Raw genomic sequence first — 55862 nt, 5'->3', positions numbered from 1 at the left:
CTTGCAGCAACAGGGTCAGGGCCGTGTGGTGCCGGACTCGTTTACCCACGGTACGTCAGCGCAAAGGGTGCGCTGGTTCAAAACCGGATTCGCGCAAGGCCAGGTAAGCCAGTGCGACACCTTCGCGGCGAAAACCCTGTAAATGCATAAATGGCTTGTGGCGTTACTGTTCATCGTCGGCACCGCGCAAGCGGCCGGCGTCGATGCGATCAGCCCCGGTCGCCTGCAACTCAAGGCCGGGGAAATGGCGGTGGGCATCGGCCCGGCACCGGAGAAGATCGAGCGGGTGCTGATCGTCATTCACGGTCGCCTGCGCAACGCCGAGACCTACCGCAAAAGCGCGGAAAGCGCCGCCGAACTCGCCGGGCAGACCGCGCACACGCTGGTGATCGCTCCGCAGTTTCTCAATGAAAGTGACGTCACCCTGTATTCCTTGCCGCCGACGGTGCTGCGCTGGCAGGGCAACGAGTGGATGGGCGGCGGCTTGTCCACCGGGCCAAATCCGCTGAGCTCCTACGCGGCGCTGGATGAAATCGTCGCGCGGGTCAGCGATCGCAAACAGTTTCCGGACGTGAAGCAGATCGTGATCTTCGGCCACTCTGGCGGGGGCCAAGTGGTGCAGCGTTACGCCCTGCTGGCCAAGGATCAGCCAGCGCTCAAGGCCAACGGCATTCGCTTGCGCTATGTGGTGGCCAATCCTTCTTCTTATGCGTACTTCAACGAGCAGCGGCCAGTGGCGTTCGATCACGCGCAATGTCCTGGTTTCAATCGCTGGAAGTACGGCCTGGCGGACATGCCGGTGTATGCCGGCGGGCAAACGCCGTTGCAGGTCGAGAGCGCTTACGTCAAACGCGAGGTGATTTATCTGCTCGGGCAGCAGGACGTCGATCCGGAACATCCGGCGCTGGACAAGAGCTGCGCGGCCGAGGCGCAAGGGGCTTACCGGTTGATGCGCGGAAAAATGTATTTCGGCTACTTACTGCGCCGGCATCCCGAGGGGGTCAATCAGCGGCTGGTGGAGGTGCCTGGAGTCGGGCATGACGGGGATGGAATGCTGACGTCGGCGGAGGGGCAGAAGGCGTTGTTTGATCAGTAGGTTTTTTTGCTGAATTCACCGCCCCCTTCGCGAGCAAGCTCGCTCCCACATAGCTCTATGACATGCACAAAATATGTGTGCACTGAAGATCCAATGTGGGAGCGAGCTTGCTCGCGAAGGGGCCGGCTCAGGCGACGAAGATGTCAGGCAAACAGCATCCGCCGCAACTCAACACAATCCTTCGCATGCCAATCGGTCAACTCCGGCCACGGGTTATCCGGCAGGTTCACCAATACCGTCCGCGCCCCCGCTGCTCGACCGCAATCCAGATCAAAACGGTAATCGCCGACCATCACCATGTCACTGGCCGGCACTTGCCAGGCTTCGGCCAGTTTCAGCAATCCGCCGGGATGTGGTTTCGGTGGTGCTTCGTCGCGACCCAGCACATCCTCAACCGCGAAGCAGTCAGCCAGGCCGATCGCCTCCAGCGTCACGTGCGCCAGCTCACGCGCATTGCGCGTGAGAATGCCGAGGCGATAACCGCGCGCATGCAGGTCGCGCACCAGCTCAACCGCGCCGGTGGCCGGGGTCGAGCCCAGCGCCAGATCGCGTTCGTGCTCGAGCAACCAGGCATGCTTGGCCGCTGCTTCATCCGCTGGCAATGCAGCGAGATGGGTGAGGATGTCGTCCTCTGGCGGAATCGCCAGCGCCACACGAATCGCCGCGAAATCATGCACGGCGACAGTCAGCGTGCCGTCCATGTCGAACACCCAATGACGAACCTCGGTCAGGCTCATGCCCAGTCCTTGCGATGGCGGATCAGGCCTTCCTGAGTCACCGAAGCGACCAGTTGCCCGGCGCGGTTGAACACGCTGCCACGGGAAAAACCACGGGAGTTGCCGGCCCACGGACTGTCCATCGCGTAGAGCAACCAGTCATCGGCGCGCAGGTCGTTGTGGAACCACAGCGCGTGATCGAGGCTGGCGACCTGCATGTCTTTCTGCCAGACCGACTTGCCGTGGGGCAGCATCGACGTGGTCAGCAGGCCGAAGTCCGAGGCGTAGGCCAGCAGGTATTTGTGCAGCGCAGGAATGTCGGCCAGGGCGCCGTCGGCGCGGAACCACACATATTTGATCGGATCGGCCGGTTGCGGGTTGTACGGATCCTTTTCGGTGACCGGGCGTACTTCGATCGGTTTCGGGCACAGCAGTTTTTCACGCATGTGCTCGGGAATCAGGTGCGCACGCTGCTGGATCAACTCCAGCTCCGAGGGCAGGTTTTCCGGGCCGACCACCGCCGGCATCTGGCCCTGATGCTCGAAGCCTTTTTCGTCGTACTGGAACGAAGCGCTGCACGTGAAGATCGGGTGGCCCTTCTGGATCGCCGTCACGCGGCGGGTGCTGAAGCTGCCGCCATCACGCACGCGATCGACCGAATAGACCACCGGCAACTTGGCATCGCCCGGGCGCAGGAAATAACCGTGCAGCGAGTGCACATGGCGCGCCTCTTCCACCGTCTGACTGGCCGCCGACAGCGACTGGCCGAGCACCTGACCGCCGAACAACTGGCGGAACCCCAGATCCTGGCTGCGACCACGGAACAGGTTTTCTTCGATCGGTTCCAGGGTCAGCAGATCGACCAGATCTTCCAGCACTTGGCTCATTCAGACTCTCCTCACACAAAGCAATGGCCGCGCAGTCTTGGCTGCGGCGGACGATTCAGGTTCTGGCACGGGCCAAATACGATGGCGGCCATTGTAAACGTCCGTGTCGGCTTATTCATGCAAGGTTTGCAACCATTGTTCGCGGCTGATGCGATACAGGACATGGCGGCGCAACGGGTGATCGAGCGCAAGCTTGGGGTGATCGAAATCATCCTGCGGATCGTGATGCATGCCGATCGCCTGCATGACCTTCTCCGACTGCGCATTCTGCGCGGCGGTAAACGCGACGATTTCCTCCAGTTTCAACTGGTCGAAACCGGCGCGCAGTGCGGTCCACGCCGCTTCGCTGGCGTAACCCAGGCCCCAGTGTTCCTTGGCCAGCCGCCAGCCGATTTCCACCGCCGGGGTAAACGGCGCATCGAAGCCGACCACGCCCAACCCGGTGAAACCGATGAACTCGCCCGTGTCCTTGCGCTCCAGCGCCCACAGGCCAAAGCCGTGCTCGGCAAAATGTCCGCGCACGCGGCCGATCAATGCGGCGCTTTCGAGCCGGGTCAACGGCGCCGGAAAGTAGCGCATCACCTGCGGATCGGCGCACATCGCGGCGAATGCCGGCAAATCTTCGTCCTGCCATTGACGCATCAACAAGCGCGCGCTTTGCAGCTCCAGTATCGGCTCCATCGTCCCCTCCATTTCCATGCCGTTGAGTCTACATCGCTGGTAGGATCGTTCATTCTTTCCCTGGTTCTGCGCGAAACAAGCCATGCCCTTGCCGTTGATCTACCACGAAGACTACAGCCCCGAGTTTCCCGCGGATCACCGCTTTCCCATGGACAAGTTCCGGCTGCTGCGCGATCACTTGGTCGACAGCGGCCTGACCCGCGACGCCGACCTGCTGCGCCCGCAGATCTGCCCTAACGACATCCTCGCCCTTGCCCATGACCGCAGCTATATCGAACGCTACATGAGCGGCGAGTTGTCCCGCGAAGACCAACGGCGCCTCGGCCTGCCGTGGAACGAAGCGCTGGCGCGGCGCACGGTGCGCGCGGTGGGCGGTTCGATTCTCGCCGCAGAGCAAGCGCTGGAACATGGCCTGGCCTGTCATCTGGCCGGCGGCACCCATCACGCTCACTACGATTACCCCGCCGGCTTCTGCATCTTCAATGACCTGGCGATCATCAGCCAGTACCTGTTACAGAGCGGCCGGGTCAATCGCGTGCTGATCTTCGATTGTGACGTGCATCAGGGCGACGGCACCGCGCGGATTCTGCATGACACGCCGGAGGCGATTACCGTTTCCCTGCACTGCGAAAAGAATTTTCCCGCACGCAAAGCCGAAAGTGACTGGGATATTCCGCTGCCCAAGGGCATGGGCGATGCCGACTATCTGCAGGTGGTCGATGACACGCTCAATTACCTGCTGCCGCTGTATCAACCGGATCTGGTGCTCTACGACGCCGGCGTCGATGTGCACAAGGACGATGCCCTTGGTTATCTGCAACTGACCGACGAGGGCGTAGCCGAGCGCGATGAACGGGTGATGCGCCATTGCCTGGGCCGCGACATTCCGGTGGTCGGGGTGATCGGCGGCGGCTACAGCAAGGACCGCCACGCCCTCGCCCGCCGCCACGGCATCCTCCATCACAGCGCGCAACGAGTGTGGGATTCACACGGCTGTCATTGAAACGTGCTGCGTTACCCACAATCGCTGTGGAACTGCCTGTGGATAACCTGAGTGAAAGGGACTGCAGGCCATGCTGCCCAAGGCGCCCAGCGCACTGTTTATTTTTTAACCAGCCTCGAAATACACCGCAGCCCCGGTGGGAGCGAGCCTGCTCGCGAAAGCTTTAGCACCCACAACATCTAATTGACTGACAGACCGCGTTCGCGAGCAGGCTCGCTCCCACATGGTGTCTCCCACAGGGTTCAGCGCTGTTAGAATGCGCGCCTTGTCCCGCCATACCGCAGCGCACGCCCATGACCCAGAATTCCGCCCCCGCCAACACCCACGTCGCCATCATCGGCGGTGGCCCCGCCGGCCTGATGGCCGCCGAAGTGCTGAGCCAAGCCGGAATCCGCGTCGACGTGTACGACGGCATGCCCTCGGTCGGGCGCAAGTTCCTGCTGGCCGGGGTCGGCGGCATGAACATCACCCATTCCGAAGCCTACCCGGCATTCCTCTCCCGCTACGCTGAGCGCGCACCGCAGATCGCCCCGCTGCTGCGCGCATTCGATGCCGATGCGCTGTGCCAGTGGATTCATGAACTGGGCATCGAAACCTTCATCGGCAGCTCCGGCCGCGTGTTCCCCACCGACATGAAAGCCGCCCCGCTGTTACGCGCCTGGCTCAAGCGCCTGCGCGACAGCGGCGTAGTTATCCACACCCGCCATCGCTGGCTCGGCTGGGACGCAAGCGGTGCACTGCGCATCGCCAGCCCGGAAGGCGAAATCAGCGTAAACCCCGACGCCACCCTGCTCGCCCTCGGCGGCGGCAGTTGGTCGCGCCTGGGCTCGGATGGCGCGTGGATGTTGCCGCTGGAGCAGCGCGGCGTGGATCTGGCACCGTTGCAGCCAAGCAATTGCGGCTTCGAGGTGCAGGCCTGGAGCGAGCTGATGGTGAGCAAATTCGCCGGCGCACCGCTGAAAAACATTGCCATCGGTTTGAACGACGACATCCCGCGCTTGGGCGAATGCGTGATCACCGCGACCGGCATTGAAGGCAGCCTGATCTATGCGCTGTCGGCGCCGATACGCGAGGGAATCAATCGCTACGGCGCAGCGGTTATCCACATCGACCTGCTGCCCGGCCGGCCTGTGGATAAATTACAGGCAGCGCTGAGCAAACCACGTGGCTCGCGCTCGATGGCCAAGCATCTGCACAGTCAGGTGGGGATTGATGGAGTTAAGGCAGCGTTGTTGCGCGAGCTGACCGATGCCGAAACATTCGCCGATCCGGCGCTGTTGGCCCGAGCGATCAAAGCGTTGCCGCTGACTCTGGTGAAAACCCGTCCGCTGGACGAGGCGATCAGCAGCGCTGGTGGAGTGCGGTTCGAAGCGATGGATGAGCGCTTGATGCTCAAGGCGCTGCCGGGGGTGTTTTGTGCGGGCGAGATGCTTGATTGGGAAGCGCCGACGGGAGGGTATTTGCTGACTGGGTGTTTTGCCAGTGGGCGGGCGGCTGGGTTGGGGATGTTGAGCTGGTTAGGGCGCGGGAACTGAGTCGCCCTCGCCCCCTCACCCCAACCCTCTCCCCTAGGAGAGGGAGCCGACCGAGGTGTCTGACGTCATGCACGACCTGAACGATCGTGTCGATTAGGCATTCACAACTGATATATCACGTCGACGTAACTCTCAAGCATTCCCCAATCAGTCCCCTCTCCCTCCGGGAGAGGGTTAGGGTGAGGGGCTTTTGATCTTTGATCTCAAGGCTTGCGCTTGCGCGGTCCAGTATTGAACACCGGCACTTTGCGCACCGGCTTGATCGATGGCTCCGGTGCCGAGGTCTCGCCGCTGTCGACCCACTTGCCCAGATTGCGCTTACCACCGCCACCGCCCGACGCTTTCGGCTTCTTCGGTTTCTTCGGCTTCTTGATCACCTGACCGCTGGCATCGGTGTCCGGCACGCGGTGCTCGGGTTCGAAATCCGGTTCGTTCTGGCGCTTCAGGTTCTGCCGCGTCAGCATCTCGATTGCCGACAACATGTTCACTTCATCGGCACACACCAGCGAAATCGCCTCACCGGTGGCACCCGCGCGACCAGTGCGGCCGATGCGGTGAATGTAATCCTCGGCGACGATCGGCAGATCGAAGTTGACCACCAGCGGCAGATCTTCGATGTCCAAACCACGGGCGGCAACGTCGGTCGCGACCAGAATTTGCACTTCGCTGAGCTTGAACCGGTCCAGCGCGCGCTGGCGCGTAGCCTGCGGTTTGTCGCCATGGATGCCGTCAGCATTCACACCGAGGCCCTGAAGTTTTTCCACCAGCGCATCGACGCCATTGCGGGTCTTGGCGAACACCAGCACCTGCTTCCACTTGTTCTTGCGCATCAAGTGCACGAACAGTTCAGCCTTGCGCTTCTTGTCGACGGTGACGATCCACTGCTTGACCGTGTTGGCGGCGACGTTGCGCGGGCTGACTTCGACACTCAGCGGATCATTGAGCATCTGCCCGGCGAGCAGGCGGATGTCATCGGAGAAGGTCGCGGAGAACAGCAGGGTCTGGCGCTTTTTCGGCAGCATGCGGTAAATGTTCGCCAGTTCTTCCGAGAAGCCCAGGTCGAGCATCCGGTCGGCTTCATCCAGCACCAGCGTTTGCAGCTGATTGAGTTTCAGCGCGTTCTGGCGAAACAGGTCGATCAAGCGACCGGGCGTGGCGACCAGCACATCGACGCCGCCGCGCAGCTTCATCATCTGCGGGTTGATGCTGACACCGCCATACACCGCGTAAGTACGCAGCGGCAGATTTTCCGCGTACTGGCGCACGGCTTCGTGGACCTGCTCGGCCAACTCGCGGGTCGGCACCAGAATCAGCGCACGCGCCGAGTTGGCGGTGACTTTCGGCCCTTCCATGGCCAGCAACTGCAACAGCGGCAAGGCGAAACCGGCAGTTTTACCGGTGCCGGTCTGGGCCGCTGCCATCAGGTCGCGACCGGCCAGCACCGCCGGAATGGCTTGCGCCTGCACCGGCGTCGGGGTCTGGTAGCCGAGCGTCTCGAGGGAGCGCAGCAAGGGTTCGATCAGGCCAAGGGAGGCGAAAGTCATGGGAGTACCGTAGGAAAAAATGACGCGGGGATGCAATGCCGCGCAGTTTACCCTAATTCGTACGCGCTTCCGTCGGAACGGCTTTCGCCTCTTCCACGGGTGGCTGCGCAGGTCGACGCCACTGCGGCAGGCTGATCAGCAGCACCGCGCTGATGATCACCAGCATCGCCAGCGCTTCTTCGATGCCGATGGTCTCGCCGACAAACACCACGCCGAGCAACACCGCCACCGCCGGATTGACGTAGGCATAACTGGTCGCTGCCGCCGGGCGCACGTGTTTGAGCAGATACATGTAGGAATTGAAGGCGATGATCGAGCCAAAGAAAATCAGATAGGCCAGCGCCAGCCACCCTTCGAGCGGCGGCATGGCTTGCAGGTGCTCGCCACTCAGCGCACTGCCGATCAGCAAGACCACGCCGCCGACGAGCATTTCCACCGCACTGGCCATCGCCCCTGCTGGCAGCGGCAGATGCTTGCTCCACACCGAACCGAACGCCCAGCTCGCCGCCGCGAAAATCAGCAACATCGCACCGAGCGGGCTCGATTGCAGGTTGGAACCCATGTTGAGCATGGCGATGCCAATAATCCCCAACGCGACACCCGCCCACTCCAGCCGCGTATTGCGCGCGCCCCAGAAGTAGCCGAACAACAAGGTGAACAGTGGCACCGTCGCCACCGCCAGCGCAGCAACGCCGGAAGCCACGCCAGTGTGCTCCGCCACGCTCACAGCGCCATTCCCAAAACTGAGCAGCAGAATGCCGACCAGCCCCGCCGCTTTCCAATGCGCCCAGGTCGGCGCAGGAGCACCGCGCCAGCGCAGCCAGGCGTACATCAAGCTGCCGGCAATGACGAAGCGCACCCCGGCCAGCAACAGCGGCGGCCAGTATTCGACGCCGATGCGAATCACCAGATAGGTCGATCCCCAAATCACGTACAACGCAAAAAACGCAGCGATCAACGGCAGGGAAAAACGGCGCAAGGCAGGCATGGGCAGCTCGACAGTCAGATTTCTGTGGACCGGTCATTCTAGAAAGGCCGCCGCGCAAAAATAAGTTACAAAACCTGTTTTTCGCGCCGGTACACTTTTGCATGAAAGCAGCTGAGACCGACAAGGTCCTTGTGGGAGCGAGCTTGCTCGCGAAGGCGGTGTATCAGCAGACATCCATCTTGGATCGTTCCTACGCTCCGCGTGGGAATGCCTCAACGGACGCTCTGCGTTCGGCTTTGAAAGGGACGCCGAGCGTCCTGGACTTCATTCCCACGCAGAGCGTGGGAACGATCAGTCGGAGTGCCTGGCATCAGCGATAACGCTGCAAATGCTCGCCGACTTTCGCCGCAGGGACTTTCTGCAATTTGCACAGCAGGTCGTGATTCAACTCGCGCACCCCGTGCTTGCCGCGCAACTCTTGCGCCAGATGCGCCATCAGATTGGCCGCCATCTCGGCGTCGGCCATGGCCCGGTGAGCCTGGCCCGTATGCGGCAACTGCGCGAACGTGGTGAGCGTGCCGAGCTTGTGATTCGGCGCCGCCGGCATCAGGCGCCGCGCCAGCAGCAGTGAACAGGCAAAATTCTGCAGGCGTGTGCGTTTGATCTGCCCCAGTTCGAAATCCCAGAACTTCTGGTCGAACGAGGCGTTGTGCGCCAACAGCGGCGTACAACCGACGAATTCGTTGACCTCTTCCATCACCCGCTCGGCCGGCGGCGCGGTGCGCAGCATGGCGTTGCTGATGCCGGTCAGTTGCTCGATGAACGCGGGGACGCGCACGCCGGCGTTCATCAGGCTCTGGTAACGCTCGACGATGCGGCCGTTTTCCAGCATGACCACGGCGATTTCCGTGGCGCGGCAGCTGCTGTTCGGCGACAGGCCGGTGGTTTCAAAGTCGATGACTGCAATGCGTTCCAAACCGGGGTGTACTCCGTTCAAATCTGTTGTTCAGCTCAGCTCTTGAGCAACAGCGCGCCTTCGATCGGCACGTAGCGGCTGGCGGCGCGGATCAGCGAGTTGGCGGTCAGGCCGGGCACGCCGTAGGCGACTGCTTGCACGCCGTGCTTGTTGATGATGCGTTCGAGCAGCATGTCGAAATCGCCGTCACCGGAGGCCAGCACCACTTCGTCGACATGGTCGGCGGCGTCCATGATGTCCAGGGTAATGCCCACGTCCCAGTCGCCCTTGGCCGAGCCGTCGCTGCGCTGGATGTAGGGCTTGAGCTTCACGGTAAAACCGAGGTTGCGCAGGATCTGCTGAAACTGCTGCTGCTTGCTGTCGCCACGGTCGATCGCGTAGGCGTAAGCCTCGACGATCTGCCCGTTCTTGCTGATGTCGGCCCACAATGCGGCGTAGTTGAAGTGGCAACCATAGGCCTGACGCACGGTGTAGTAGAGGTTCTGCACATCGGCGAACACTGCGATTTTTTTCACCGGAGTTCCTGTGAGCGTGCAAGCGCACGAAGCGGGGTCAGGCGATCAGGCCCGAAAAAGGCGCTCAGTATGCCAGCCCGAAGGAGGGTTCCGCGAATAATCGGCCACAGGCGCAAAGGTGCTGCTGACGAGTGGTGAGTGTGGCGAGGGGATTCATCCCCGTTGGGCTGCGCAGCAGTCCTCGCTCCAATCAGGAAAAGCGGGGCTGCTGCGCAGCCCAGCGGGGATAAATCCCCTCGCCACAGTGTACATGTCAGCCTTCAGAGACTATGTCTGCCTTCAAAGGCGATGTCAGACAAAGGAGTCGTCGTCATCGAAGAACGACGAATTGTCGCTGCTGTAATCGGCGTCGCTGAAACCGCCCTGGTCATTGCCAGAGAAGCCGTTGTCCGCCACGCGCTGATCATCGCCCCAGCCGTTGTTGCTTTGATCGGCGACCTGCGCCGGTTCTTCCTTGATGACCTCGACGATTTCTTCCGGTTGCTGATTGTGGTGGAACAGGCTGCTGATGCCCTGCGCCAGCATCACACCGCCGGCCACGCCTGCAGCGGTTTTCAGCGCGCCGCCGAGGAAGCTGTTGCCCGCCGCCGGGGCTGCCTGCTGCGCATAGTTGGGCGGCGCGGCGCCGAAGTTCTGTTGCGGTGCCGGAGTCTGGTAGCTCTGCTGCGGTGCCGGTTCACGCCAGCCGCCGGAGGACGACGGTGCGGCGCTCTGGCTCGGCGCCGGACGTGAATTGCCGCCGCCAAAGATACTCGACAGGAAGCCACCGCCACCGCTGGATGCCGGTGCGCCGCTCTGGGCCTTGGCCGATTGCAGCTCGGCCTGCAGGCGCTGGACTTGCTGGGTCAGTTGCTTGTTCTGCTCGTCGAGGCTTTTCAGCGCGGCCTCTTGAACCAGAATCGCCTGGGTCATGAAATAACCTGCCGCCGGTTGGCGCGTCAGGTGTTCCTTGATCCGCGCCTCGGCCTGGGCGTCGCGCGGGGCTGCCTCCGTTTCGGCCTGTTGCAGCCGGGAAAACAGTCCATCGATCAGGGTTTGCTCTTCGCTGTTCATGGCGACCTCGTAGATTGCCGGTAATAACGTGCCCGCGCCCACTCCGGGTGCGGTGCTCTCCTGTAATGGAGACAGTGACAAAACGTTTCAATGGCCTTTACCGAATGTTTACGTTTGTGTCGCCCCGCGTTGCATCGGTTAAAGTGAGCCACTGTTTTCGACCTGCGATACCGACTGATGAATGCCCTCGAAGTACTGCGCGACTCTTTGTATTTTTTCAAACGCCATCTGGGCAGCATCGTGCAGTTGTGCCTGCCGCTGGTGATTGTCGAAGCTTTCTTGCAGCAGGCGGTCGATCACGCCACCGGGCCGGACACCTTCGCCGGCGTCAGCATCATCGTCGGCCTGCTGGTGTATCCGCTTTACACCGCCGCGCTGATCCTGTTTCTCGATGCACGCAGCCGTGGCGAGTCGCCGCGCAACCGTGACCTGCTGGCGATGGCCGCAACCCTGTGGCCGCGCTTCGCGGTGCTGACCGCGCTCAATACCTTGCTGATTCTGCTTGGTCTGTCGTTGTACTTCCTGCCGGGCCTGATGCTGATGGTCATGCTCGCCTTCGCCGAATACCTGCTGGTGCTGCGCGGCCTCGGGCCGTTGCAGGCGATGAAGGAAAGCCTTCGCCTGACCCGTGGACACTTCTGGCGCATCCTGCTGTGCATTCTCTGCGTGATGACACCGTTGTGGCTGCTCAAGGGCGCGACGCTGGCGGTGTACCCCGAACCGCAGAATCCGCTGATTGCCGGGCTGATCGACAGCGCTCACAGCTTCCTGCAACTGTTCACCAGTGTGGTGCTGTTCCGTCTGTTCATGCTGATCAGCGAATTGCCTGACAAACGTAACGGCGCAGTCTGACCGCGCCGTGCTTGGGCTTCGTCGCTGCCGTCAGGTATGCTCGGGGCCACTTTCTGTAACGCTATAAGCCGAGCCATGACCCGTCTGCTGCGCTACACCCTGCTCCTCGTCATCCTCGCCGTCGTCCTGTTCGGTGTGCTGCTGTTCAGCCTGACCTGGCGCCCCGATGCCCGCGAAACCCTGCCGGTCAGTTGCGGCATCACCGCGCCGACACTGGTGCCCGGGCAAGCACTGAAAGTCATGACCTGGAACGTGCAGTTCCTCGCCGGCAAGCGCTACGTGTTCTGGAATGATCTGGCCGAAGGCGACGATGAAGCGCCGACCGCCGAAGACATGGCGTTCAGCCTCGACGAAGTAGCGCGGGTGATCCGTGACGAACAACCCGATGTGGTGCTGTTGCAGGAGCTCGACGACGGCGCCAAGGCCAGCGATTACCAGAACCAGCTCAAACTGTTGCAGGAACGCGTCGCCGACCTGTATCCGTGCAGTGCCAGCGCCTTCGACTGGAAAGCCGATTTCGTCCCCGAGCCACATATCTACGGCAGCGTCGGCCGCCAGTTGGCCACGCTGAGCCGCTATCGCATCGAACACGCCGAACGCCTGCAACTGCCCGTCGCCCCGAGCAACTTCATCAGCCGCCAGTTCCAGCCCAAAGACGCTTTGCTCGCAGTCAAACTGCCGCTCAGCGATGGCGGACAACTGACCGTGTTCAACACCCACTTGCAGCGCGCCAGCCAGGCGGACGGCAACGTGCAGGCGCAAGTGGCTGCCGTGGCCAAAGTCCTCGACAAGTATGAAAGCCAAGGCCTGCCGTGGCTGATCGGTGGCGATTTCAATCTGCTGCCGCTGGGCCAGTATCGACGCCTGCCGGTCGAGCGGCGCACGCCCTACTCTGCCGACAGCGAACTGCATCTGCTGTGGGACAAGTACCCGATGATCCCGACCAACAACGAGGCCGGCGGCATCGACCGGGCCAAATGGCTGACCCATTACCCCAACGACCCCGGCCTCAACGGCCCGGATCGCACGGTGGATTATCTGTTCTACAGCCCGAAGCTCAAACGCCTGCAAGCGCAGGTGCGGCAGGACGATACCTTGCGCATCTCCGACCATTTGCCGGTGATTGCGCGGTTCCTCCTGCCCGCTGCGCCCTGAGCGCTTTGCCCTTATAAGCCGGGCGGAACGTAGCCCGGAACATAGCGGACATTGGCGCACTTGCCATGCAGTATTCGCCCGTCTTCAATCAGGAACTTGGCGATCTTCTTCTGTTGATTGATCTTCGCCTGCAACTTGCAGGTAGAACTGTGGCCGACCTGTTGATAGTGCTCGGTGTACACCATGCCATTGCCGGTATGGGTCATCGAAGTGCCGGCCGCTTCGGTGGTGGTCCAGCTCGCGGACTTGTGCCAGGTCAGTACGGCCAAGGGTTCGCCGTTCGGGCCGGTTTCCTTTGCCATCGCGTCGGGCGTGCCGAACAGGTCCAGTGCTTCCTGCATATCACGGCCTTCCCAGCGGCTCTGCGCGATAGTGGAACAGCCGCTCAAGAGCAATCCTGCCAGCAGGGTTGCCAGCCATAAACGTGTGTAAGTCATTGGATGCCTCGGCTTATTTCTTCAGTTCGAGCAGGCTGTCGATGTTGTCCATCATCTGGCTCTTTTGCTGGATCGGCGCGAGCTTGAAAAACATCTGCTGCAGCATCTCGATCATCTGCAGGTATTCCATCTTGCCCACGGCGGCCATGTCGTTTTTCGCGCGACTGCCAGGGGCGCAGGCAAACTTCAGCGCTTGCTGGACCCAGAACTCTTTCGGGGTCTGCCATTGGTTGGCAACTTTAAGATGACGCATGGTGTAGGCGAGACGCTCGATGGACTGGCCATTGATGAAACGCACCTTGCCCGTAGAGCATTGGGCTTCGAGGTTGTAGACGTCGATCATCGGTTTGCCGGGTTCTTCATACACCAGCGTCACCGCGACCATGGTCGCGCCTTTGGTCTTCTGCGAAGGCACCACCGACGTCGCATCGGCGACGTACATGATGTTTTTCTGGGGCACGCCGTTGCCGTAGATAATCCACCAGTCGCCAATCGGATTGGGCTCTTCGGCCATGGCCGGATTGGAGGCGGCCAATAGCGCAGCCGACAAGAAGATCAACTTCTTCAGCTTGAAGAAAGAGGTCATGGGCAGTTCCGTTCCTTGGGCGCAAGTTGCCAGGCAACAAGGCTGGTTATTGTTCAGGCGGCGATTTTGCGAGCCGGAACAACCAAGGGCAATTAGCACGGATGGGCTAATGGCGCGCAGCCATTGCGGGTCAGGTGCCGCGTGGTTTCGCCCGCGCCGTGGCTTCGGCGACCAAGGGATCGTCCGGCCAATAGTGCTTCGGATAACGCCCCTTGAGATCCTTCTTCACCTCGGCATAGGTGCTGCGCCAGAAGTTGGCCAGGTCCTGAGTGACCTGCACCGGCCGCCGCGCTGGCGACAGCAGATGCAGCTTGACCACTTGCCGGCCGCCGGCGATCCGTGGCGTATCGGCCAGACCAAACAGCTCTTGCAAACGCACCGCGAGAATCGGCGGATGTTCGCTGTAATCCAGACGAATCGATGAACCCGACGGCACGTTCAAATGATGCGGCGCCATTTCGTCGAGCTTCTGCGGCAGCGGCCACGGCAGCAGATTACGCACGATGCTCGACAGGTCGAGGTTGGCGAAATGGCTGAGCCGCGAGACCTTGCCCAGATACGGCATCAGCCAATCTTCCAGGGTATTCAACAATGCCGCATCGCTGACATCCGGCCATTGGCTGTCGTCCTGAGTGTTCAGATCGAGCTGACGCAACAGCGCCACCCGCGCCTGCCACTGGCGCAGTTCCGGCGTCCACGGCAACAGCTCAAGACCCTTGCGCCGCACCAGACTGACCAGCGCCTGACTGCGCGCGTTTTCATCCAGACCGGGCAACGGTTCGCGGCTGAGAATCAGCTCGCCGACCTTACGCTGGCGCTCGGCACGCAGCACGCCTTCGCGTTCATCCCAATCGAGTTGATCGACGCTGCGCACTTGCTCGGCGAGCACCGAATCGAACAGCGCCGGATCGAAATCCGCCGCCAGATAGATGCGTTCTTCGCGCTGGCCCTGACGGCTGCCGAGATCGGCAATAACAATCCACTCGTGCTTCATCAGGCTATCGGCCTCAGCGAACAGCGCCGCGCGACCGTTGGCCAAACGGTATTCGGCCCCACCGGCACGCCGTTGCTGGGCGACGCGATCCGGGTAGGCCAGCGCCAGCAGCGCGCCGAGCCAGCGCGGATGCTCGGGATCGTTTACCGGTTCGCTCGGCTTGCCACGCAAGTAGCCGCGATACTGCCGAGCCAATTGCCGGGCACGTTGCACCCCGCCCTGCGCGACACGACCGGCACGTTCTTCGCCGGAAAGCAGGACCAATCGGCTGTGCAGATCCGCACCAGCGCCGCGCAGGATATCGCGCTCGCCGAGCAGCGCCGCCACATCGCAGGCCATCGCCGCCAGCCCCAGCGCCTGACCGCGCAACAGCAAATGCGCGATGCGCGGATGCGCCGGCAGTTCGGCCATGGCTTGGCCGTGGGCCGTCAGCGTGTCGCCGTGCAAGGCGCCGAGGCGTTGCAGCAGATCCTGCGCTTGGGCATACGCGGCGGCGGGCGGTATGTCGAGCCAGACCAGTTCGCCCGGGGTCACGCCCCAGCGCCCGAGTTGCAAAGCGAGGCTGGCCAGATCCGCCGAGAGAATTTCCGCGCTGCCATAAGCCGCCAGTTGTTCGTGCTGATCCTGTGACCACAAGCGATAACACACGCCCGGCTCCAGTCGCCCGGCGCGGCCGGCACGCTGGGTGGCGCTGGCCTTGGAGATGCGTTGGGTGTCGAGGCGGGTCATGCCGCTGCCCGGGTCGAAGCGCGGCACCCGCGCCAATCCGGCATCGATGACCACGCGCACGCCGTTGATGGTCAGGCTGGTCTCGGCGATGTTGGTTGCCAGCACCACTTTGCGCTGACCGGGCGGCGCCGGATCGATCGCTGCACGTTGCGCATTGAGGTCGAGTTCGCCGTGCAACGGGCACAGCAGAACGTCTTTGCGCTCGCCGATTGCGTCGACCAGTTGCTGATGTACGCGACGGATCTCCGCCTGTCCCGGCAGGAACACCAGCAGGCTGCCGGTCTCGTCGTGCAGCGCTTCGAGCACGGTTTGGGTAACGCGCTGGTCGATATATTCGCCCGGCTGGAACGGCCGGCCCCAGCGCATCGTCACCGGGTACATGCGCCCTTCACTGCGCAGGATCGGCGCGTCATCGAGCAAGCCGGCCAGGCGCTCGCCTTCGAGGGTGGCCGACATCAGCAGAATCTTCAGCGGCTGTTCAGCGCGAAACAGCTCGCGACCGTTCAGACTGAGGGCCAGCGCCAGATCGGCGTCGAGACTGCGTTCATGAAATTCGTCGAAGATCAGCAGGCCCACACCCTCCAGCGCCGGGTCGTCCTGCAAGCGCCGGGTGAGAATGCCTTCGGTGACCACTTCGATACGCGTCTTCGGGCCAACCTTGCTGTCGAGGCGGATGCGATAGCCGACGGTTTCACCGACCTGCTCGCCGAGCTCGCTGGCCAAACGCTCCGCCGCCGCCCGCGCAGCCAAGCGCCGTGGTTCGAGCATGACGATGGTCTGCCCGGCCAGCCAGGCCTCGTTGAGCAAGGCCAAAGGCACGCGGGTGGTTTTACCGGCGCCGGGCGGTGCTTCGAGCACGGCTTCGTGGCGTGACGCGAGGGCTTCACGCAGGGCGGGTAAAACATCGTCGATCGGCAAAGAAATCATGCTGGCTCCCAAACAGAGGGCCGAGTATAACGGCGAACTGCCGGGCGTTCGTCAGGGTCTTAACTTCACAAGACGAAGCTTCGTTATTTGATGACTCAGGAGACATTTCCATGCGCTTACCCTCTCGCCTGATCGGCGGTGTTCTGGTTGCCACTCTGCTCACGCAACTGTCGGCGTGCGGTTCGATTTTCTACCCGGACCGGCGTGGCCAGATCGACGGCAAGATCGACCCGGCGATTGCCGTGCTCGATGCCGTCGGCCTGCTGTTCTACATCATTCCCGGGCTGATCGCGTTTGCCGTCGACTTCGCCACCGGGGCGATCTATTTCGAACCGGGCCACACCGCGCAGATCGATCCGGCCAAGCTCAAGCAAGCCATCGGCCCCGACGGTCAGGTCGACAATCACAAGTTGCAGGCGATTCTCGAGAGCGAGCTGGGCCGAGATTTTCCTCTGGATGATCCGCGCCTGATCCAGCACAAGGGCAGCACTCAGCAACTGGCGATGTTCGGCCTGCAACCGGCTGCTTGAATAAGGACGTTCAATGACCTCCAGCCCTGAACACGCCCGCCTGCTGCGGCTGGCGACCCGCGCCTCGGTGGCGGTCGCCTGCACGCTGATCGTCGCCAAGGCGATTGCCTGGTGGCTCAGCGGATCGGTGAGCATGCTCGCCGGCCTCACTGACTCGGCGCTGGATGGCGTCACTTCAATGCTCAATCTGCTGGCAGTGCATTACGCCTTGCGCCCGGCGGATGATGATCACCGTTATGGCCACGGCAAAGCCGAATCGCTGGCGGGCATGGCCCAGGCGTTGTTCATCGGTGGCAGCGCGGTGCTGATCGCGTTTCAGGCCTACCAACGCTTGCAGACGCCGGAACCGCTTGGCGCACCGTGGCTGAGCATCGGTGTGATCGTGTTTTCCCTGCTGCTGACGGCGGCGCTGCTGATGTTGCAGCACCGGGTGATCAAGCAGACCGGCTCCAACGCCGTGCGTGCCGACTCGCTGCATTACCGTTCGGACCTGCTGCTCAACGGCAGCATCCTGATCGCGCTGGTGTTGGCCGCGATGGGTTTTGCGCAACTGGATGCGTGGTTCGGCCTGGGGATCGCCGCGTACATCTTCTGGAGCGCAATCCAGATTGCCCGGGAAAGTTTTTCGGTGCTGATGGACGAGGAACTGCCGACCGATGTCAGCCAGCACATGCTCGAACTGGCATGCAGCGTCCCCGGCGTACTGGGTGCGCACGACCTGCGCACGCGGATCTCGGGCAACCACTGGTTTGTGCAATTGCACTTGGAACTGCCGGGCGAACTGACCCTGTCAGTCGCCCATGGCATCAGCGACCAAGCGGCGGCGGCGATTCACAAGGCCTATCCGAAGGCCGAAGTGCTGGTGCACGCTGACCCACAGGAAGTAGTGCTCGCCGCCCGCACTCAGTAATTGACCTGATAACCGCGACTGCTCAGGCAGTTGCCCTGCGCCTGGCGATAGGCCTGAACCACTTCGGGTGCCGGTTGATAGGTCGCGGCGCGCGGGTCGAAACCGCTTTGCTGCACCGCGTACTGAGAGCACTGGTAACCGTCCTGCTGCACTTGCTGCGGCGACTGGCCGTTGGCCGGGTAGGCTTCGACGTCATAGCCCTGAGCTTGCGGTTGCGGCGGTTGCTGCAGCGGCGGCTCGACCACCACGTAATCCTGCGTCGCCTCTTGATAGGCGTAATACGAGCCGGCGGCGAGGAACAGCAGCGAGCCGCCGATCCACACTTCACGGGCGTAATCCGGCAAATACTGGATGCGGATCCCGCGCGGTGGTTGCACGACGATGTAGCGCGGGCCTTGCGGGCGATACCAGTAGCCGCCGGAATAGAAGTAATCCTGACCGCGATACGGCACGCGGTAATCACGATCCGGGAAACGATCGATCACATGGCCCGGACGATACTGCGGGCCAGGACCCCAGCCATTGCCATGACCGTTCGGCCGTCCCGGCCAGCGGTTGTCATCGGGACGCGGCTGCGTCTGCCATTGCTGATTGTGGTAACCGTTTTGCGGGCGCTCGTCGCGGTAGTAACCCTGACGCGGTTCCTGGGTCTGGCGCACGGCGTCGGTTCGCGGCTGGATCGGCAGGTTGTTGCCCGGCTGGCGAGGCGGTTGCGGACGCTCATCGGCACGGTTGCGGTTCTGCCATTGACCGTCATTGTTATGCGGCTGGCCGTTGTGCTCGAACTGACGGCTGTTGTCGCCACGGATGATCCCGTCGTTCTGCGGCCCGTTGCCCGGCCCACGATTCTGCGGCTCATCGGCCAGCGCTTGCGCACTGACACCCACACACAGCAAACCAACACCGGCCAGACGCCAGATGCGCGAATTCATGCTTTTCCTCACTGCGGGAGCCTGTCGTTGGCAGGGCTTATTGCTGAGACTCGAAACAGCCCCACCGGGTTCTGCAACAGGTTATCAGTCGCGCGACTTATTTATTGAGGCGCCAAGATGAAATCGCAGGCAAGAAAAAAGGGAGACCCGTCGGCCTCCCTTCTGAGAACTTCGTCCTGGCTCGACGCTTTTGACGTCGGCTCACCTCACCCCGTCTTCTGGACAGTGTGCAGCTCGGGGGCCGGCACATCCCCGGTGGGGGTGGCGGCCGCGGCGGGCCTGATTGGGCGGGCCGCGTGGACTGTGTTACCGAGCAGTGATTCTGGTGATAAGAATAGGCCTGAAGCCGCGACAGAGGATTGCGAAAATTGCTCAATTAAACACTGCTTGCGCAATTTTTAACCCTGGATAGATAATCCGCCGCAATAGTTACGACCAAGGACAGATTGATGAGCAAACTCGACCGGTATGACCTGAGTATTTTGGCGGAATTGCAGCGCGACGCCCGTATCTCCAACCAGGAACTGGCCGAACGCATCGGTCTGTCGCCCTCGCCTTGCTCGCGCCGGGTCAAGCAGTTGGAAGACGATGGCTATATCTCGCGCCAGGTTGCATTGCTCGATCGCAAGATGCTCGGGCTGAGTCTGACCGCGTATGTGCTGATCGGCATGGACCGGCACACGCCGGAACGCTTCGAGAATTTCGAAGCGGCAATCCGCACATTGCCGCAAGTGCTGGAGTGCAGTCTGGTGACCGGAGTGGATGCTGACTACCAGTTGAAAGTGGTGGTGCCGGATATGGATCACTATCAGAAATTACTGCTGGGGCACCTGACCCGGATCGAGGGGGTCACCAGCGTGCGGTCGAGTTTTGTGCTGAATCAGGTGCTCAACAGCACCGAACTGCCGCTGACTCATTTGCGTAGCTGATATCCCTTTCGCGAGCAGGCTCGCTCCCACATTTGGAATGCATTTCAACCTGTGGGAGCGAGCCTGCTCGCGAAGGGGCCGGCACAGGCGACGCAGATCAATGCCCCGCCATCCGCCCTTGGCGTATACTCGCCGCCGCCCTTTCAGCCCTGTCCGCGCCGGAGATCGCCAATGGATCCAGCACTGTTCGAAGAGTGGATGATGACCGGTCTGGTCAGCATCCTGATCATTTTCATGGGTTTCATCGTCTGGGATCTGGCGAAGAAGTCCAAGGCCGGGCGGTTCGGCTCGTTCATTCTGTTTTTCGTGCTGGGCCTGGGCGTGGCCGCGTTCATCATCAAGAGTGTGGTGATCGGCCTGATCGAATCCGGCGCCTTATAAGCGCGCTGGTACTTCCTGCCACTGGCCCTGATCCAGCCCTTCAATCGTCCAGTCACCAATCCTGACCCGCACCAGCCGCAAAGTCGGCAATCCGACCGCTGCCGTCATGCGCCGCACCTGACGGTTGCGCCCTTCGCGAATCACCAGTTCCAGCCACGAAGTCGGTATGGTCGCGCGAAAGCGTACCGGCGGATTGCGCGGCCACAATTGCGGCTCAGCCAGTTGCCGCGCTTCGGCGGGCAGAGTCATGCCGTCATTCAGCTCGACGCCATCACGCAGGCGCTGCAACTGCTCGGCCGTCGGCTCGCCCTCCACCTGCACCCAATAGGTCTTGGCCAGTTTGTGTTTCGGATCGGCGATGCGCGCCTGCAACTGGCCGTCGTTGGTCAGCAGCAACAAACCTTCGCTGTCGCGATCCAGACGTCCGGCCGGGTAAATCCCCGGCACATCGATGTAATCCTTGAGTGTCGCCCGCCCTTCACCGTCGCTGAATTGCGTCAGCACATCGAAGGGTTTGTTGAACAGGATCAGTTTCGGCTCGGCCGGTGGTGCCTTGGCAACACGGCGCGGGGCAGAAGACTGAGGCTTCACGCCGGGACGGCGGGAAGGTGGACGCGGGGGACGGGACATAAGAGACAGAACATTTAGCGATCAGGGCTGACAATGCTAGTGCCCCGACCGCCAAATGACCACGACTAACCGTTAACGGAACGGCGGCTCGTCGAAGCTGCGCAGTTTGCGCGAGTGCAGCGAGTTGAGTTCGGTACGCAGCAGATCCACCGCTTCGATGCCGATTTTCAAATGCTGGCTGACCGCACGTTCATAGAAGGCGTTGGCCGAGCCCGGCAGTTTGATTTCGCTGTGCAGTGGTTTGTCCGAAACGCAGAGCAACGTGCCGTAAGGCACACGCAGGCGATAACCTTGCGCTGCAATCGTGCCGCTTTCCATGTCCACCGCAACCGCGCGGGACAGGTTGATCAGCGGCCGCTCCTGAGCCCAGCGCAATTCCCAGTTACGGTCGTCATAGGTCAGAACCGTGCCGGTGCGCAGGCGCTTCTTCAGATCGTCGCCCTTCTCGCCAGTGACATTCGCCGCCGCCTGCTGCAGAGCAAGCTGCACTTCGGCCAGTGCCGGGATGGGAATATTCGGCGGCACCACACGATCAAGAATGCCGTCGCGACGCATGTAGGCGTGGGCCAGCACGTAATCGCCAATGGTCTGCGACTGACGCAGGCCGCCGCAGTGGCCGATCATCAGCCAGCAATGCGGGCGCAGCACGGCCAGGTGATCGGTAATGTTCTTGGCGTTGGACGGGCCGACACCGATGTTGACCAGCGTCACGCCGTGGCCATCGCTGGCGATCAGGTGATAGGCCGGCATCTGGTAACGGTGCCAGACCACACCGGCGGCAATCGCCGAGGCTTCGCCGTGGTCCATGCTCTTCTCGATGATCACGTTGCCCGGCAGGACCATGCGCACGAAACGCGGGTCGCGGCGCAACTGCTCCAGACCATGAACGATGAACTGATCGACGTAGCGATGATAGTTGGTCAGCAGAATCCACGGCTGCACATGGCGCCAGTCACTGCCGGTGTAATGCACCAGCCGGCGCAGCGAGAAATCCACGCGCGCCGCGTCGAACAGCGCCAGAGGCAGCGGATCGGTGTTTTCCCAGTCGTAGAGGCCGTCGGCAATGCCATCGGTGGCGGCGGACAGATCGGTGCTCGGGAACACCCGCGCCAGCACCGCTGCAGTGACGCCGGAACCGGCCAGTTCATCGCCCTGCTCGACCACATACGGATACGGAATGTTCTGCTGGCTGACGCCGACTTCGACGGTCACGGTGAAGTCGTGCATCAACGGCGTCAGTTGTTCGAGCAGGTATTTGCGAAACGCCGCCGGGTGGGTGACGGTGACGCTGTAAGTGCCCGGCAACTGCACCTTGGCGTAAGCGCGGGTGGTCTGCGGCACTTCGCCCTGGCAGTGGTAGGTCAGACGCAGTTCGGGATAACGAAACAGGGCACGCTGTTCGGCGTCGGGCTCGACGCGGTCCTTGAGGTAACGCTTGAGGGCAGAATTCAGCGCAGTGGTGGCCCGCTCATGCAGCTCGGCCAGACGATCCACGGCTTGTTCGGCGGTTTGAACGACAATAAACGCTTCGGTCACGATCAGCTTCCTGTGTTCTGACTTGCAGAGCTTCATCTTGCCTGCATCGTGGACGCACGGGAACAGTGGCGTTGTGGCGATACTTAAATCTGCAGACCAATGATTTCCCCTGTGGGAGCGAGCCTGCTCGCTCCCACAGGGGGAGATTTGAGGTGGGTCAGAAAAGCGGTGGAGTCGAGCGGGCGACGATCGCTTCGACGTCCAGCCCACGCGGCAACGCGCCGTAGACCCGACCGCCACCGCTCAGACGGCTGGCAATGAAGGCATCGCTGACCACGGAATTCCCAGCCTCCAGCAACAGTTTGGCCTGCAACCCAAGGGCGATGTCTTCGGTCAACTGCCGCGCCCGATACTGAATGTCACTGGTGTCCTTGAACTGCGCCTGCAACTGCTGGATATGTGCGGCGAGACGCTTGTCGCCATGGCCATCGCCCAATTCGCTGAACAGCACATCCAACACACCCGGCTCCTTCGACAACGCGCGCAGCACATCCAGACATTGCACATTCCCCGAACCTTCCCACGTCGAGTTCACCGGCGCTTCGCGGTACAGGCGCGGCAGGATGCTGTCCTCGACGTATCCAGCACCGCCCATGCATTCGGCGGCTTCGTTGATCATTCCTGGCGCGCGCTTGCAGATCCAGTATTTGCCCACTGCCGTCACCAGCCGCGCGAACTGCGCTTCGTGGCGATCATCCAGATGATCGAGCGCCTTGCCCATGCGCAGACTCAGCGCCAACGCCGCTTCGCTCTCCAGGGCCAGATCGGCCAGCACGTTTTGCATCAGCGGCTGCTCGCTGAGCAATTTGCCGCCGACCTTGCGGTGCGCGCAGTGATGGCTGGCCTGGGTCAGCGCCTGGCGCATCAGCGAGCTGGAGCCGACCATGCAATCGAAACGGGTCATCGCGACCATCTCGATAATGGTCGGCACGCCGCGCCCTTCTTCGCCGATCATCCACGCCAGCGCGCCACGAAACTCCACTTCGCTGGAGGCGTTGGACTGGTTGCCGAGTTTGTTTTTCAGACGCTGGATGTAGAACTGATTGCGCGTGTCGTCCGGACAATGGCGCGGCAGCAGGAAGCAACTCAAACCGTTGTCGGTTTGCGCCAAGGTAAGGAAGGCGTCGCACATTGGCGCCGAACAAAACCACTTGTGCCCGACCAGTTCATAAGCCTGACCCGGGCCGCTGGCGCCGACCGGGTAAGCCTTGGTGGTGTTGGCGCGGACATCGGTGCCGCCCTGCTTCTCGGTCATCGCCATGCCGATGGTCACGCCGGCCTTGTGCGCCATGCCGACGTTGCGCGGATCGTAGTCGGTGGCGAGGACTTTCGGCAGCCACTGCTCAGCCAGCTCCGGCTGCAAGCGCAGGGCCGGCACGCTGGCGAAGGTCATGGTCAGCGGGCAACCACTGCCGGCCTCGGCCTGGCTGTGCAGATAGGTCATCGAAGCGCGGGCGACATGCGCGCCGTCCTGCGGGTGTGCCCAAGGCAGCGAGGTCAGGCCATGTTCGATCGCCGTGCGCATGAGCTCATGGTAAGCCGGGTGAAACTCGACCAGATCGATGCGATGGCCGTAGCGATCATGGCTGGCAAACACCGGTTTGTTCTGGTTGGCGAGAAACCCCGCCTCCATCAGCGGCCCACCCGCGAGTGCGCCATAGGCATCGATGCGCGACTCGGCCCAACCGGCGCCAAAACGCCGCGACCACTCCTGCAGCGGCAGGTCGATGCGGTACAGGTTGGCGCCGTCCAGCGACGGCGGCTGATTGGTGACTTCGTGGGTTTCGGCGAACTGATGCAGGTTCATGACGGCGCTCCGTGTTCAGCAATGGCACCAGTTAAGCACTGGTGCTTTTTTGAACAAAGCGTCATAGCCGCCGTTTTTGCGGCGCTTTTACCCCATCAGCAACTCAGCACGCGGCGCTGCAACGCAGCCTGCAGATCCTCGAATTTCACTGGTTTGTGCAGATAGTCGATAGGCGCGCCCGGGGCGCATTGCTCGCGGTCAGCGCTCAGCGCCAGCATGAACACCGGCAGGTTTGCACAGCCTGGCAATGCATGGATCTGGCAGCACAGCGATGCGCCGTCGTGGTTGGGCAACTGGCAATCGATCAGCACTGCATCGAAGCTTTCCCGTTGCAGGCAGTCCAGCGCGGCGGCGCCGTTATCCGCGCTGCGCACGCGGAAACCGAGCTTGAGCAACATGCCGCGCATCACCAATTGATTGACGCTGTTGTCGTCCACCAGCAGCACTGTGCAGTCCTGCGGCGCACGAATGCAATCGCGAGGCGGCTGATCCGCAGGCGCTTCGATCACCGGCAGTTCGAATTCGACATCGAGCTGGAAGCGGCTGCCGCGTCCGGGCTCGGAGCGATGGGTGAGTTTGCCGCCGAGCAACTCGACCAGTTGCCGGCAGATCGCCAGACCCACCCCCAGGCCGCCGTATTCGCGAGTCATCGAACCGTCGAGCTGGAAGAAACGCTGATACAGGGTCGCCTCGCCCAGATCAGTGAAACCGATGCCGGTGTCGATCACCGCAAACGACAGCGCCATGCGCTCATCCGCCGACGGCCGACCGGTAACGCGCAACGCCAGCCCGCCGACGCGAGTGAACTTGATCGCATTGTCCAGCAGGCATTCCAGGCACTGCGCCAGTTTCGCGCTGTCGCCGAGCAAGCGATCCGGCAGGGTCGGCAGCACCTCGACCTTGAAGTCCAGCGACTTGCTCGCTGCATTGCCTTCGAACTGCACGCGCAACGCTTCGATCACGCCGCGCAGGCTGAAACTGCCCGGCGTCGCCTTGAGCTTGCCGGCCTGCAACTCAGTGAGCGTGAGGATGCCATTGACCATGCGCATCATGTCGCGGGCGGAACCGGCGGCGGTCTGTTGATATTGCTCAAGCTCGGGATCGAGGTCGACGGTCTGCATCAGCTCCAGCGAACCGATCACGCCGTTCATCGGCGTGCGCAGTTCGTGGGTCAGCGTCGCGAGGAATTCATCCTTGAGCTTGTTGCTGTGGGCCAGTTGCTGGTTGAGCACTTCGAGTTTCTGCCCGGCGTCGAACAAGGTCTGCGCCTGTTGTTCGCGCATGGCGTTGATGCGATCGGCCAGCGCCAGCGACAGCAGCGCCACCTCGATCGCCGAGCCGATCTGGCTGGCGTACATGGTCAAAAACACGTTGGGCAGCAGGCCCAGCACCATCAGCGTATTGACGATGCCGCCGAGCAGGAACGCCGACCAGGCGATTATGAAGTAACGCGCCACGCGCAAGCCGCGCCACCAGGCAAGAATCCCGGCGGCAAAGATCACCACGGTGAAGGTCAGCGCCAGTGTGGTCGCCAGGCGCAGGGCCAAGGCGTAACTGGTCATCAGCGACAGGCCGATCACCAGTGCACTGAAGGCAATCAGACCGATCAGCAAGCGATCCAGCCAGGGGCTGTGGGTCTTGGTCTGCAGGAAACTGCGGGCGAACTGGCTGCCGAACAGCCCGGCGCAACCGATGAAAAACGGCGTCGCGGCGTTGGCCCACCATGGGTTGTCCGGCCAGAAATACTCGACCGCCGCGCCATTCACCGACAATTGATAGAGGCCGAACGAGCCGATATAGAAGATGTAATAGAGGTAACTGGTGTCGCGCACGCTCAGGTAGATGAACAGGTTGTAGACCAGCATCCCCAGCAGCACGCCATAAATGATGCCGAGCACATACAGGCGCACCGGTTGGTCTTCGAGGTACGCGGTACTCGACCACAACGTCACCGGCGCCTGGATCGAGCCTTCGCTGGCCAATCGCAGGTACAGCGTCTGCTGTTGATCCGGTTTGAAGGGTAGGTCGAACAGGTAGTTGTTCTGGCGGATCTCGCGACTGGCGAAGGGCAAAGCATCGCCGGTCTGGCGCACCAGTCGGTAGGCGCCACTGGCGTCGGGCAAGTAAAGGTCGAGGTGATCAAGCGGCGGATATGCCAGTTCCAGTAGCCAGGTGCGCTGGGCGGCCGGGTTGCTCGGGCGGTAATGCAGGTCGATCTTCAGCCAGAATGCCGAACGCGAGTAACCGGCATTGAGCGTGGCTTTGTCGTGGGCTTTGAACTGGCCGGCGGCATCTTGCGCGCGGACGTCGGCAATCGTCGCCTGACCGCTCGGGTCTTCGAACACTTGCAGCGATCGGCCCAGTGGCAGGCTCTGGGTGAATTCGTCGAATTCGACGGCGCTCGCCATAAGGGGCAAGCAGAACAGCAACATCAGCAAATAGCGCATTGAAGCCCCAGCGTGGCTCGTCCGGTTGTGTCAGGAAGCCCCCCATTCCCTTTGAGTAGACGTAAAACCGGTATTACCTGTGATTGTTTGGATCCAGCCTAGCATAGCCGTTGATGGCCATTGAGCACCATGGAAATTTTTCCTACAACGGCTCTAGAACGGGCGTTCCAGGGCAAAGCACCGAGATAGAGCTGTTGGAATGGTCAGGAACGTCAAAGATCGCAGCCTCCGGCAGCTCCTGCATTTATCTTGCTCTGCCACCCACACCCCAAAATCAGCTTTGGTGGTAAGCTCGCGCACCATGAATATCTACAGCTCCCGCCCCGTTGTCCTCTGTCTCTCCGGCCACGACCCCAGTGGTGGCGCCGGCTTGCAGGCAGATATCGAAGCCCTGCTCGCGCAGGGTTGCCATGCGGCTCCGGCCGTCACCGCCCTGACCGTGCAAGACACCGTCAACGTCACTGACTTCCGCGTCCTCGACCGTGAGTGGGTACTGGCCCAGGCCAATGCCGTGCTCAATGACTCCGAAGTCGCCGCAGTGAAACTGGGCATGCTCGGTTCGCTGGAGATGGTCGACACCGTGGTCGAACTGCTCTCGGCGCACCCGCACCTGCCAGTGGTCTGCGACCCGGTGCTGCGTGCCGGCGGCGGCGGACGCCTGGGCAAGGACGAGGTCGGCTACGCGATGCGCGAGCGTCTGCTGCCGCTGTCGATCATTGCCACGCCCAATCTTCCTGAAGCGCGCATCCTCGCCGAACTGCCCGAAGGCACGGCCGACGAGTGCGCAGAAAAACTCCTGCCATTCGTCAAAAACCTGCTGATCACCGGCGGCCATGGCGACGAAACTGAAATCCACAACCGCGTGTACAGCCGCGACGGCCTGCGCGAAACCTTTATCTGCCAACGTCTGCCGGGCAGCTATCACGGCTCCGGTTGTACGCTGGCGAGCGCCCTCGCCGGTCGCCTGGCTCAGGGCGAACACCTGGCCAGTGCCGTGCGCAGTGCGCTGGATTACACCTGGCGCACGCTGCGCGATGCCGAACAACTGGGCAAAGGCCAGTTCGTGCCGCGTCGCCTGCCGCTGGATTTCTGCTCGTAACGTCGTGAGGTCTGCCCGATGAAACTCCGTGGCCTGTATGCCATTACCGACAGCCAGTTGCTGGCCGGCAAGTTTCTGTCTTACGTGGAGGCGGCGCTCGACGGCGGCGTCACCCTGCTCCAATACCGCGACAAGAGCAGCGACGAGGCCCGCCGCCTGCGCGAGGCCGAGGCGTTGCGCAACCTGTGCGAGCGCTACAAGACGCAACTGATCATCAACGATGACGCCGAGCTGGCCGCACGCCTCAACGTCGGCGTGCACCTCGGGCAGACCGACGGCCCGCTGTCGCCGACCCGCGCCCTGCTCGGTTCGAAAGCGATCATCGGTTCGACCTGCCACGGGCAAATCGCCCTGGCCGAACAGGCTGCCAAAGAAGGCGCGAGTTACGTTGCCTTCGGCCGCTTCTTCAATTCCACCACCAAACCCGGTGCGCCGAGTTGCAGCCTCGACTTGCTCGACGAAGCCAAACGCACGCTGCACTTGCCGATCTGCGCGATTGGCGGCATCACCCTCGATAACGCCGCGCCACTGGTCGAGCACGGTGTCGATCTGCTCGCCGTGATCCACGGTTTGTTCGGCGCCGAGAGCAGCGCCGAAGTGACCCGCCGCGCCCGCGCCTTCAACGAACTTCTGAAAATCTGATTTGAGAGCCCGATCATGTCTCGTTCCGAAACCCTGTTTGCCAATGCTCAGAAACACATCCCCGGCGGCGTCAACTCGCCGGTGCGCGCGTTCAAGAGCGTCGGCGGCACCCCGCTGTTCTTCAAACACGCCGAAGGCGCTTACGTCACCGACGAAGATGACAAGCGTTATGTCGATTACGTGGGTTCGTGGGGGCCGATGATCCTTGGCCACAGCCATCCGGACGTGCTCGACGCGGTGCGCAATCAACTGCAACACGGCCTGTCCTACGGCGCGCCGACGTCGATGGAAACCGAGATGGCCGATCTGGTCTGCTCGCTGGTGCCGTCAATGGACATGGTGCGCATGGTCAGCTCCGGCACCGAAGCGACCATGAGCGCGATCCGTCTGGCCCGTGGTTACACCGGTCGCGACAGCATCATCAAATTCGAAGGCTGCTACCACGGCCACTCCGACAGCCTGCTGGTCAAGGCCGGTTCCGGCGCTCTGACCCAGGGCGTACCGAGCTCGGCCGGCGTGCCGGCAGCGTTCGCCAAACACACCCTGACCCTGCCGTTCAACGACATCGACGCGGTTGAAGCGATGCTGGCTGAAGTGGGTGAGGACGTGGCGTGCATCATCGTCGAACCGGTCGCCGGCAACATGAACTGCGTGCCGCCAGCGCCGGGCTTCCTCGAAGGCCTGCGTTCGCTGTGCGACAAACATGGTGTGGTGCTGATTTTTGACGAAGTGATGACCGGTTTCCGCGTCGCCCTCGGCGGTGCCCAGGCGCACTACGGTGTGACGCCGGACCTGACCACGTTCGGCAAGATCATAGGCGGCGGCATGCCGGTGGGCTGCTTCGGCGGCAAACGCGAAATCATGCAGCGCATCGCCCCACTGGGCCCGGTGTATCAGGCCGGTACGTTGTCGGGTAATCCGCTGGCGATGGCTGCCGGTCTGACGACCCTGCGTCTGATCAGCCGCCCGGGCTTCCACGCCGAACTGACCGACTACACCGCGCGCATGCTCGACGGTCTGCAACAGCGTGCCGATGCTGCGGGCATCCCGTTCGTGACCACTCAGGCCGGCGGCATGTTCGGTCTGTACTTCAGCGGCGCCGACGACATCGTCACCTTCGACGACGTGATGGCCAGCGACGCGGCAATGTTCGGTCGCTTCTTCCACTTGATGCTGGAAGGTGGCGTGTACCTGGCGCCGAGCGCTTTCGAAGCCGGTTTCACCTCGATCGCCCACGGCGAAGCCGAGTTGCAACTGACGCTGGACGCTGCCGAGCGCGCCTTCGCCGCATTGAAATAGTCGCCGTACCGCTGACGTTGGCTATGGCCAGCGTCAGCTTTCGCCTACATCCGCTCGGCTTTTCCGACGCGTCTGCGAAAATCCTGCCTGAATCGGGCGATATATTCCCCACGCAGCAGAAAAACGAGTAAAGACTTTGTAAGGTTGGCCCTGCTTATTTCATAATGCGCGCTTATTGGATCCCTCGACGGGTCCGCGTGCCCTTCAGAGGTAAGTCGATTCCCATGAACCGCACCGGCCGCACCCTTGCATTGGGCTGCCTGTTGCTCCTTCAGCCCCTGCTCGCGCATGCACAAGCAGGCGGCAACTCGTTGTTGATCCCGGCGATGGGTCGTTGCACCCTCAATACTCAGCCGCAAGACGTCACGCAGGCATTGGCCGCCTGCCAGAAAGCGGCGGACGAAGGGGACGCGCAAGCGCAATACGAGTTGGGTGAGTTCTACTACGACGGCAAGAACGCGCCGCGCGACCTCAATCAAGCCCTGAGCTATTTCGAAAAGGCCTCGCTGCAAGGCCACGCCCAGGCGCAATTCAAGCTCGGCAGCATGTTCTTCCACGGCGAAGGCGTGCAGGCCAACAATATCCAGGCCTACATCGTGCTGAAGATGGCAGCGGTCAACGGTGCTGAAGAGGCATTGGACACGGCTGACGAAGTCTCGGAAAAAATGTCCCGCGAAGATCTCGAAACCGCCACTCAGGTGCTCGGGCAGATTTTCCGCAAATACCTGATGGAACTGCAGAACGCCGACGGGCGCACGCCATTCTCCCCACTGCCCTAAAGGCTGTGGAGATTACCTGTGGCGAGGGGATTTATCCCCGTTCGGCTGCGAAGCAGACGCAAATCCATTCAGCGAGATGTGTCAGACAGAACCGGATTGTAGTGTCTAGGGCCGCTTCGCAGCCCAGCGGGGATAAATCCCCTCACCACAAACTCATTCCAATCCAGAATCCGCTGTTACTTTTCAGGCATCGGCATCGGAAACGGCATGACATTGCCGACCGCGCCCCGGGCCTCGCTGATTTTCGGCGTGCCCAGACGTTCCACTTCGTCGATGCGCACGATCGAATGCATCGGCACAAAACTGCGCACCACGCCTTCAAACTGCGCCTTGAGCTTTTCTTCGCTCGGATCGACGACCATTTGCGTGCGCTCGCCAAAGACGAATTCTTCAACTTCCAGGAAACCCCACAGATCACTTTGATAGATCTGCTTGGCGTACATTTCGAACACCTGGCCCTGGTTGAGGAAAATCACCTTGTAGATTGGAGCTTCGCGTTTGGTCATGGCGGGCGGATAACATCGGGGTAAAAATGAGGGCGCGAACTATAGCATAGCCACCGGACGCACAGCGGTAGGAACCTGACGGCTTGTTCCCTATAATGCGCGGTTCTTTGAATCACGTGACGACCCGAATCCATGGCCAAGAAGCTTTACATCGAAACCCACGGTTGCCAGATGAACGAGTACGACAGCTCGCGCATGGTCGATCTGCTGGGCGAACATCAGGCCCTGGAAGTCACCGCTCGCGCGGAAGACGCCGACGTGATTCTGCTCAACACCTGCTCGATCCGCGAACGCGCGCAAGACCGCGTGTATTCGCAGCTCGGCCGCTGGCGCGAACTGAAGCTGGCCAACCCCGACATGGTCATCGCCGTCGGCGGTTGCGTGGCCAGTCAGGAAGGCGCAGCGATCCGTGATCGCGCTCCGTACGTCGACGTGGTGTTCGGCCCGCAGACCCTGCACCGTCTGCCGGAAATGATCGACGCCGCGCGCAGCAGCAAGCTGCCGCAGGTCGACGTGTCGTTCCCGGAAATCGAAAAATTCGACCACCTGCCCGAGCCGCGCATCGACGGTCCGAGCGCTTATGTGTCAGTGATGGAAGGTTGCAGCAAGTACTGCACGTTCTGCGTGGTGCCGTACACCCGTGGCGAAGAGGTCAGCCGACCGTTCGACGACGTGATCGCGGAAATCATTCACCTCGCCGAACACGGCGTGCGTGAAGTGACGTTGCTCGGGCAGAACGTCAACGGCTATCGCGGCCAGACCCACGACGGTCGCCTGGCCGACCTGGCCGAACTGATCCGCGTGGTCGCCGCTGTCGATGGCATCGACCGCATCCGCTACACCACGTCGCACCCGCTGGAGTTCTCCGATAGCCTGATCCAGGCCCACGCCGAAGTGCCGGAACTGGTCAAGCACCTGCACTTGCCGGTGCAGTCGGGCTCCGACCGGATTCTCGCGGCGATGAAGCGTAACCACACGGCGCTGGAGTACAAATCCAAGCTGCGCAAATTGCGCGCCGCCGTACCGGGGATCTGCATCAGTTCGGACTTCATCGTCGGTTTCCCCGGCGAAACCGAAAAGGACTTCGAACAGACCATGAAGCTGATTGCCGATGTCGGCTTCGATTTCTCCTACTCGTTCGTCTATAGCCAGCGCCCGGGCACGCCCGCTGCCGATCTGGCCGACGACACGCCGGAAGAATTGAAGAAAGAACGCCTGAACGCGCTGCAACATCGTCTGAATCAGCAGGGCTTCGAGATCAGCCGACAAATGGTCGGCTCGATCCAGCGCATTCTGGTGACCGATTACTCGAAGAAAGACCCGGGCGAGCTGCAGGGCCGCACCGAGAATAACCGTATCGTCAACTTCCGCTGCGACAATCCCACCCTGATCGGCCAGTTCGCCGACGTGCACATCGACGCCGCGCAACCGCACTCGCTGCGTGGTTCTTTAATTCAATAACGCCGCATTTCTCCTGTGGGAGCGAGCCTGCTCGCGAAGGCGGTCTGTCAGACACATCAATTTTGAATGTGTCGCCGCCTTCGCGAGCAGGCTCGCTCCCACAGGTAAAGCGCAGCGGCGCTGATCGGCTGAGATATTTAAGAGCTTTCGCACCCACGCCACTGGCGTTATCCTTGATTTCATCCTAATTGCCCCAGGGCGGCTAAATACGACCTTGAACGCACCCATCGAACCACATCGTTTTCTCCTCGAGCCTTTTGAGGCTCGCCGCTTCGCCAATCTGTGCGGGCAATTCGACGAGCATTTGCGCTTGATCGAACAGCGCCTGGCCATCGAGATCCGCAATCGCGGAAACCAGTTCGAGTTGATTGGCGATCCAAAACTCACCACGTCCGCGGAAAACCTGCTGCGCCGCCTGTACCGCGAAACCAAGGGTACCGAGCTGTCGCCAGACCTGGTTCACCTGTTCATTCAGGAATCAGCAGATATCGACAACCCGGCCCCTGCCGAAGCGACCGTCGCCCTGCGCACCAAGAAAGGCATGATTCGCCCACGCGGCTTGAATCAGCAGCGCTACGTGAAGGAAATCCTCGGCAACGACATCAATTTCGGCATCGGCCCGGCCGGTACCGGCAAGACCTATCTGGCCGTGGCCTGCGCGGTGGATGCGCTGGAGCGCGAGCAGATCCGCCGCATCCTGCTGGTGCGTCCGGCAGTCGAAGCGGGGGAAAAACTCGGCTTCCTGCCCGGCGACCTGTCGCAGAAGATCGACCCGTACCTGCGCCCGCTCTACGACGCGCTGTACGAAATGCTCGGTTTCGAATACGTCGCCAAGCTGATCGAGAAACAGGTGATCGAAGTCGCGCCGCTGGCCTACATGCGCGGTCGTACGCTGAACAACAGCTTCATCATTCTCGACGAGAGCCAGAACACCACCGTCGAGCAGATGAAGATGTTCCTCACGCGCATCGGCTTCGGCTCCACCGCCGTGATCACCGGCGACATCACCCAGGTCGACCTGCCGCGCGGCACCAAGTCCGGCCTGCACCATGTGATCGAAGTGCTCAAAGACGTGCCGGGCATCAGCTTCACCCATTTCCAGCCCAAAGACGTCGTGCGCCACCCGTTGGTGCAGCGGATCGTCGAGGCCTACGAGCGCTTCGAGACCCGTGCCGAAGCTGCGAAGGAAGCCTCGCGCGATGCTTGAGCTGGATCTGCAAATCGCCACCGAGGCCAGCGCGCCGAGTGAAGCCGAGTTCCGCCAGTGGTGCGAACTGGCCGTGCGCCAGCGCAGCGCTGATTCGGAAATGACCATTCGTCTGGTCGACGAGGAAGAAGGCCGCGAGCTCAATCACACCTGGCGCCACAAGGACTACGCGACCAATGTGTTGTCGTTCCCGGCGGAAGTGCCTGACGAGTTTCTCGATATTCCGCTGCTCGGCGATCTGGTGATCTGCGTGGCCGTGGTCGAACGCGAAGCCGCCGAGCAGGGCAAGGAACTAAAGGCCCACTGGGCACATCTGGTCATTCACGGCTGCTTGCATCTGCTCGGTTACGACCATATAGATGACGACGAAGCCGAAGAAATGGAAGCACTGGAACGCGAGTTGCTTGCTGAACTGGGCTATCCCGATCCGTACGCGGATGACGAAACCGAACACTCCCCCATCGTTACAACAAAGGATTCAGAGTAATCGCTATGAGCGAAGATCGATCGAGCAACGGGCAGAAGTCATGGCTGGGTAAACTGACCCAGGCTTTTGCCCACGAGCCGAAGAACCGTCAGGAGCTCCTCGAGCTGCTGCGTGATGCACATCAGAACAAACTGCTGGACAGCGAAGCGCTGGCCATCGTCGAAGGCGCCATCCAGGTGGCTGACCTGCAAGTGCGCGACATCATGGTGCCGCGCTCGCAGATGGTCAGCATCAAGGCGACCCAGACACCCCGCGAATTCCTCCCTGCCGTGGTCGACTCGGCCCACTCGCGCTATCCGGTCATCGGCGAAAGCCATGACGACGTGATGGGCGTGCTGCTGGCCAAGGATCTGCTGCCGCTGATCCTCAAGGAGAACGGCGACAGCTTCAACATCAAGGACCTGCTGCGCCCGGCCACCTTCGTGCCGGAGTCCAAGCGTCTGAACGTGTTGCTGCGTGAATTCCGTGCCAACCACAACCACATGGCCATCGTCATCGACGAATACGGCGGCGTGGCCGGTCTGGTGACCATCGAAGACGTGCTCGAGCAGATCGTCGGCGACATCGAGGACGAGCACGACGTCGAAGAAGACAGCTACATCAAGCCGCTGCCCAGCGGCGATTTCCTGATCAAGGCGCTGACGCCAATCGAGAACTTCAATGAGTTCTTCGACAGCGAGTTCTCCGACGACGAGTTCGACACCGTCGGCGGCCTGGTGATGAGCGCGTTCGGGCACTTGCCAAAACGCAACGAAACCACTGAAATCGGCGCTTATCGTTTCCGCATCCTGAACGCCGACAGCCGTCGGATTCATTTGCTGCGACTGACCCCAATCGCCCGGTAAGAAATCTAAGGACTGAAATGCGCTGGACAACCCGCCCCGGCTGGCCCGGTAACCTGCTGGCCGTGGCGGCCGGTGCAATCACCACATTCGCTCTCGCACCGTTCGACATCTGGCCGCTGGCATTGCTGGCGGTCGGTTTGTTCTACGCCGGCTTGCGTGAGCTGAGCCCGCGCCAGGCGCTCGGCCGTGGCTGGTGCTTCGGCTTCGGTCTGTTCGGTGCCGGCACCAGTTGGATCTATTACAGCATTCATCATTTCGGTGGTGCTTCGGTGTTGCTCGCCGGGTTCCTGATGCTGCTGTTCACCGCGGCGATTGCCTGGTTCTTCGCCCTGCCCGCGTGGCTGTGGGCGCGCTGGTTGCGGCGTAACGAAGCACCGCTGGCAGATGCCTTGGCCTTTGCTGCGCTGTGGGTCGGCCAGGAAGCGTTTCGCGGCTGGTTCCTTACCGGTTTCCCGTGGCTTTATTCCGGTTACAGCCAGCTCGACGGCCCGCTGGCCGGGCTCGCGCCGGTGGGCGGGATGTGGCTGGTCTCGTTTGTTCTGGCACTGACCGCAGCGCTGATCTACAACGCGCCGCGCTTGTTGCAGGCGCGCCGCAAGGGTTTTATCGCGGCCGGCGTGGTACTTCTGGCGGGGCCTTGGGTAGCAGGCATCGCCCTCAAAGGCCACGCGTGGACCAGCCCGTCCGGCGCACCGCTGACCGTGGCCGCAATTCAGGGCAACGTCGCGCAGAGCATGAAATGGGACCCGGCCGAGCTCAACGCGCAACTGGCGCTGTACCGTGATCTCAGTTTCCGCTCCAAACCGGTCGATCTGCTGATCTGGCCGGAAACCGCCGTGCCGGTGTTGAAGGAGTCCGCCGAGGGCTACCTGACGATGATGGGCAACTTCGCCGCCGAGCGTAAATCAGCGTTGATCACCGGTGTGCCGATCCGCCAGACCGTGCATCACGAACGGCGCTTCTTCAACGGCATCACCGTGGTCGGCGAAGGCGACGGCACTTACCTGAAGCAGAAACTGGTGCCGTTCGGCGAATACGTGCCGTTGCAGGATGTGTTGCGCGGTTTGATCGCGTTCTTCGACCTGCCGATGTCGGACTTCGCGCGCGGCCCGTCGGATCAAGCGCTCTTGCAAGCCAAGGGTTACCAGATCGCACCGTTTATCTGCTACGAAGTGGTCTATCCGGAATTCGCCGCCGGCCTGTCGGCACGCAGTGATCTGCTGCTGACGATCAGCAACGACACCTGGTTCGGCACGTCCATCGGCCCGCTGCAGCATTTGCAGATGGCGCAGATGCGCGCGCTGGAAGCCGGACGCTGGATGATCCGCGCGACCAACAACGGCGTTACCGGCCTGATCAATCCGTTCGGGCAGATCACCGAGCAGATTCCGCAGTTCGAACAAGGCGTGTTGTATGGCGAAGTGGTACCGATGCACGACCTGACGCCGTACCTGCAATGGCGTTCGTGGCCGCTGATCGTGTTGTGCCTGCTGCTGTTTGGCTGGGCGTTGATGGCCAGCCGCATGTCGAAGACCCTCTGAGAAATGTGGCGAGGGGATTTATCCCCGCTGGAGTGCGCAGCAGTCCCCTCTTCTGAAGGCAAGAGAGGGGCCGCTACGCGCCCCATCGGGGATAAATCCCCTCGCCACAATGATCTTCAGCGGTAAAACAACGAATACCCCACCTGCCCCACCGCTTCATTGAGCAACTGCCCGCTCTGCCAGATCGACTTGAACTCCGGCAGCCAGCCGCCAAATGGCCGTGCGTTATCGGTACCGAGGAAACCCACCGGTGCCGGCACCACCTCAAAACCCGCCTGCTCAAAGCTCCACACCGCACGCGGCATGTGCCACGCCTGCGTCACCACGACAACCCGCTTGAGCCCCTGGGGCAAGAGAATATCTGCCGTCATCTTCGCGTTCTCCCATGTGGTGCGGCTCTCGCCTTCCTGCCAGCGCACGCTCACGTCGAAGTCATCACGCAACGAATCCGCCATCAACTTCGCCTCGGTCGGGGGCGTGCCGTAATGCAGGCCGCCGCTGGTCAGAATCGGCAGGCCCGAGGCCTTGGCCAGGCGTGCGGCGTAACGCTGACGCTCAAGGCCGACGCCGGTCGGCTGGTCTTCGCCCCAGGCCAGATCACCGCGCTCACGCCCCGAGCCCAGCACCACAATCGCATCGGCACGTTGCGCCAGGGTCGTCCATTCTGACCGCGCCAGCGGCGGCTCACGCTCCAGCGCCTTGGCGCTCCACTGCACGACCACCGGCAGGCTCATCAGCCACAGGCCGCCAAAACCGAGGGCAAAACACACACCCGCCAGACGCGGCCGCGAGCGGCGCAGCCACCAGGCGGCCAGCAACAGCAGCAAAAGAATGCCGGGCGGCAGTAAAAGTTGTTTGATGAAATAGCGAAGGGGCATCGGGCATCTCCAAAGATGCCCGAAGCCTAAGAGTGTTGATTACGCGTTACAACCAGTAGGCCGGATCCGGTTGCAAAAGATCCGTTTCATGACCTGCCATGCGCTTACTTGGCCTGCACAGAACGCACCTTGCCGGTGTCTCTGCGCGGCGCCTTGTCCTTGAGCCAGATGACCTTGGCCGAATGTGCTGCATCGAGCTGCTTCACTGCTTGAGACAGGCATCCCTGCGTTTCACGTTCACTGCGATCCAGATAGGCCTTGACCAGTTTGAACTCGGCGGGACTCAAGCCACGCAATTCCAGTTCCAGGGGGCGCTCGTCGCGCAGCCGGTCAGCGGTTTTCACGGCGTCCAGCGCCATGCCCAGACGATCGATCAACCTTTCATACAACTCGGGTTTCGTTACGTTCTTTTTCCGTTGCTCCACCATCCCTCACCTCATTGAAGATAAGACTCACTCCCCAATTAGAGCTTAGCTTCGCTGCACGAACCGGCTACACGCCGCGACCAACGGCCCTCGTCGCCCAAAAGCTCGGGCAAACAGCTGTAATCAGGGTTTCCCTCGGCCAAGCGCGGTCATGTATGCTACGGCGCTTCCTGTCATTCCACTTCCAGCGCACCCGGGCCATCCCGGATGCCGCCGTCGAAGAGGATTAGGCCACCCCTATCCAGTACAAAAGTAGCCATGCACGAACAATATCAGCCACGTGAGATCGAAGCCGCCGCCCAGTCGTTCTGGGATGAGCAAAAGTCCTTTGAAGTCAGTGAACAGCCAGGCAAGGAAACCTACTACTGCCTGTCGATGTTCCCTTACCCCAGCGGCAAGCTGCACATGGGCCACGTGCGCAACTACACCATTGGCGACGTGATTTCGCGCTACCAGCGCATGCAGGGCAAGAATGTTCTGCAGCCCATGGGTTGGGATGCGTTCGGCATGCCGGCGGAAAACGCCGCAATGAAAAACAACGTAGCGCCCGCCAAGTGGACCTACGAGAACATCGCCTACATGAAGTCGCAGTTGCGCAGCCTCGGCCTCGCGGTGGACTGGTCCCGTGAAGTGACCACCTGCAAGCCGGACTACTACCGCTGGGAACAATGGCTGTTCACCCGCCTGTTCGAAAAAGGCGTGATCTACCGTAAAAACGGCACCGTGAACTGGGACCCGGTCGACCAGACCGTACTGGCCAACGAGCAAGTCATCGACGGCCGTGGGTGGCGCTCCGGCGCGCTGATCGAAAAGCGCGAAATCCCGATGTACTACTTCAAGATCACCGCTTACGCCGACGAGCTGCTGGAAAGCCTCGACGAACTGACTGGTTGGCCGGAACAGGTCAAGACCATGCAGCGCAACTGGATCGGCAAGTCCCGTGGCATGGAAGTGCAGTTCCCGTACAACGTCGATTCGATCGGCGAAGCCGGCACCCTGAAAGTCTTCACCACCCGTCCGGACACCCTGATGGGCGCGACCTACGTCGCCGTCGCTGCCGAGCACCCGCTGGCCACCCTGGCCGCGCAGAACAATCCCGAGCTGCAAGCGTTCATCGCTGAATGCAAGGGCGGCAGCGTCGCTGAAGCCGATGTCGCCACCCAGGAAAAGAAAGGCCTGCCGACCGGCCTGTTCGTCGAGCACCCGCTGACCGGCGAAAAGCTGCCGGTGTGGGTCGCCAACTACGTGCTGATGCACTACGGCGACGGCGCAGTCATGGCGGTGCCGGCGCACGACGAGCGCGATTTCGAATTCGCGCACAAGTACAACCTGCCGGTGAAATCGGTGGTGCGCACCAGCTCCGGTGATACCAACCCGGCGCCATGGCAGGACGCCTATGGCGAGCACGGCACGCTGATCAACTCCGGTGAGTTCGACGGCCTCGACTTCGCCGGCGCGTTCGACGCCATGGAAGTGGCGCTGATAAAGAAAGAGCTGGGCGCCTCGCGCACCCAGTTCCGCCTGCGCGACTGGGGCATCAGCCGCCAGCGCTACTGGGGCTGCCCGATCCCGATCATCCATTGCGCCACGTGCGGCGACGTGCCGGTGCCGGAAGATCAACTGCCGGTCGTATTGCCGGAAGACGTGGTGCCGGACGGCGCCGGTTCGCCGCTGGCGCGCATGCCCGAGTTCTACGAATGCAGCTGCCCGAAATGCGGCGCGCCGGCCAAGCGTGAAACCGACACCATGGACACCTTCGTCGAGTCGTCGTGGTACTACGCCCGTTACGCCTCGCCGCACTTTGAAGGTGGCCTGGTGGAAAAATCCGCGGCCGATCACTGGCTGCCGGTGGATCAGTACATCGGTGGTATCGAACACGCCATTCTGCACCTGCTCTACGCGCGCTTCTTCCACAAGTTGATGCGCGACGAAGGTCTGGTCAGCTCCAACGAGCCGTTCAAGAACCTGCTGACCCAGGGCATGGTGATCGCCGAGACCTACTATCGTCGCGAAGCCAACGGTGCTTACACCTGGTTCAACCCGGCAGACGTAGAACTTGAGCGTGACAGCAAAGCCAAGGTGATCAGCGCCAAGCTGAAGTCCGACGGCCTGCCGGTGGAAATCGGCGGTACCGAGAAGATGGCCAAGTCGAAGAACAACGGCGTCGACCCGCAGTCGATGATCGACCAGTTCGGTGCCGACACCTGCCGCCTGTTCATGATGTTCGCCTCGCCGCCTGACATGAGCGCGGAATGGTCCGATTCCGGCGTTGAAGGTTCGCACCGTTTCCTCAAGCGCGTCTGGCGTCTGGCGCAAGCCCACGTGACCCAGGGCCTGCCGGGCAAACTGGATATCGCCGCTCTGAACGACGAGCAGAAAACCGTGCGTCGTGCGATTCACCTGGCGATCAAGCAGGCCAGCCATGACGTCGGCCAGAACCACAAATTCAACACGGCCATCGCTCAGGTGATGACGCTGATGAACGTGCTGGAAAAAGCCGCCCAAGGCACCGAACAGGACCGTGCGCTGCTGCACGAAGGTCTGGAAGCGGTGACCCTGCTGCTGGCACCGATCACCCCGCACATCAGCCACGAACTGTGGAAGCAGTTGGGTCACGCCGATGCGGTGATCGATGCAGGCTGGCCGGCCGTGGACGAAAGTGCCTTGGTGCAGGACAACCTGACCCTGGTCATTCAGGTCAACGGCAAGCTGCGCGGGCAGATCGAAATGCCGGCCGGCGCCACCCGCGAAGAGATCGAAGCCGCTGCACGCATCAACGAAAACGTGCTGCGTTTCGTCGACGGCCTGACCATTCGCAAAGTGATCGTGGTGCCGGGCAAACTGGTCAACATCGTCGCCAGCTAAATTGGATCGGCTGCCAGGCTCGCCTGGCAGCCAGTAAAACCTTTCGGGCCGCAGAGTCGGCTCACCTGGTTTCAAGGGGAGCAACACAATGATCAAACGCAATCTGCTGGTGATGGGCCTCGCCGTTCTGCTGAGCGCCTGCGGTTTCCAGTTGCGTGGTACCGGCACCAACGAACTGTCGATCAAGGAAATCGACCTGAGCGCGCGTAACGCTTATGGCGAAACCGTAAGACAGCTGCGTCAGACGCTGGAGTCCAGCGGCGTCAAGGTCTACACAGGCGCGCCGTACAAGCTGTATCTGGCTGACGAACAGGAAAGCCAGCGCATTCTCAGCTATGCCGGTGCCGGGCGCACAGGCGAGTATCAGGTCAACACTGTGCTGAGCTATGACATCCGCGGCGACAAAGACCTGTCCCTGCTCAGCGACAAGCTCGAAGTGCAGAAGGTGTTCATTCACGACGGCAACAACCTCGTCGGCTCCGATCAGGAAGCCAACGACGCCCGTCATGAAATCCGTCGCGAGCTGGTGCAACGCATGATGCTGCGCCTGTCGCAGCTGACCCCGGGCCAGTTGCAGCAACTGCAGCAAACCGCCAACGACCGCGCCAAGGCTGAAGCCGATGCGCTGGAAGCGGCGCAGAAGGCTGAGGCGGAAACTCCGCGTCAGTCGCCGCTCGAAATCCCGCAGCAGTAAGACGGTCGGGGCGCTCAGGCGCCCCGCTCGCCCTTCTTTATGAAGCTCGCACCCGCGCAACTCGGCAAACACCTGCAAGGCGCACTCGCGCCGGTCTACATCATCAGCGGCGATGATCCGTTGCTGTGTCAGGAAGCCGCCGACGCCATCCGCACCGCTGCCCGTCAGCAAGGTTTCGACGAACGCCAAGTGTTCGCCGCCGACGCCAATTTCGATTGGGGTACGTTGTTGCAGGCCGGCGCAAGCATGTCGCTGTTCGCCGAAAAACGCCTGCTGGAACTGCGCCTGCCGTCCGGTAAACCTGGCGACAAAGGCGCCGCTGCGCTGATCGAATACTGCTCACGCCCCGCTGAAGACACTGTCCTGCTGATCAGCTTGCCGAAGCTCGATGGCAGCGCGCAGAAAACCAAGTGGGGCAAGGCACTGGTCGAAGGCCAACAGACCCAGTTCGTGCAGATCTGGCCGGTGGATGCCAATCAGCTGCCGAGCTGGATTCGTCAGCGCCTGTCCCAGGCAGGCTTGTCGGCCAGTCAGGACGCCGTCGAATTGATTGCCGCGCGTGTCGAAGGCAACCTGCTCGCCGCCGCCCAGGAAATCGAAAAGCTCAAACTGATGGCCGAAGGTGGGCAGATCACCGTTGAAACCGTGCAGGCCGCCGTGGCCGACAGTGCCCGGTTTGACGTGTTCGGCCTGACCGACGCGGTACTCAACGGCGAACCGGCCCACGCCTTGCGCATGCTTGAGGGTTTGCGCGGCGAAGGCGTCGAACCGCCGGTGATCCTCTGGGCACTGGCGCGGGAGTTGCGCCTGTTGGCCAACATTTCCCTGCAATACAGCCAGGGCACGCCACTGGACAAGTGTTTCAGCCAGTCGAAACCGCCGGTCTGGGACAAGCGCAAGCCGCTGATGAGCAAGGCTTTGCAACGCTACTCGGCGCAACGCTGGGCGCAATTGCTGCTTGAAGCGCAGCGTATCGACGCGCAGATCAAGGGCCAGGCGGCGGGTTCGCCGTGGATGAGCTTGAGTCGTCTGGCGTTGTTGATGGCAGGCCAGCGCCTGACACTTCCTGCCGAATAACCTGTTTCCCGCATAACGGCCATTCGCGAGCAAGCTCGCTCCCACATTGAAATGCATTCCAAATGTGGGAGCGAGCTTGCTCGCGAAAGCGCCAGAACATTCCTACACAACAGGCACTGGACAGACGCCCAACATCGGCAGATTATTTGCCGCGCCAAACCCACTCAATCCAGAGAACACTCATGAGCAAAAAGCCAGCAAAGCATGGCCCCAACAAGGCCAAATCCATCGTCGCCCAGCCCTTGTTTCGCAGCCGCCAGGAACGACCCGCCAAGGGCAAAGGCAGCTACCGCCGCGAAGCCTTCCGGTCTGACAACCGGGAGGCTTTTTACTTTCTGGCTGCCTGAAGCGCACTACCCCTCGCTCATGTTAAGGTCTGCACCTGATTCGTTTCCCTGGAACTGTGCATGCCCCCAAGTCTTTCCCGTCGTTGGCCCGTGCGCCAATTGATCGCTGCCTCCAGCTTCATCCTGCTTGTCGCCTGCGCGGAAAAACCCACCGCCGCCGATGCACAACCGCTTCAAGCCGCCCCGGTTACCACGGCCCCAGCGATTATTCCGCCGGTTGTGCCGTCCGCCGACCCGCTCGATATTCAACCGACCCAGACCTTTGCCGAATGGCAGGCGGGCTTCCGCAAGGACGCCCTCGCCGCCGGGATTCGCCCCGAGCTGTTCGATCAGGCATTTGCCAACATCAGCTTCGACGCCAGCGTGATCCGTGCCGATCGCAGTCAGCCGGAGTTTTCCCGCCCGGTGTGGGAATACCTCGACGGTGCGCTGTCGCCATTGCGCGTCCGCAAGGGCCAGGCGTTGATCAATCAGTACGCCGACATTCTGCAAAGCATCGAGCAGCGTTATGGCGTTGATCGCCAGGCACTGGTGTCGGTGTGGGGCATGGAAAGCAATTTCGGTCAGTTTCAGGGCAGCAAGTCGGTGATCAACTCGCTGGCCACCCTTGCCTACGAAGGCCGTCGTCCTGGCTTTGCTCACGCGCAATTGATTGCCGCCCTGCAGATTCTGCAACAGGGCGATATCACCCCGGAGAAAATGCTCGGCTCCTGGGCCGGAGCGATGGGCCAGACCCAGTTCATTCCGACCACTTACAACACCCACGCCGTGGACTTTGACGGTGACGGTCGCCGCGACATCTGGGGCAGCCCGGCCGATGCGCTGGCCTCGACCGCGCATTACCTGCAAAGCTCGGGCTGGCAGCGTGGCCAGCCGTGGGGTTTCGAAGTGCAATTGCCGAGCGGCTTCAACTACACCCTGGCCGATGGCGCGATTCGCAAAAGCGTCGCCGAATGGCGGCAACTGGGCGTGAACCTGCCCAATGGCGCGCAGGTGCCAGCCGGTTCCGAACAACTGTCGGCCGCCCTGCTGCTGCCGGCCGGTTATCGCGGCCCGGCGTTCCTGATCCTCGACAACTTCCGGGCGATTCTCAAGTACAACAATTCGTCGTCGTATGCGCTGGCGGTGAGCCTGTTGTCCGAGCGCTTTGAAGGCGCGGGCCTGATCAATGGCGACTGGCCGAAAGATGATCTGCCGCTGAGCCGCACCGAGCGCATCGAACTGCAGACGCTATTAAGCGCGCGTAATTACGACGCCGGCACAGCGGACGGGATTATCGGCGCCAATACGCGCAAGGCCATTCGCAGTGCCCAGCAGGCGCTGGGCTGGCCGGCGGATGGGTATCCTACGCACAAGTTGCTTGAGAGCCTGCGCGCCCAATAAAAGCTTCGCGGGCAAGCCCGCTCCCACAGGGGTTCTGGTTGAAACACAATTGTGTATTCGACTCAAAACCTGTGGGAGCGGGCTTGCCCGCGATGACTGACTGTCAGGCGACCAATTTCTAGACTTTGATCACCACATCCTGCTCCAGCAGCAACTCCTGCTTCCCTGCATCCAGGCGCACCAGCGCGCCCAACGGCAGCGTCAGGTTTGGGTCGCAATGGCCACTGCGCCAGCCCGACAGCACCGGAATCCGCAACGGCTCAAAGGTTTGCTTGAGCAGCCGATTCAGCGCGTCGACCTCCACCCCGGCGATATCACCGACCAGCACACCGCGCAGTCGGGCCAGCTTGCCGGCCAGACGCATCTGGGTCAGCAGGCGATCAATGCGATACAGCGGCTCGTTGATGTCCTCGATGAACAGAACTGCGCCTTCGACATCAATCTCGTAGGGCGTGCCGAGGGTTGCAGCAATCATTGCCAGGTTGCCGCCGAGCAAACGCCCGTGAGCGATGCCCGGTTCGACGGTGGATAACGGATAAGCCGCCGGATGGCTCAGTACACTCCCTGACTTCATTTGCCCGCGCAGCATAGCGAAGAATGATGTAACGGTCGGCGGCTCCTTGTCGCCGAGCAGGTCGGCATTGAGCAGCGGGCCGTGAAAGGTCACAAACCCGGCGTAGCGACTGATGGCCAGGTGCAGCGCGGTGATGTCGCTATAGCCGACAAACGGCTTGGCATGCCGGCTGAGCAGGTCGTAATCGATTCGGTCCAGCAGACGCGGCGTGCCGTAGCCGCCGCGCAGGCAAATGATCGCGTCGACTTCAGGATCAGCGAACGCCGCGTGCAGATCGCGCAGGCGTACGTCGTCACTGCCGGCCAGATAGCCGTCCTTCTCATAGACACCCGGAAACACCTTCAGCCCATAGCCGCGCGCGCGCATCCATTGCAGCGCTTTTTCAGTATCGAGGGCGCCGGGGCCGGCAGGCGCGATGACGCCAATCGTCCCTTCGGAGGGCAGCGCCGGTACGGGTCGGTGGGCAATCAGGGTGTGGCTCGGTCGAACGGTCATCCTTGGGCTCCAGCGGTAAAGTCATGCACACACAGTAGTCAGCTGAAGAGACAAACAAAAGCCCCTTGTCTCAGGCAAAAAAATGCCCGCCGAGGAACCGTCCTCGGCGGGCATTTTTACATCAGCAGTGAATCAGGAACCCAGCAGCTCGGCCTTGACCAGCTTCGCCTGCTCGTCGGCGTGGTACGAGGAACGTACCAGCGGGCCCGAAGCGACGTTCTTGAAGCCCATCTTGTAACCTTCTTCGGCGAACCAGGCGAAGGTGTCCGGGTGCACGAAACGCTGCACCGGCAAGTGACTGCGCGACGGTTGCAGGTATTGACCGAGGGTCAGCATGTCGATGTCGTGTTCGCGCATGCGCTTCATGACTTCGATGACTTCTTCGTCAGTCTCGCCCAGACCCAGCATCAGGCCGGATTTAGTCGGGATATGTGGCATCATCTGCTTGAAGCGTTGCAGCAGGGTCAGCGACCACTGGTAGTCCGAGCCCGGACGCGCAGCCTTGTACAGGCGCGGCACGGTTTCCAGGTTGTGGTTGAACACATCCGGCGGCTCGGCGGCGGTGATTTCCAGAGCGATATCCATGCGCCCACGATAATCCGGGACCAGGGTCTCGAGCTGCACGTTCGGCGACAGTTTGCGGATTTCGCGGATGCAGTCGGCAAAGTGCTGGGCACCGCCGTCACGCAGGTCGTCACGGTCAACCGAGGTGATCACCACGTATTTGAGCTTGAGGTCGGCGATGGCGATGGCCAGGCTTTCCGGCTCGTTGACGTCCAGTGGCTTCGGACGACCGTGGCCAACGTCGCAGAACGGGCAGCGACGAGTGCAGATGTCGCCCATGATCATGAAGGTTGCGGTGCCGCCGGAGAAGCATTCGCCGAGGTTCGGGCAGGACGCTTCTTCGCAGACACTGTGCAGCTTGTGCTTGCGCAGCAGGCTCTTGATGCGATCGACTTCCGGCGAAACCGGGATGCGCACGCGGATCCAGTCGGGTTTCTTCGGCAGTTCGGTGGTCGGAATGATCTTGACCGGGATGCGTGCAACCTTCTCGGCGCCGCGCAGCTTGACGCCGGCTTCAACCTTGGGACGCGGGGCCGGGCGCTCGGTCACGTCGAGCGTCGGGATCATGGTTTGCACTGCATCAGTAGTCATATCAGTCGATTCCGCCCGTGAGGGTCGTCTGCTCAGCATAGTCGAGGTGTTTGACGAGCTGCGCGCGCAGCCGGGCACTTACCTCGGCAAATTCAATCGATCCTGCGTGATCGCTCAGCTGGGTCATGGCCAGCCCGGCGTAGCCGCAGGGATTAATCCGTCGAAACGGTTCCAGGTTCATATCCACGTTCAGGGCCAGGCCATGAAAGGAACAACCGTGGCGAATGCGCAAACCCAGAGAAGCGATTTTCGCTCCATCGACGTATACGCCGGGAGCATCTGGCTTGGCGGCGGCGGTGACGCCGTAGCTGGCCAGCAGTTCGATCAGGCAGGCTTCCATGCGGCTGACCAGATCACGCACGCCGAAACCCAGCTTGCGTACATCCAGTAACAGATAAGCCACCAGTTGCCCGGGGCCATGATAAGTCACTTGGCCGCCACGATCGACCTGCACCACCGGAATATCTCCCGGCAGCAACAGGTGTTCAGCCTTGCCGGCCTGGCCCTGGGTGAACACCGGCGGGTGTTCGACGAGCCAGATTTCGTCGGCGGCAGCATTGCCGCGTTCGTTGGTAAAGCGCTGCATGGCATGCCAGACCGGCTCGTAAGCCATCTGGCCCAGCTCGCGAAAGCCCAGCGTGCCGTGCATCACAACACCATGTGCACGATGCCGGAAGCCCGCAGTTCGCTGTTGATGTTGTACAGCTGATCCTGGTCGGTGGCGACGATGTGCAACTGGATGGTGGTGTATTTGCCGTTGCTGCTTTGACGCTCGTCGATGCGCTCATCATTGATGGTCGCGTGTTTCAGGACGATCGCGATGATCTTGTCCTTGTTGCCAACACCCGTATCACTGATCACCTTGATCGGATAATCGGTCTGGGGAAATTCGATCTTTGGCGCCTTTACTTCGGTATCGGTCATGGCGTAACGGCCTCTAGAGTGCAAGCCGTGGTAACGCACATGGCCCCGCACCGGATCGGGGCGGGGCCATGCAGGTCAACACAAAATCAGTTGAACAAGCCGTAGAAGAATAGACGGATGCTATCCCACATGCGGCGGAAGATACCACCCTCCTCGACGCCATCCAGAGCGATCAGGTCAGCGCTGTGCACTACCTTGTCTTCCAGTTTGACTTCGACTTTACCGATCACGTCGCCCTTGGCGATTGGCGCAACCAGTTGCGGGTTCATGGTCATGCTGGCAGCGAGCTTCTTCAGCTGGCCTTTTGGCAGAGTCATGGTCAGGTCTTGCGCCAGGCCGGCCTTGACTTGGCTGGTGGTGCCTTTCCATACCGGCGCCTGCGCCAGTTCGGTGCCCTTCTGATAGAAGGTCTGGGTTTCGAAGAAGCGGAAACCGTAGGTCAGCAGCTTCTGGGTTTCAGCCGCGCGGGCCACTTCGCTGTTGGTGCCGAACACCACGGCGATCAGACGCTGGCCGTCACGTACCGCCGAGGACACCATGCAGTAGCCGGCTTCATCAGTGTGGCCGGTTTTCAGACCGTCAACGGTCTTGTCGCGCCACAGCAGCAGGTTGCGGTTAGGCTGCTTGATGCCGTTCCAGAAGAACTCTTTCTGCGAGTAGATCGCATAGTGAGCCGGGTCTTCGTGGATGATCGCACGGGCCAGAATCGCCATGTCGTGCGCCGACGAGTAGTGCTCAGGGTTTGGCAGACCGGTCGGGTTCATGAAGTGGGTATTGGTCATGCCCAGTTCGGTGACGGTCTTGTTCATCAGATCGGCGAACGCGTCTTCGCTGCCGGCGATGTGCTCGGCCAAGGCGACGCTGGCGTCGTTACCCGACTGGATGATGATGCCGTGCAGCAGGTCGCTGACAGTCACCTGCGAACCGACCTTGATGAACATCCGCGAACCGCCGGTGCGCCAGGCGTTTTCGCTGACGGTCACCGGATCGTTTTCACCGATCTGACCGCGACGGATTTCCAGGGTCGCGATGTACGCGGTCATCAGCTTGGTCAGGCTGGCCGGTGGCAGACGCTGGTCGCCGTTGTTTTCGACCAGCACGTTACCGCTGCTGGCGTCCATCAGAACATAGGCCTTGGCGGCCAGTTGTGGTGGCGACGGCATCATCTCGGCCGCGAAGGCGGCTGGCGAGAGGAGCAGCGGGACTAGCAGACACAGGCGTTTGGCAAAGGTGGTGATGTTCATCCGTCTCTCGAAATCGCTAATGGAAACTTGCCCGAAGGCAAAACTTATTCAGACAGCCTTCTAACGGGCCATCGCGTGTTCAGTTGCTCACTCCAGTCACCCTTGCCGGGCTTTTGTTCTTCGACGAGCCAACAACCTGGTTCACCCCCCGAATACCGCAAGTGAACCGTCAATCAAGGTCTACGTGTTACTCGGTGACCACGCTGGGCGAACCCAGATTGGCCAGCCGCACACTGTTCTGCACCTGGGCGATCTCACCCGGCGAGCCGATCGGCCCCAGGCGTACCCGGTGCAGGGTCTGCTGATTGCGCACGATCGAGCTGATGAACACCGGCGCGCTCACCATCCCGCTGAGCTTCGACCTCAGCAGTTCGGCAGCGTCCGGGTTGGCGAACGCGCCCACCTGCAGATACTGGCCAGACGCTGGTGCAGAAGCGTTTTTTTTTGCATCGATCTGCACGGGCACCACGGCCGCGGCGTGTTGCTGCGGCGGCGGTGTCCATTGCTCGACGGTGCCGGCCGAAGCCGTAATCACTGGCGCGCTATTCTGCGCCACTTGCGGCTCGTTGAGCATCAGCGGCGCCGGACGGCCCTTGGCCGCCCACCACTGCTGCGGATCGATGCCTTCGACCTTGACCCGCGCGGTGCCGGTTTCGGCATAGCCGAGCTTCTTCGCCGCTGCGTAGGATAAGTCGATGATGCGATCGGAGTAGAACGGCCCACGGTCGTTGACGCGCAGGATCACCGTCTTGTTGTTGTCCAGGTTGGTCACCCGGACGTAACTTGGCAGCGGCAAGGTCTTGTGCGCGGCACTCATGCCGTACAGGTCATACACTTCGCCGTTGGCGGTGTTCTGGCCATGGAACTTGGTGCCGTACCAGGACGCTGTGCCCGAAGCCACGTAGGTCTTGGATTCCTGCAACGGAAAATAGGTCTTGCCCAGCACGGTGTACGGATTGGCCTTGTACGGGCCGGTGTGCAGGGTCGGTGTCGCATCCGGGATGCGCGAAACATCGACATCCCACCACGGCGCGCCGTCTTTGTGCGCGCGGTTGATGTCCAGGCCCGGTTGGGCGCGGACAGCGGTGGACGGGGTTTTCTGCGTCGGTGTACGGCTGGTCGTGCAACTGGCGACCAGGACTGCCAACGCAGCGAAAGCCACCAGCTTCAGGGGTTTATTGTTAGGCAATGCCTGCATTACTTGACGCCCCGTGCTTGTACCAGCTGTTCAGACAGTTGATGTACGGCCATGGCGTACATCACGCTGCGGTTATAACGCGTGATCGCGTAGAAATTCTGCAGGCCCATCCAGTATTCAGGGCCGTTGTCGCCTTCGAGGCGAAATGCGGTAACCGGCATATCATCGCGCAGCGCATCATGACTTGACCAGCCCAGCGCCCGCAACTCTGCGACCGTCTTCACCGGTTCGATACCGGTGGTCAGGCCTTCATCGGCCTGCTCGCCGCGCACATCGGCGCGGCTGACCACCGGCTCGCCGGCGACCCAGCCGTGACGCTTGAAGTAGCTGGCGACGCTGCCAATCGCATCGTCCGGGTTGTTCCAGATATTGATGTGGCCATCACCGTCGAAGTCCACCGCGTAGGCGCGAAAGCTGCTCGGCATGAACTGCGGCAGGCCCATGGCCCCGGCATACGAGCCTTTGAGGGTCAGCGGGTCGACCTGCTCTTCACGGGCCAGCAGGAGGAACTCACGCAGTTCCTTGCGGAAAAATTCGGCACGGGGAGGATAGTCGAAGCCGAGGGTCGACAATGCATCGATCACGCGGAAATTACCGGTATTACGTCCGAAAAAGGTCTCGACGCCGATGATCGACACGATCACTTGTGCCGGCACGCCGTATTCCTGCTCGGCACGAGCCAGGGTCGCCTCGTGCTGACGCCAGAAGTCGACACCCCGGGCGATGCGCGCGTCAGTGATGAACATCGGGCGATATTCATTCCACTGCTTGACCCGTTCGGCGGGTCTGGAGATGGCGTCGAGAATCGACTGCTTGCGTTGCGCCTCGCGGAACACACCCATCAGTTGTTCACCGGCGAAACCGTAGTCGCGGGTCATTTCGCCGACGAATTCGGCCACCTGCGGCGAGCCTTCATATTCGCCGGCCAGCGCTTCCTGCACGCTCCCCAGCAGGCCCATCAGGCCAACCAGCGGCGCGCATCGAGTCGCCCAGCCACGCATTACTTGCATTGCACTCTTCACCTTATTCAAACCTGTGCGATCCACTTGCGATGGGTATGGATCGACATCAAAACCCCAAACGCTGACAGCAGCGTCACCAGCGAAGTTCCTCCGTAGCTAATGAACGGCAACGGCACCCCCACGACCGGCAACAGGCCACTGACCATACCGATGTTGACGAAAACGTAAACAAAAAAAGTCATGGTCAACGCGCCGGCGAGCAATTTGCCGAACAGCGTTTGCGCCTGGGCGGTGATCACCAGCCCGCGACCGATCAACAACAGATAGATCAGCAGCAGCGCGCAAATCCCCACCAGACCGAACTCTTCGCCAAGCACGGCGATGATGAAGTCGGTGTGGCTTTCCGGGAGAAAGTCCAGGTGTGACTGGGTGCCGAGCAGCCAGCCTTTGCCGAATACGCCACCGGAACCGATCGCGGCTTTGGACTGGATGATGTTCCAGCCGGTACCGAGCGGATCGCTTTCCGGGTCGAGGAAAGTCAGGACCCGCTGCTTCTGATAGTCGTGCATGACGAAGAACCACATCGCCACCGACACCGGCACCGCCGCCGCCAGCACGCTGAGAATCCAGCGCCAGCGCAGGCCGCCCATGAACAGGACGAAGGCGCCACCGGCGAGAATCAGCAGCGAGGTACCGAGATCGGGCTGGCGCACGATCAGAATGAACGGCACGCCAATCAGCATCAGGCTGATGCCGACGTGCTTGAGCTGCGGCGGCAGCGTGCGTTTGGACAGGTACCAGGCGATGGTTGCCGGCATCAGGATCTTCATGAATTCCGAGGGCTGGAAGCGGATCACCCCGGGGATGTTGATCCAGCGCGTGGCGCCCATGGCGTTGTGGCCCATGATGTCGACGACGATCAGCAATATCACACCAATCACGTAACCGAGCGGCACCCAGCGGGCCATGAAACGCGGCTCGAACTGGGCGATGACAATCATCGCCACCAGGCCGATGCCGAAGGATGTGGCCTGCTTGCCGAGCAGATCCCAGCTCTTGCCGCTGGCCGAATACAGCACGAACAGGCTGCCGGCGGCGAGGATCAGCAACAGGATCAACAGCGGACCATCGATATGCAGTCTTTGCAGCAACGTCGCGCGGCGACGCATCACATCCTCGCTGGAGAGCATGCGATCGAAATTATTCATCACGGGCCGGGGCCTCCGCAGTGATAGGGCTGGCGTACTCAGCTTTCAGGTGGCCATCCTGGTCGAGCAGCCAGGCGTCCATGACCTGGCGCACCACTGGCGCGGCAACGCCGGAACCGGACTCACCGTTCTCGACCATCACCGACACGACGATTTTCGGATCATCGGCCGGGGCGAAGCCGACGAACAGGGCGTGGTCGCGGTGGCGTTCCTGGACCTTGGAGCGGTCGTATTTCTCGCCCTGCTTGATCGCCACCACCTGCGCGGTACCGGACTTGCCGGCGATGCGGTATTGCGCGCCGATCGCCGCTTTGCGCGCGGTACCCCGGGCACCGTGCATCACTTGCTGCATGCCGTGGTTGACCTTGTTCCAGTCGGACGGGTCGCGCAGGATGATGTTCGGCATCGGGTTTTCATCCACCGGCTTCACCCCGTCGAGGGACTTGGCCAGGTGCGGACGATTCCAGATGCCTTTGTTGGCCACCAGCGCCGTGGCCTGGGCCAGTTGCAGCGGCGTCGACTGCATATAGCCCTGGCCGATCCCGAGAATCAGGGTTTCGCCGGGGAACCACGCCTGTTTGCGCGTTGCGCGTTTCCATTCGCGCGACGGCATCAGGCCCGGGGACTCTTCGAACATGTCCAGCGAGACCTTCTGGCCGATGCCGAACTTGTTCATATAGGTCGACAGCCGATCGATGCCGAGCTTGTGCGCCAGGTCATAGAAGTAGGTGTCGTTGGACCGCATGATCGCCGTGTCGAGGTCGACGAAGCCGTCACCGGTACGGTTCCAGTTGCGATACTTGTGGTCGTAGTTGGGCAGCATGTAATAGCCCGGGTCGAACACCCGGCTCGAAGCCGTGACCACGCCAGCGTCAAGACCGGCAATCGCTACCGCCGGTTTGATCGTCGAGCCCGGCGGGTACAGACCACGCAGCACGCGGTTGAACAGCGGCCGGTCGATGGAATCACGCAACTCGGCGTAGGCCTTGAAGCTGATGCCGGTGACGAACAGGTTGGGGTCGAAACTCGGCTGACTGACCATCGCCAGCACTTCGCCGGTCTTGGGATCGAGCGCCACCACCGCGCCACGACGCCCGCCCAGTGCGGCCTCGGCGGCTTCCTGCAACTTGATGTCGAGGCTCAGGACGATGTCCTTGCCGGGAATCGGATCGGTGCGCTTGAGCACCCGCAACACGCGGCCACGGGCGTTGGTTTCGACTTCCTCGTAACCGACCTGACCGTGCAATTCCGGCTCGTAGAACCGCTCGATGCCGGTCTTGCCGATGTGGTGGGTGCCGCTGTAGTTGACCGGATCCAGCGACTTCAGCTCTTTCTCGTTGATCCGCCCCATGTAGCCCACCGAGTGCGCAAAGTGCGCGCCCTGCGGGTAATGCCGGACCAGTTGCGCGACCACTTCCACCCCGGGCAGGCGGAACTGGTTCACCGCGATCCGGGCGATCTGCTCTTCGGTCAGCTCGAACAGTATTGGCACCGGCTCGAACGGCCGGCGCCCCTGACGCATGCGCTTCTCGAAGATCACCCGGTCCTCGGGCGTCAGCTCCAGCACCTCGACGATGACGTCGAGCACCTGTTGCCAATCGCCGGAGCGCTCGCGGGTCATGCTCAGGCTGAAGCTCGGCCGGTTGTCGGCCACGACTACGCCATTGCGGTCGAAAATCAGCCCGCGCGTCGGCGGAATCGGCTGCACATGGACGCGGTTGTTTTCCGACAGGGTCGAGTGGTACTCGTACTGGATCACCTGCAGGTAATACAGACGCGCGATCAACACACAGATCAGCGCCACAATCACGATCGCACCGAACACGACACGGCTGCGCACCAGACGGGCGTCCTTTTCGTGGTCCTTGATGCGGATCGGCTGAGACATGAGGGCAGGCTTACTTGTGGTAAGGGTGGCCGGACAACACGGTCCAGGCACGGTACAACTGTTCGCCGATCAGGATCCGCACCAGCGGGTGCGGCAAGGTCAGCGGCGACAATGACCAGCGCTGGTCAGCGCGGGCACAGACTTCCGGTGCCAGCCCTTCCGGGCCGCCGACCATGAAGTTGACCGTGCGCGAATCCAGGCGCCAGCGATCGAGTTCGACCGCCAGTTGCTCGGTGCTCCACGGCTTGCCGTGAACCTCCAGCGTGACGATCCGCTCGTTGTGCCCGACCTTGGCCAGCATGGCTTCGCCTTCCTGGCGGATGAAACGGGCCACGTCGGCATTCTTGCCACGGGTGTTGAGCGGAATTTCCACCAGTTCCAGCGCCAGCTCGGACGGAAGACGCTTGGCATATTCATGCCAGCCTTCTTCCACCCACTTGGGCATGCGTGAACCGACGGCGATCAGGCGCAGTCGCACAGCGATCCCTTAGAACTGGTCTTTGTTGAGCTTGGTGAAATGCTCGTGGGTGTTTTCCGGGCTGTGGTGCTTGGCATCGGCCGCACGGCTTTGCTCGGCACCGGCCCACAGGCGCTCCAGGTCGTAGAACTGACGCGCCGAGGCGGTCATCATGTGCACGATCACCAGATCGAGATCGAGCAGAACCCAGTCGCTGTCGCCCTTGCCTTCTTCGCCCAGTGGCTTGGCGCCCTGCTTCTTCACTTCCTCGCGGACCTTGTCCAGCATCGCGTTGATCTGGCGATTGGAGGTACCGGTGGCGATGATCATGTAGTCAGTGATGCTCTGCTTGTCGCGCACATCAATGATCTGGATGTCCTGGGCCTTGACGTCTTCCAGCGCAGCGACGGCAATCTTGACCAGTTCGTCGCCCTTGAGCGGCTCGTTGGTGTTGACGGCTTCCGGCAGTGGTGCGCTCTTGAACGTGCCTTTGCGCTTTACTTTCGGTAGATCTTTATCAGTCATATGTAACTCGTTTTGCTCATGTATTCGGCGGCTTGGGGATACGGTGATTCGTATCAGTGAAGCACGCCTTGTTCAGTTCGACGCACGGTACAGACCGTGCGCATCGATGTAGGCCAGGACCGCGTCGGGCACCAGGAAACGTACCGACTTACCGCTGGCCAGCAGTTGACGGATCTGGGTGGCGGAAACCGCGAGCGGTGTCTGCCAGACGAATGCAATCTGTCCGCTCGGCCCTTTCAGGGCCAGCGGGTCGCTCACCGAACGCGCTGCCAGCAGGTTGCGCAAGGCATCCGGCGGTTCGCTGTCGGCGTCCGGGCGCTGTAGCACCAGGATGTGGCAATGCTGGAGCAACTCTTCCCAGCGGTGCCAAGTGGGCAGGCCGCAAAATGCGTCCCAGCCCAAAAGCAGAAAAACCTGGGTCTCGGCGGGCATCTCTGCGCGCAGCGACTCCAGGGTATCGATGGTCCAGGACGGTTTGTCCCGCTGCAATTCGCGGGCGTCCACCACCAGCGGCGGCAATCCGGCCACCGCGCACTCGACCATCGCCAGCCGATCCTGCGCCGACACCTGCGGCGTCCCGCGATGTGGCGGGCGCGCGTTCGGCATCAGGCGCAACTCATCCAGCGCCAGCGCTTCGACAACTTCCAGCGCGCCACGCAAATGGCCGATGTGCACCGGGTCGAACGTACCGCCCAGCACGCCAATGCGTTGCGGGCGCGACTCGCTGCCGGTGTGCGGCGCTGTCAGGTCGAGGTCGGTCAAGTCAGACCGTCGCCTGGCCGCGCAACTGGCCATCACCGACCACGATGTACTTCTCGCAGGTCAGCCCCTCGAGCCCGACCGGGCCGCGGGCGTGCAGCTTATCAGTAGAAATGCCGATCTCGGCACCCAATCCGTATTCAAATCCATCGGCAAAGCAGGTCGGCGTGTTGATCATCACCGAGGCCGAGTCGACTTCCGCCACGAACCGGCGGGTGTCGG

55 protein-coding genes and 1 pseudogene (1 of these 56 running past the window's edge) are annotated in these 55862 nt (G+C 61.8%); 24 read left to right on the top strand and 32 right to left on the bottom strand.

Annotated elements, in window-relative coordinates:
* Positions 1-142, top strand: partial view of a neutral zinc metallopeptidase gene (locus D8U82_RS12145; protein WP_016773076.1) — the 3' portion only. 743 nt of this gene lie to the left of the window's left edge; only the last 142 of its 885 coding nucleotides appear in the window; its start codon lies beyond the left edge, outside the window; the stop codon is at positions 140-142.
* Positions 143-1096, top strand: coding sequence for an alpha/beta fold hydrolase (locus D8U82_RS12140; protein WP_130887736.1), 954 nt, complete (start codon positions 143-145; stop codon positions 1094-1096).
* Between the two features lie 143 nt (positions 1097-1239).
* Here D8U82_RS12140 and D8U82_RS12135 read toward each other — a convergent pair whose 3' ends face one another.
* The 3 genes from D8U82_RS12135 to D8U82_RS12125 form a co-directional block, all read right to left on the bottom strand.
* On the bottom strand, positions 1240-1833 hold the full coding sequence (locus D8U82_RS12135) for an HAD family hydrolase (RefSeq protein ID WP_016773074.1): 594 nt from the start codon (positions 1831-1833) through the stop codon (positions 1240-1242).
* A complete protein-coding gene (gene tesB / locus D8U82_RS12130; protein WP_016773073.1) occupies positions 1830-2699 on the bottom strand; it encodes an acyl-CoA thioesterase II in 870 nt (289 codons plus the stop codon). Before tesB ends, D8U82_RS12135 begins: the two co-directional genes overlap by 4 nt.
* A gap of 111 nt (positions 2700-2810) precedes the next feature.
* A complete protein-coding gene (locus D8U82_RS12125; protein ID WP_016773072.1) occupies positions 2811-3380 on the bottom strand; it encodes a GNAT family N-acetyltransferase in 570 nt (189 codons plus the stop codon).
* Between the two features lie 82 nt (positions 3381-3462).
* Between D8U82_RS12125 and D8U82_RS12120 the strand changes: the two genes are divergently transcribed.
* Positions 3463-4383, top strand: a complete 921-nt coding sequence (locus D8U82_RS12120) for a histone deacetylase (protein ID WP_016773071.1) — start codon at positions 3463-3465, stop codon at positions 4381-4383.
* A gap of 293 nt (positions 4384-4676) precedes the next feature.
* Entirely contained in the window at positions 4677-5918 is a 1242-nt protein-coding gene (locus D8U82_RS12115; protein WP_130902268.1) for a TIGR03862 family flavoprotein, read from the top strand.
* A gap of 203 nt (positions 5919-6121) precedes the next feature.
* On the opposite strand, the gene D8U82_RS12110 is transcribed toward D8U82_RS12115, so the two are convergent.
* The 5 genes from D8U82_RS12110 to D8U82_RS12085 form a co-directional block, all read right to left on the bottom strand.
* Positions 6122-7462, bottom strand: a complete 1341-nt coding sequence (locus D8U82_RS12110; RefSeq protein WP_024014423.1) for a DEAD/DEAH box helicase — start codon at positions 7460-7462, stop codon at positions 6122-6124.
* Between the two features lie 52 nt (positions 7463-7514).
* Positions 7515-8450 (bottom strand): drug/metabolite exporter YedA, encoded by a 936-nt coding sequence (gene yedA, locus D8U82_RS12105; protein WP_130902267.1) that lies wholly within the window; start codon positions 8448-8450, stop codon positions 7515-7517.
* Positions 8451-8760: 310 nt separating this feature from the next.
* Positions 8761-9366 (bottom strand): 3'-5' exonuclease, encoded by a 606-nt coding sequence (locus D8U82_RS12100; protein WP_123443291.1) that lies wholly within the window; start codon positions 9364-9366, stop codon positions 8761-8763.
* A 35-nt stretch (positions 9367-9401) separates the two neighbouring features.
* A complete protein-coding gene (locus D8U82_RS12095; RefSeq protein ID WP_056790604.1) occupies positions 9402-9881 on the bottom strand; it encodes an NYN domain-containing protein in 480 nt (159 codons plus the stop codon).
* Between the two features lie 291 nt (positions 9882-10172).
* Positions 10173-10934 carry a DUF2076 domain-containing protein gene (locus D8U82_RS12085; RefSeq protein WP_125925951.1) on the bottom strand — a complete coding sequence of 254 codons (762 nt, stop codon included), beginning with the start codon at positions 10932-10934 and terminating at the stop codon, positions 10173-10175.
* Positions 10935-11111: 177 nt separating this feature from the next.
* On the opposite strand from D8U82_RS12085, the gene D8U82_RS12080 reads away from it, so the two are divergent.
* Entirely contained in the window at positions 11112-11786 is a 675-nt protein-coding gene (locus D8U82_RS12080) for a YciC family protein (protein WP_016773061.1), read from the top strand.
* A gap of 75 nt (positions 11787-11861) precedes the next feature.
* Positions 11862-12941 (top strand): endonuclease/exonuclease/phosphatase family protein, encoded by a 1080-nt coding sequence (locus tag D8U82_RS12075; protein WP_125925950.1) that lies wholly within the window; start codon positions 11862-11864, stop codon positions 12939-12941.
* An 11-nt stretch (positions 12942-12952) separates the two neighbouring features.
* Here the strand turns inward: D8U82_RS12075 and D8U82_RS12070 are convergent, their stop codons facing one another.
* From D8U82_RS12070 to hrpB, 3 genes are all read right to left on the bottom strand, one after another.
* Positions 12953-13378, bottom strand: coding sequence for a hypothetical protein (locus D8U82_RS12070; RefSeq protein WP_130902266.1), 426 nt, complete (start codon positions 13376-13378; stop codon positions 12953-12955).
* 13 nt (positions 13379-13391) lie between these two features.
* Positions 13392-13964, bottom strand: a complete 573-nt coding sequence (locus D8U82_RS12065) for a hypothetical protein (RefSeq protein WP_122610962.1) — start codon at positions 13962-13964, stop codon at positions 13392-13394.
* 130 nt (positions 13965-14094) lie between these two features.
* On the bottom strand, positions 14095-16614 hold the full coding sequence (gene hrpB, locus D8U82_RS12060) for an ATP-dependent helicase HrpB (protein ID WP_130902265.1): 2520 nt from the start codon (positions 16612-16614) through the stop codon (positions 14095-14097).
* 110 nt (positions 16615-16724) lie between these two features.
* On the opposite strand from hrpB, the gene D8U82_RS12055 reads away from it, so the two are divergent.
* Both D8U82_RS12055 and D8U82_RS12050 read left to right on the top strand, forming a co-directional pair.
* Positions 16725-17144 (top strand): hypothetical protein, encoded by a 420-nt coding sequence (locus D8U82_RS12055; RefSeq protein WP_016773056.1) that lies wholly within the window; start codon positions 16725-16727, stop codon positions 17142-17144.
* A 13-nt stretch (positions 17145-17157) separates the two neighbouring features.
* Positions 17158-18054, top strand: a complete 897-nt coding sequence (locus D8U82_RS12050) for a cation diffusion facilitator family transporter (protein ID WP_130902264.1) — start codon at positions 17158-17160, stop codon at positions 18052-18054.
* Here the strand turns inward: D8U82_RS12050 and D8U82_RS12045 are convergent.
* Complete coding sequence (locus tag D8U82_RS12045; protein WP_130902263.1) at positions 18048-18986, bottom strand: DUF6515 family protein; 939 nt, start codon at positions 18984-18986, stop codon at positions 18048-18050. The two genes, D8U82_RS12050 and D8U82_RS12045, sit on opposite strands and share 7 nt — an antisense overlap.
* A gap of 449 nt (positions 18987-19435) precedes the next feature.
* On the opposite strand from D8U82_RS12045, the gene D8U82_RS12040 reads away from it, so the two are divergent.
* Both D8U82_RS12040 and D8U82_RS12035 read left to right on the top strand, forming a co-directional pair.
* Complete coding sequence (locus D8U82_RS12040; RefSeq protein WP_007909658.1) at positions 19436-19915, top strand: Lrp/AsnC family transcriptional regulator; 480 nt, start codon at positions 19436-19438, stop codon at positions 19913-19915.
* 171 nt (positions 19916-20086) lie between these two features.
* Positions 20087-20296 carry a DUF2788 domain-containing protein gene (locus D8U82_RS12035; RefSeq protein ID WP_016773053.1) on the top strand — a complete coding sequence of 70 codons (210 nt, stop codon included), beginning with the start codon at positions 20087-20089 and terminating at the stop codon, positions 20294-20296.
* Here the strand turns inward: D8U82_RS12035 and D8U82_RS12030 are convergent.
* From D8U82_RS12030 to D8U82_RS12015, 4 genes are all read right to left on the bottom strand, one after another.
* Positions 20291-20926: a pseudouridine synthase gene (locus D8U82_RS12030; protein ID WP_016773052.1), complete on the bottom strand. Its 636-nt coding sequence runs from the start codon at positions 20924-20926 to the stop codon at positions 20291-20293. The two genes, D8U82_RS12035 and D8U82_RS12030, sit on opposite strands and share 6 nt — an antisense overlap.
* 72 nt (positions 20927-20998) lie before the next feature.
* A complete protein-coding gene (gene amn / locus D8U82_RS12025; protein ID WP_016773051.1) occupies positions 20999-22498 on the bottom strand; it encodes an AMP nucleosidase in 1500 nt (499 codons plus the stop codon).
* A gap of 121 nt (positions 22499-22619) precedes the next feature.
* On the bottom strand, positions 22620-24269 hold the full coding sequence (locus D8U82_RS12020) for an acyl-CoA dehydrogenase family protein (RefSeq protein ID WP_130902262.1): 1650 nt from the start codon (positions 24267-24269) through the stop codon (positions 22620-22622).
* Positions 24270-24364: 95 nt separating this feature from the next.
* Positions 24365-26716 carry a hybrid sensor histidine kinase/response regulator gene (locus D8U82_RS12015; RefSeq protein WP_130902261.1) on the bottom strand — a complete coding sequence of 784 codons (2352 nt, stop codon included), beginning with the start codon at positions 26714-26716 and terminating at the stop codon, positions 24365-24367.
* A gap of 301 nt (positions 26717-27017) precedes the next feature.
* Between D8U82_RS12015 and D8U82_RS12010 the strand changes: the two genes are divergently transcribed.
* The 4 genes from D8U82_RS12010 (at position 27018) to D8U82_RS11995 (ending at position 30535) form a co-directional block, all read left to right on the top strand.
* Positions 27018-27815 (top strand): hydroxymethylpyrimidine/phosphomethylpyrimidine kinase, encoded by a 798-nt coding sequence (locus D8U82_RS12010; RefSeq protein WP_007909650.1) that lies wholly within the window; start codon positions 27018-27020, stop codon positions 27813-27815.
* Between the two features lie 18 nt (positions 27816-27833).
* On the top strand, positions 27834-28457 hold the full coding sequence (thiE, locus tag D8U82_RS12005; protein ID WP_076564266.1) for a thiamine phosphate synthase: 624 nt from the start codon (positions 27834-27836) through the stop codon (positions 28455-28457).
* A gap of 15 nt (positions 28458-28472) precedes the next feature.
* Positions 28473-29756 (top strand): glutamate-1-semialdehyde 2,1-aminomutase, encoded by a 1284-nt coding sequence (hemL, locus tag D8U82_RS12000; protein WP_016773047.1) that lies wholly within the window; start codon positions 28473-28475, stop codon positions 29754-29756.
* A 224-nt stretch (positions 29757-29980) separates the two neighbouring features.
* The gene (locus tag D8U82_RS11995; RefSeq protein WP_016773046.1) at positions 29981-30535 is read left to right on the top strand and encodes a tetratricopeptide repeat protein; all 555 of its coding nucleotides are present in this window, start codon (positions 29981-29983) and stop codon (positions 30533-30535) included.
* Between the two features lie 176 nt (positions 30536-30711).
* Here the strand turns inward: D8U82_RS11995 and D8U82_RS11990 are convergent, their stop codons facing one another.
* Entirely contained in the window at positions 30712-31041 is a 330-nt protein-coding gene (locus D8U82_RS11990; protein ID WP_016773045.1) for a DUF1820 family protein, read from the bottom strand.
* Between the two features lie 132 nt (positions 31042-31173).
* On the opposite strand from D8U82_RS11990, the gene miaB reads away from it, so the two are divergent.
* The 5 genes from miaB to lnt all read left to right on the top strand — a co-directional run bounded on the left by miaB (position 31174) and on the right by lnt (position 36582).
* A complete protein-coding gene (gene miaB, locus D8U82_RS11985) occupies positions 31174-32502 on the top strand; it encodes a tRNA (N6-isopentenyl adenosine(37)-C2)-methylthiotransferase MiaB (protein ID WP_016773044.1) in 1329 nt (442 codons plus the stop codon).
* 214 nt (positions 32503-32716) lie between these two features.
* Positions 32717-33709 (top strand): PhoH family protein, encoded by a 993-nt coding sequence (locus tag D8U82_RS11980; RefSeq protein ID WP_016773043.1) that lies wholly within the window; start codon positions 32717-32719, stop codon positions 33707-33709.
* Positions 33702-34196 (top strand): rRNA maturation RNase YbeY, encoded by a 495-nt coding sequence (gene ybeY / locus D8U82_RS11975; RefSeq protein WP_130902260.1) that lies wholly within the window; start codon positions 33702-33704, stop codon positions 34194-34196. Before D8U82_RS11980 ends, ybeY begins: the two co-directional genes overlap by 8 nt.
* Before the next feature lie 5 nt (positions 34197-34201).
* Positions 34202-35041: an HlyC/CorC family transporter gene (locus D8U82_RS11970; protein WP_024014438.1), complete on the top strand. Its 840-nt coding sequence runs from the start codon at positions 34202-34204 to the stop codon at positions 35039-35041.
* 17 nt (positions 35042-35058) lie between these two features.
* Entirely contained in the window at positions 35059-36582 is a 1524-nt protein-coding gene (gene lnt, locus D8U82_RS11965; protein WP_122610971.1) for an apolipoprotein N-acyltransferase, read from the top strand.
* A 116-nt stretch (positions 36583-36698) separates the two neighbouring features.
* On the opposite strand, the gene D8U82_RS11960 is transcribed toward lnt, so the two are convergent.
* Together D8U82_RS11960 and D8U82_RS11955 are read right to left on the bottom strand one after the other, a co-directional pair.
* Positions 36699-37460, bottom strand: a complete 762-nt coding sequence (locus D8U82_RS11960) for a YdcF family protein (RefSeq protein WP_130902259.1) — start codon at positions 37458-37460, stop codon at positions 36699-36701.
* Positions 37461-37564: 104 nt separating this feature from the next.
* Entirely contained in the window at positions 37565-37888 is a 324-nt protein-coding gene (locus D8U82_RS11955) for a hypothetical protein (RefSeq protein ID WP_024014441.1), read from the bottom strand.
* 255 nt (positions 37889-38143) lie between these two features.
* Between D8U82_RS11955 and leuS the strand changes: the two genes are divergently transcribed.
* The 5 genes from leuS (at position 38144) to D8U82_RS11930 (ending at position 44251) form a co-directional block, all read left to right on the top strand.
* Complete coding sequence (leuS, locus tag D8U82_RS11950) at positions 38144-40750, top strand: leucine--tRNA ligase (RefSeq protein WP_130902258.1); 2607 nt, start codon at positions 38144-38146, stop codon at positions 40748-40750.
* An 88-nt stretch (positions 40751-40838) separates the two neighbouring features.
* Positions 40839-41444: an LPS assembly lipoprotein LptE gene (lptE, locus tag D8U82_RS11945; RefSeq protein WP_016773037.1), complete on the top strand. Its 606-nt coding sequence runs from the start codon at positions 40839-40841 to the stop codon at positions 41442-41444.
* 39 nt (positions 41445-41483) lie between these two features.
* Complete coding sequence (gene holA, locus D8U82_RS11940; protein ID WP_016773036.1) at positions 41484-42521, top strand: DNA polymerase III subunit delta; 1038 nt, start codon at positions 41484-41486, stop codon at positions 42519-42521.
* 182 nt (positions 42522-42703) lie between these two features.
* On the top strand, positions 42704-42868 hold the full coding sequence (gene arfA / locus D8U82_RS11935) for an alternative ribosome rescue factor ArfA (protein ID WP_016773035.1): 165 nt from the start codon (positions 42704-42706) through the stop codon (positions 42866-42868).
* Between the two features lie 60 nt (positions 42869-42928).
* A complete protein-coding gene (locus tag D8U82_RS11930; protein WP_016773034.1) occupies positions 42929-44251 on the top strand; it encodes a lytic murein transglycosylase in 1323 nt (440 codons plus the stop codon).
* A gap of 118 nt (positions 44252-44369) precedes the next feature.
* On the opposite strand, the gene D8U82_RS11925 is transcribed toward D8U82_RS11930, so the two are convergent.
* From D8U82_RS11925 to D8U82_RS11865, 13 genes and pseudogenes are all read right to left on the bottom strand, one after another.
* Positions 44370-45320: an LD-carboxypeptidase gene (locus D8U82_RS11925; protein ID WP_125918239.1), complete on the bottom strand. Its 951-nt coding sequence runs from the start codon at positions 45318-45320 to the stop codon at positions 44370-44372.
* 132 nt (positions 45321-45452) lie between these two features.
* Positions 45453-46451: a lipoyl synthase gene (gene lipA, locus D8U82_RS11920; RefSeq protein ID WP_160768663.1), complete on the bottom strand. Its 999-nt coding sequence runs from the start codon at positions 46449-46451 to the stop codon at positions 45453-45455.
* Positions 46452-46476: 25 nt separating this feature from the next.
* On the bottom strand, positions 46477-47124 hold the full coding sequence (lipB, locus tag D8U82_RS11915; RefSeq protein ID WP_024014445.1) for a lipoyl(octanoyl) transferase LipB: 648 nt from the start codon (positions 47122-47124) through the stop codon (positions 46477-46479).
* Positions 47124-47399, bottom strand: a complete 276-nt coding sequence (locus D8U82_RS11910) for a DUF493 domain-containing protein (protein ID WP_024014446.1) — start codon at positions 47397-47399, stop codon at positions 47124-47126. Before D8U82_RS11910 ends, lipB begins: the two co-directional genes overlap by 1 nt.
* Before the next feature lie 86 nt (positions 47400-47485).
* Positions 47486-48643, bottom strand: coding sequence for a D-alanyl-D-alanine carboxypeptidase family protein (locus D8U82_RS11905; protein WP_016773028.1), 1158 nt, complete (start codon positions 48641-48643; stop codon positions 47486-47488).
* A 187-nt stretch (positions 48644-48830) separates the two neighbouring features.
* Positions 48831-49841, bottom strand: coding sequence for a septal ring lytic transglycosylase RlpA family protein (locus D8U82_RS11900; RefSeq protein ID WP_016773027.1), 1011 nt, complete (start codon positions 49839-49841; stop codon positions 48831-48833).
* A complete protein-coding gene (gene mltB, locus D8U82_RS11895) occupies positions 49841-50851 on the bottom strand; it encodes a lytic murein transglycosylase B (protein WP_130902257.1) in 1011 nt (336 codons plus the stop codon). Before mltB ends, D8U82_RS11900 begins: the two co-directional genes overlap by 1 nt.
* Before the next feature lie 17 nt (positions 50852-50868).
* Complete coding sequence (gene rodA / locus D8U82_RS11890; RefSeq protein ID WP_050977864.1) at positions 50869-51972, bottom strand: rod shape-determining protein RodA; 1104 nt, start codon at positions 51970-51972, stop codon at positions 50869-50871.
* A 31-nt stretch (positions 51973-52003) separates the two neighbouring features.
* On the bottom strand, positions 52004-53899 hold the full coding sequence (gene mrdA, locus D8U82_RS11885) for a penicillin-binding protein 2 (RefSeq protein WP_041477721.1): 1896 nt from the start codon (positions 53897-53899) through the stop codon (positions 52004-52006).
* A 10-nt stretch (positions 53900-53909) separates the two neighbouring features.
* Positions 53910-54377 (bottom strand): 23S rRNA (pseudouridine(1915)-N(3))-methyltransferase RlmH, encoded by a 468-nt coding sequence (gene rlmH / locus D8U82_RS11880; protein WP_011063671.1) that lies wholly within the window; start codon positions 54375-54377, stop codon positions 53910-53912.
* 9 nt (positions 54378-54386) lie between these two features.
* Complete coding sequence (rsfS, locus tag D8U82_RS11875) at positions 54387-54881, bottom strand: ribosome silencing factor (RefSeq protein ID WP_016773024.1); 495 nt, start codon at positions 54879-54881, stop codon at positions 54387-54389.
* A 72-nt stretch (positions 54882-54953) separates the two neighbouring features.
* Positions 54954-55643 carry a nicotinate-nucleotide adenylyltransferase gene (gene nadD / locus D8U82_RS11870; RefSeq protein WP_016773023.1) on the bottom strand — a complete coding sequence of 230 codons (690 nt, stop codon included), beginning with the start codon at positions 55641-55643 and terminating at the stop codon, positions 54954-54956.
* Between the two features lies 1 nt (position 55644).
* Positions 55645-55862 (bottom strand): annotated as a pseudogene (locus tag D8U82_RS11865) (gamma-glutamyl-phosphate reductase); the annotation flags it as partial.

This window comes from Pseudomonas sp. Sample_23 (genome assembly GCF_004307595.1).
Lineage (GTDB): Bacteria > Pseudomonadota > Gammaproteobacteria > Pseudomonadales > Pseudomonadaceae > Aquipseudomonas > Aquipseudomonas atacamensis.
The sequence above is the reverse complement of the archived record's forward strand: the minus strand, read 5'-3'. Positions and strand labels throughout refer to the sequence as shown.

Excerpts from the sequence above, each read along its gene's own strand:
- D8U82_RS11995 (WP_016773046.1), top strand. The coding sequence starts at position 29,981 with ATGAACCGCACCGGCCGCACCCTTGCATTGGGCTGCCTGTTGCTCCTT.
- D8U82_RS12085 (WP_125925951.1), bottom strand. The coding sequence starts at position 10,934 with ATGAACAGCGAAGAGCAAACCCTGATCGATGGACTGTTTTCCCGGCTG.
- thiE (WP_076564266.1), top strand. The coding sequence starts at position 27,834 with ATGAAACTCCGTGGCCTGTATGCCATTACCGACAGCCAGTTGCTGGCC.
- arfA (WP_016773035.1), top strand. The coding sequence starts at position 42,704 with ATGAGCAAAAAGCCAGCAAAGCATGGCCCCAACAAGGCCAAATCCATC.
- hemL (WP_016773047.1), top strand. The coding sequence starts at position 28,473 with ATGTCTCGTTCCGAAACCCTGTTTGCCAATGCTCAGAAACACATCCCC.
- D8U82_RS12065 (WP_122610962.1), bottom strand. The coding sequence starts at position 13,964 with ATGACCTCTTTCTTCAAGCTGAAGAAGTTGATCTTCTTGTCGGCTGCG.
- D8U82_RS12015 (WP_130902261.1), bottom strand. The coding sequence starts at position 26,716 with ATGCGCTATTTGCTGATGTTGCTGTTCTGCTTGCCCCTTATGGCGAGC.
- D8U82_RS12110 (WP_024014423.1), bottom strand. The coding sequence starts at position 7,462 with ATGACTTTCGCCTCCCTTGGCCTGATCGAACCCTTGCTGCGCTCCCTC.
- hrpB (WP_130902265.1), bottom strand. The coding sequence starts at position 16,614 with ATGATTTCTTTGCCGATCGACGATGTTTTACCCGCCCTGCGTGAAGCC.
- D8U82_RS12035 (WP_016773053.1), top strand. The coding sequence starts at position 20,087 with ATGGATCCAGCACTGTTCGAAGAGTGGATGATGACCGGTCTGGTCAGC.
- D8U82_RS12115 (WP_130902268.1), top strand. The coding sequence starts at position 4,677 with ATGACCCAGAATTCCGCCCCCGCCAACACCCACGTCGCCATCATCGGC.
- D8U82_RS11930 (WP_016773034.1), top strand. The coding sequence starts at position 42,929 with ATGCCCCCAAGTCTTTCCCGTCGTTGGCCCGTGCGCCAATTGATCGCT.
- lptE (WP_016773037.1), top strand. The coding sequence starts at position 40,839 with ATGATCAAACGCAATCTGCTGGTGATGGGCCTCGCCGTTCTGCTGAGC.
- D8U82_RS11955 (WP_024014441.1), bottom strand. The coding sequence starts at position 37,888 with ATGGTGGAGCAACGGAAAAAGAACGTAACGAAACCCGAGTTGTATGAA.
- mrdA (WP_041477721.1), bottom strand. The coding sequence starts at position 53,899 with ATGTCTCAGCCGATCCGCATCAAGGACCACGAAAAGGACGCCCGTCTG.
- D8U82_RS11990 (WP_016773045.1), bottom strand. The coding sequence starts at position 31,041 with ATGACCAAACGCGAAGCTCCAATCTACAAGGTGATTTTCCTCAACCAG.
- D8U82_RS12070 (WP_130902266.1), bottom strand. The coding sequence starts at position 13,378 with ATGACTTACACACGTTTATGGCTGGCAACCCTGCTGGCAGGATTGCTC.
- amn (WP_016773051.1), bottom strand. The coding sequence starts at position 22,498 with ATGAAGCTCTGCAAGTCAGAACACAGGAAGCTGATCGTGACCGAAGCG.
- D8U82_RS11905 (WP_016773028.1), bottom strand. The coding sequence starts at position 48,643 with ATGAACATCACCACCTTTGCCAAACGCCTGTGTCTGCTAGTCCCGCTG.
- D8U82_RS12140 (WP_130887736.1), top strand. The coding sequence starts at position 143 with ATGCATAAATGGCTTGTGGCGTTACTGTTCATCGTCGGCACCGCGCAA.
- lipA (WP_160768663.1), bottom strand. The coding sequence starts at position 46,451 with ATGATCCCGACGCTCGACGTGACCGAGCGCCCGGCCCCGCGTCCCAAG.
- D8U82_RS12135 (WP_016773074.1), bottom strand. The coding sequence starts at position 1,833 with ATGAGCCTGACCGAGGTTCGTCATTGGGTGTTCGACATGGACGGCACG.
- holA (WP_016773036.1), top strand. The coding sequence starts at position 41,484 with ATGAAGCTCGCACCCGCGCAACTCGGCAAACACCTGCAAGGCGCACTC.
- lipB (WP_024014445.1), bottom strand. The coding sequence starts at position 47,124 with ATGCACGGCACGCTGGGCTTTCGCGAGCTGGGCCAGATGGCTTACGAG.
- mltB (WP_130902257.1), bottom strand. The coding sequence starts at position 50,851 with ATGCAAGTAATGCGTGGCTGGGCGACTCGATGCGCGCCGCTGGTTGGC.
- yedA (WP_130902267.1), bottom strand. The coding sequence starts at position 8,450 with ATGCCTGCCTTGCGCCGTTTTTCCCTGCCGTTGATCGCTGCGTTTTTT.
- D8U82_RS11900 (WP_016773027.1), bottom strand. The coding sequence starts at position 49,841 with ATGCAGGCATTGCCTAACAATAAACCCCTGAAGCTGGTGGCTTTCGCT.
- D8U82_RS12120 (WP_016773071.1), top strand. The coding sequence starts at position 3,463 with ATGCCCTTGCCGTTGATCTACCACGAAGACTACAGCCCCGAGTTTCCC.
- D8U82_RS12125 (WP_016773072.1), bottom strand. The coding sequence starts at position 3,380 with ATGGAGCCGATACTGGAGCTGCAAAGCGCGCGCTTGTTGATGCGTCAA.
- leuS (WP_130902258.1), top strand. The coding sequence starts at position 38,144 with ATGCACGAACAATATCAGCCACGTGAGATCGAAGCCGCCGCCCAGTCG.
- D8U82_RS12010 (WP_007909650.1), top strand. The coding sequence starts at position 27,018 with ATGAATATCTACAGCTCCCGCCCCGTTGTCCTCTGTCTCTCCGGCCAC.
- D8U82_RS12075 (WP_125925950.1), top strand. The coding sequence starts at position 11,862 with ATGACCCGTCTGCTGCGCTACACCCTGCTCCTCGTCATCCTCGCCGTC.
- D8U82_RS12050 (WP_130902264.1), top strand. The coding sequence starts at position 17,158 with ATGACCTCCAGCCCTGAACACGCCCGCCTGCTGCGGCTGGCGACCCGC.
- D8U82_RS12040 (WP_007909658.1), top strand. The coding sequence starts at position 19,436 with ATGAGCAAACTCGACCGGTATGACCTGAGTATTTTGGCGGAATTGCAG.
- D8U82_RS11960 (WP_130902259.1), bottom strand. The coding sequence starts at position 37,460 with ATGCCCCTTCGCTATTTCATCAAACAACTTTTACTGCCGCCCGGCATT.
- D8U82_RS11970 (WP_024014438.1), top strand. The coding sequence starts at position 34,202 with ATGAGCGAAGATCGATCGAGCAACGGGCAGAAGTCATGGCTGGGTAAA.
- miaB (WP_016773044.1), top strand. The coding sequence starts at position 31,174 with ATGGCCAAGAAGCTTTACATCGAAACCCACGGTTGCCAGATGAACGAG.
- D8U82_RS12080 (WP_016773061.1), top strand. The coding sequence starts at position 11,112 with ATGAATGCCCTCGAAGTACTGCGCGACTCTTTGTATTTTTTCAAACGC.
- ybeY (WP_130902260.1), top strand. The coding sequence starts at position 33,702 with ATGCTTGAGCTGGATCTGCAAATCGCCACCGAGGCCAGCGCGCCGAGT.
- lnt (WP_122610971.1), top strand. The coding sequence starts at position 35,059 with ATGCGCTGGACAACCCGCCCCGGCTGGCCCGGTAACCTGCTGGCCGTG.
- D8U82_RS12055 (WP_016773056.1), top strand. The coding sequence starts at position 16,725 with ATGCGCTTACCCTCTCGCCTGATCGGCGGTGTTCTGGTTGCCACTCTG.
- D8U82_RS12045 (WP_130902263.1), bottom strand. The coding sequence starts at position 18,986 with ATGAATTCGCGCATCTGGCGTCTGGCCGGTGTTGGTTTGCTGTGTGTG.
- rodA (WP_050977864.1), bottom strand. The coding sequence starts at position 51,972 with ATGCGTCGCCGCGCGACGTTGCTGCAAAGACTGCATATCGATGGTCCG.
- tesB (WP_016773073.1), bottom strand. The coding sequence starts at position 2,699 with ATGAGCCAAGTGCTGGAAGATCTGGTCGATCTGCTGACCCTGGAACCG.
- D8U82_RS11925 (WP_125918239.1), bottom strand. The coding sequence starts at position 45,320 with ATGACCGTTCGACCGAGCCACACCCTGATTGCCCACCGACCCGTACCG.
- D8U82_RS12030 (WP_016773052.1), bottom strand. The coding sequence starts at position 20,926 with ATGTCCCGTCCCCCGCGTCCACCTTCCCGCCGTCCCGGCGTGAAGCCT.
- rsfS (WP_016773024.1), bottom strand. The coding sequence starts at position 54,881 with ATGACTGATAAAGATCTACCGAAAGTAAAGCGCAAAGGCACGTTCAAG.
- D8U82_RS12020 (WP_130902262.1), bottom strand. The coding sequence starts at position 24,269 with ATGAACCTGCATCAGTTCGCCGAAACCCACGAAGTCACCAATCAGCCG.
- D8U82_RS11910 (WP_024014446.1), bottom strand. The coding sequence starts at position 47,399 with ATGACCGATACCGAAGTAAAGGCGCCAAAGATCGAATTTCCCCAGACC.